Source organism: Phenylobacterium sp. (assembly GCF_031984885.1).
Taxonomy (GTDB): Bacteria; Pseudomonadota; Alphaproteobacteria; order Caulobacterales; family Caulobacteraceae; genus Phenylobacterium.
Window position 1 is genome coordinate 219148 of record NZ_DAMABV010000004.1, and the last position, 55286, is coordinate 274433.

56 protein-coding genes, 1 tRNA gene and 1 pseudogene (2 of these 58 only partly in view) are annotated in these 55286 nt (G+C 69.3%); 34 read left to right on the top strand and 24 right to left on the bottom strand.

Going from position 1 to position 55286, the window contains the following annotated elements:
* Positions 1-561: the 3' portion of a bifunctional enoyl-CoA hydratase/phosphate acetyltransferase gene (locus tag RTL41_RS08545; protein WP_312163298.1), read on the top strand. The gene continues 399 nt to the left of window position 1, outside the view; only the last 561 of its 960 coding nucleotides appear in the window; its start codon lies off the left edge, out of view; its stop codon occupies positions 559-561.
* Positions 558-1742: an acetate/propionate family kinase gene (locus RTL41_RS08550; protein WP_312163299.1), complete on the top strand. Its 1185-nt coding sequence runs from the start codon at positions 558-560 to the stop codon at positions 1740-1742. The genes RTL41_RS08545 and RTL41_RS08550 overlap by 4 nt, the downstream gene beginning before the upstream one ends.
* Here RTL41_RS08550 and RTL41_RS08555 read toward each other — a convergent pair.
* On the bottom strand, positions 1739-2338 hold the full coding sequence (locus tag RTL41_RS08555) for an NAD(P)H-dependent oxidoreductase (RefSeq protein ID WP_312163301.1): 600 nt from the start codon (positions 2336-2338) through the stop codon (positions 1739-1741). The two genes, RTL41_RS08550 and RTL41_RS08555, sit on opposite strands and share 4 nt — an antisense overlap.
* A 223-nt stretch (positions 2339-2561) precedes the next feature.
* On the opposite strand from RTL41_RS08555, the gene RTL41_RS08560 reads away from it, so the two are divergent.
* Positions 2562-4178 (top strand): MBL fold metallo-hydrolase, encoded by a 1617-nt coding sequence (locus RTL41_RS08560; RefSeq protein ID WP_312163303.1) that lies wholly within the window; start codon positions 2562-2564, stop codon positions 4176-4178.
* Here RTL41_RS08560 and RTL41_RS08565 read toward each other — a convergent pair.
* Together RTL41_RS08565 and RTL41_RS08570 are read right to left on the bottom strand one after the other, a co-directional pair.
* A complete protein-coding gene (locus RTL41_RS08565; RefSeq protein WP_312163305.1) occupies positions 4175-6862 on the bottom strand; it encodes an HAD-IC family P-type ATPase in 2688 nt (895 codons plus the stop codon). The genes RTL41_RS08560 and RTL41_RS08565 overlap by 4 nt on opposite strands.
* 77 nt (positions 6863-6939) lie before the next feature.
* A complete protein-coding gene (locus tag RTL41_RS08570) occupies positions 6940-7839 on the bottom strand; it encodes a universal stress protein (RefSeq protein WP_312163307.1) in 900 nt (299 codons plus the stop codon).
* A gap of 163 nt (positions 7840-8002) precedes the next feature.
* Here RTL41_RS08570 and RTL41_RS08575 point away from each other — a divergent pair, with 163 nt between their 5' ends.
* The 3 genes from RTL41_RS08575 (at position 8003) to RTL41_RS08585 (ending at position 10307) form a co-directional block, all read left to right on the top strand.
* On the top strand, positions 8003-8953 hold the full coding sequence (locus RTL41_RS08575) for a calcium/sodium antiporter (RefSeq protein WP_312163309.1): 951 nt from the start codon (positions 8003-8005) through the stop codon (positions 8951-8953).
* A gap of 144 nt (positions 8954-9097) precedes the next feature.
* A complete protein-coding gene (locus RTL41_RS08580; protein ID WP_312163311.1) occupies positions 9098-9949 on the top strand; it encodes a universal stress protein in 852 nt (283 codons plus the stop codon).
* A gap of 73 nt (positions 9950-10022) precedes the next feature.
* Positions 10023-10307, top strand: coding sequence for a hypothetical protein (locus RTL41_RS08585; protein WP_312163313.1), 285 nt, complete (start codon positions 10023-10025; stop codon positions 10305-10307).
* Between the two features lie 10 nt (positions 10308-10317).
* Here the strand turns inward: RTL41_RS08585 and RTL41_RS08590 are convergent, their stop codons facing one another.
* The gene (locus RTL41_RS08590; RefSeq protein WP_312163315.1) at positions 10318-11307 is read right to left on the bottom strand and encodes a zinc-dependent alcohol dehydrogenase family protein; all 990 of its coding nucleotides are present in this window, start codon (positions 11305-11307) and stop codon (positions 10318-10320) included.
* Between RTL41_RS08590 and RTL41_RS08595 the strand changes: the two genes are divergently transcribed.
* Positions 11297-11899 carry a helix-hairpin-helix domain-containing protein gene (locus tag RTL41_RS08595; protein ID WP_312163317.1) on the top strand — a complete coding sequence of 201 codons (603 nt, stop codon included), beginning with the start codon at positions 11297-11299 and terminating at the stop codon, positions 11897-11899. The genes RTL41_RS08590 and RTL41_RS08595 overlap by 11 nt on opposite strands.
* A gap of 42 nt (positions 11900-11941) precedes the next feature.
* Here the strand turns inward: RTL41_RS08595 and RTL41_RS08600 are convergent, their stop codons facing one another.
* The 6 genes from RTL41_RS08600 to RTL41_RS08625 are packed head-to-tail and all read right to left on the bottom strand — an operon-like array spanning position 11942 to position 19751.
* Positions 11942-12967, bottom strand: a complete 1026-nt coding sequence (locus RTL41_RS08600) for an ABC transporter ATP-binding protein (RefSeq protein ID WP_312163319.1) — start codon at positions 12965-12967, stop codon at positions 11942-11944.
* Positions 12964-14550 carry an iron ABC transporter permease gene (locus RTL41_RS08605; protein ID WP_312163321.1) on the bottom strand — a complete coding sequence of 529 codons (1587 nt, stop codon included), beginning with the start codon at positions 14548-14550 and terminating at the stop codon, positions 12964-12966. Before RTL41_RS08605 ends, RTL41_RS08600 begins: the two co-directional genes overlap by 4 nt.
* 22 nt (positions 14551-14572) lie before the next feature.
* Complete coding sequence (locus tag RTL41_RS08610) at positions 14573-15622, bottom strand: extracellular solute-binding protein (protein WP_312163322.1); 1050 nt, start codon at positions 15620-15622, stop codon at positions 14573-14575.
* Between the two features lie 23 nt (positions 15623-15645).
* Positions 15646-16749 carry an alpha-hydroxy acid oxidase gene (locus RTL41_RS08615; protein ID WP_312163324.1) on the bottom strand — a complete coding sequence of 368 codons (1104 nt, stop codon included), beginning with the start codon at positions 16747-16749 and terminating at the stop codon, positions 15646-15648.
* A complete protein-coding gene (locus RTL41_RS08620) occupies positions 16746-17426 on the bottom strand; it encodes a Fe2+-dependent dioxygenase (RefSeq protein WP_312163326.1) in 681 nt (226 codons plus the stop codon). The genes RTL41_RS08615 and RTL41_RS08620 overlap by 4 nt, the downstream gene beginning before the upstream one ends.
* A 51-nt stretch (positions 17427-17477) precedes the next feature.
* Positions 17478-19751 carry a TonB-dependent siderophore receptor gene (locus RTL41_RS08625; RefSeq protein ID WP_312163328.1) on the bottom strand — a complete coding sequence of 758 codons (2274 nt, stop codon included), beginning with the start codon at positions 19749-19751 and terminating at the stop codon, positions 17478-17480.
* Positions 19752-19789: 38 nt separating this feature from the next.
* On the opposite strand from RTL41_RS08625, the gene RTL41_RS08630 reads away from it, so the two are divergent.
* Together RTL41_RS08630 and RTL41_RS08635 are read left to right on the top strand one after the other, a co-directional pair.
* Positions 19790-20629 (top strand): response regulator transcription factor, encoded by an 840-nt coding sequence (locus RTL41_RS08630; RefSeq protein WP_312163509.1) that lies wholly within the window; start codon positions 19790-19792, stop codon positions 20627-20629.
* A gap of 43 nt (positions 20630-20672) precedes the next feature.
* Positions 20673-21947, top strand: coding sequence for an ATP-binding protein (locus RTL41_RS08635; protein ID WP_312163330.1), 1275 nt, complete (start codon positions 20673-20675; stop codon positions 21945-21947).
* 81 nt (positions 21948-22028) lie between these two features.
* Here RTL41_RS08635 and RTL41_RS08640 read toward each other — a convergent pair whose 3' ends face one another.
* The 5 genes from RTL41_RS08640 to gph form a co-directional block, all read right to left on the bottom strand.
* Positions 22029-22514 (bottom strand): DUF4826 family protein, encoded by a 486-nt coding sequence (locus tag RTL41_RS08640; protein WP_312163332.1) that lies wholly within the window; start codon positions 22512-22514, stop codon positions 22029-22031.
* Between the two features lie 148 nt (positions 22515-22662).
* Positions 22663-23499, bottom strand: a complete 837-nt coding sequence (locus RTL41_RS08645) for an HNH endonuclease signature motif containing protein (protein ID WP_312163334.1) — start codon at positions 23497-23499, stop codon at positions 22663-22665.
* Between the two features lie 330 nt (positions 23500-23829).
* Complete coding sequence (locus tag RTL41_RS08650) at positions 23830-24540, bottom strand: sialate O-acetylesterase (protein ID WP_312163510.1); 711 nt, start codon at positions 24538-24540, stop codon at positions 23830-23832.
* A 41-nt stretch (positions 24541-24581) separates the two neighbouring features.
* Positions 24582-24656, bottom strand: a tRNA-Val gene (locus RTL41_RS08655).
* A gap of 18 nt (positions 24657-24674) precedes the next feature.
* On the bottom strand, positions 24675-25388 hold the full coding sequence (gene gph, locus RTL41_RS08660) for a phosphoglycolate phosphatase (protein WP_312163336.1): 714 nt from the start codon (positions 25386-25388) through the stop codon (positions 24675-24677).
* Positions 25389-25471: 83 nt separating this feature from the next.
* On the opposite strand from gph, the gene glmU reads away from it, so the two are divergent.
* The 7 genes from glmU (at position 25472) to RTL41_RS08695 (ending at position 33556) form a co-directional block, all read left to right on the top strand.
* Entirely contained in the window at positions 25472-26821 is a 1350-nt protein-coding gene (gene glmU / locus RTL41_RS08665) for a bifunctional UDP-N-acetylglucosamine diphosphorylase/glucosamine-1-phosphate N-acetyltransferase GlmU (RefSeq protein ID WP_312163338.1), read from the top strand.
* A gap of 37 nt (positions 26822-26858) precedes the next feature.
* A complete protein-coding gene (gene rpiA / locus RTL41_RS08670; protein WP_312163340.1) occupies positions 26859-27545 on the top strand; it encodes a ribose-5-phosphate isomerase RpiA in 687 nt (228 codons plus the stop codon).
* A gap of 10 nt (positions 27546-27555) precedes the next feature.
* A complete protein-coding gene (gor, locus tag RTL41_RS08675) occupies positions 27556-28932 on the top strand; it encodes a glutathione-disulfide reductase (RefSeq protein ID WP_312163341.1) in 1377 nt (458 codons plus the stop codon).
* A 50-nt stretch (positions 28933-28982) separates the two neighbouring features.
* Positions 28983-30134: an O-antigen ligase family protein gene (locus tag RTL41_RS08680; protein WP_312163343.1), complete on the top strand. Its 1152-nt coding sequence runs from the start codon at positions 28983-28985 to the stop codon at positions 30132-30134.
* A gap of 92 nt (positions 30135-30226) precedes the next feature.
* The gene (locus RTL41_RS08685) at positions 30227-31606 is read left to right on the top strand and encodes a class II 3-deoxy-7-phosphoheptulonate synthase (protein WP_312163345.1); all 1380 of its coding nucleotides are present in this window, start codon (positions 30227-30229) and stop codon (positions 31604-31606) included.
* A 106-nt stretch (positions 31607-31712) separates the two neighbouring features.
* Positions 31713-33089 carry an MATE family efflux transporter gene (locus RTL41_RS08690; RefSeq protein WP_312163346.1) on the top strand — a complete coding sequence of 459 codons (1377 nt, stop codon included), beginning with the start codon at positions 31713-31715 and terminating at the stop codon, positions 33087-33089.
* A 59-nt stretch (positions 33090-33148) separates the two neighbouring features.
* Positions 33149-33556 (top strand): VanZ family protein, encoded by a 408-nt coding sequence (locus RTL41_RS08695; RefSeq protein ID WP_312163348.1) that lies wholly within the window; start codon positions 33149-33151, stop codon positions 33554-33556.
* Here the strand turns inward: RTL41_RS08695 and RTL41_RS08700 are convergent.
* Entirely contained in the window at positions 33553-34452 is a 900-nt protein-coding gene (locus tag RTL41_RS08700; RefSeq protein ID WP_312163350.1) for a cobalamin biosynthesis protein CbiG, read from the bottom strand. The genes RTL41_RS08695 and RTL41_RS08700 overlap by 4 nt on opposite strands.
* Positions 34453-34532: 80 nt before the next feature.
* Positions 34533-35537 (bottom strand): NADP-dependent oxidoreductase, encoded by a 1005-nt coding sequence (locus tag RTL41_RS08705; protein WP_312163352.1) that lies wholly within the window; start codon positions 35535-35537, stop codon positions 34533-34535.
* Positions 35538-35644: 107 nt separating this feature from the next.
* Here RTL41_RS08705 and RTL41_RS08710 point away from each other — a divergent pair, with 107 nt between their 5' ends.
* From RTL41_RS08710 to RTL41_RS08720, 3 genes and pseudogenes are all read left to right on the top strand, one after another.
* Positions 35645-36571, top strand: a complete 927-nt coding sequence (locus RTL41_RS08710; RefSeq protein ID WP_312163354.1) for a Gfo/Idh/MocA family oxidoreductase — start codon at positions 35645-35647, stop codon at positions 36569-36571.
* A gap of 40 nt (positions 36572-36611) precedes the next feature.
* Positions 36612-37091, top strand: coding sequence for a glutathione peroxidase (locus tag RTL41_RS08715; RefSeq protein ID WP_312163356.1), 480 nt, complete (start codon positions 36612-36614; stop codon positions 37089-37091).
* Between the two features lie 6 nt (positions 37092-37097).
* Positions 37098-37781 (top strand): annotated as a pseudogene (locus RTL41_RS08720) (aspartate/glutamate racemase family protein).
* 7 nt (positions 37782-37788) lie between these two features.
* On the opposite strand, the gene RTL41_RS08725 reads toward RTL41_RS08720, so the two are convergent.
* On the bottom strand, positions 37789-38487 hold the full coding sequence (locus RTL41_RS08725) for a hypothetical protein (RefSeq protein ID WP_312163358.1): 699 nt from the start codon (positions 38485-38487) through the stop codon (positions 37789-37791).
* Between the two features lie 60 nt (positions 38488-38547).
* Here RTL41_RS08725 and RTL41_RS08730 point away from each other — a divergent pair, with 60 nt between their 5' ends.
* Positions 38548-38958, top strand: coding sequence for a YidB family protein (locus RTL41_RS08730; RefSeq protein ID WP_312163361.1), 411 nt, complete (start codon positions 38548-38550; stop codon positions 38956-38958).
* Here RTL41_RS08730 and RTL41_RS08735 read toward each other — a convergent pair.
* Positions 38955-39551 carry a DUF4126 domain-containing protein gene (locus RTL41_RS08735; protein ID WP_312163363.1) on the bottom strand — a complete coding sequence of 199 codons (597 nt, stop codon included), beginning with the start codon at positions 39549-39551 and terminating at the stop codon, positions 38955-38957. The genes RTL41_RS08730 and RTL41_RS08735 overlap by 4 nt on opposite strands.
* 87 nt (positions 39552-39638) lie before the next feature.
* Positions 39639-40418 (bottom strand): exodeoxyribonuclease III, encoded by a 780-nt coding sequence (gene xth, locus RTL41_RS08740; RefSeq protein WP_312163366.1) that lies wholly within the window; start codon positions 40416-40418, stop codon positions 39639-39641.
* 129 nt (positions 40419-40547) lie between these two features.
* Between xth and RTL41_RS08745 the strand changes: the two genes are divergently transcribed.
* Positions 40548-41519 (top strand): CsgG/HfaB family protein, encoded by a 972-nt coding sequence (locus RTL41_RS08745; RefSeq protein ID WP_409418318.1) that lies wholly within the window; start codon positions 40548-40550, stop codon positions 41517-41519.
* A 55-nt stretch (positions 41520-41574) separates the two neighbouring features.
* On the opposite strand, the gene RTL41_RS08750 is transcribed toward RTL41_RS08745, so the two are convergent.
* The 3 genes from RTL41_RS08750 to erpA all read right to left on the bottom strand — a co-directional run bounded on the left by RTL41_RS08750 (position 41575) and on the right by erpA (position 42941).
* Positions 41575-42243 (bottom strand): SdpI family protein, encoded by a 669-nt coding sequence (locus RTL41_RS08750; protein ID WP_312163369.1) that lies wholly within the window; start codon positions 42241-42243, stop codon positions 41575-41577.
* Positions 42240-42530 carry a metalloregulator ArsR/SmtB family transcription factor gene (locus RTL41_RS08755; protein ID WP_312163371.1) on the bottom strand — a complete coding sequence of 97 codons (291 nt, stop codon included), beginning with the start codon at positions 42528-42530 and terminating at the stop codon, positions 42240-42242. The genes RTL41_RS08750 and RTL41_RS08755 overlap by 4 nt, the downstream gene beginning before the upstream one ends.
* A 78-nt stretch (positions 42531-42608) precedes the next feature.
* Complete coding sequence (gene erpA / locus RTL41_RS08760) at positions 42609-42941, bottom strand: iron-sulfur cluster insertion protein ErpA (protein ID WP_312163373.1); 333 nt, start codon at positions 42939-42941, stop codon at positions 42609-42611.
* 78 nt (positions 42942-43019) lie between these two features.
* Between erpA and RTL41_RS08765 the strand changes: the two genes are divergently transcribed.
* The 12 genes from RTL41_RS08765 (at position 43020) to RTL41_RS08820 (ending at position 54054) form a co-directional block, all read left to right on the top strand.
* Positions 43020-44192 (top strand): deoxyguanosinetriphosphate triphosphohydrolase, encoded by a 1173-nt coding sequence (locus RTL41_RS08765; protein ID WP_312163375.1) that lies wholly within the window; start codon positions 43020-43022, stop codon positions 44190-44192.
* 100 nt (positions 44193-44292) lie between these two features.
* The gene (locus RTL41_RS08770; protein ID WP_312163376.1) at positions 44293-45108 is read left to right on the top strand and encodes an SPOR domain-containing protein; all 816 of its coding nucleotides are present in this window, start codon (positions 44293-44295) and stop codon (positions 45106-45108) included.
* Positions 45105-46127, top strand: a complete 1023-nt coding sequence (gene nagZ / locus RTL41_RS08775) for a beta-N-acetylhexosaminidase (RefSeq protein ID WP_312163378.1) — start codon at positions 45105-45107, stop codon at positions 46125-46127. The genes RTL41_RS08770 and nagZ overlap by 4 nt, the downstream gene beginning before the upstream one ends.
* Positions 46124-46927 (top strand): ScpA family protein, encoded by an 804-nt coding sequence (locus RTL41_RS08780; RefSeq protein WP_312163380.1) that lies wholly within the window; start codon positions 46124-46126, stop codon positions 46925-46927. The genes nagZ and RTL41_RS08780 overlap by 4 nt, the downstream gene beginning before the upstream one ends.
* Positions 46924-47568, top strand: coding sequence for an SMC-Scp complex subunit ScpB (gene scpB, locus RTL41_RS08785; protein ID WP_312163381.1), 645 nt, complete (start codon positions 46924-46926; stop codon positions 47566-47568). Before RTL41_RS08780 ends, scpB begins: the two co-directional genes overlap by 4 nt.
* Positions 47569-47667: 99 nt before the next feature.
* Positions 47668-47877 carry a twin-arginine translocase TatA/TatE family subunit gene (locus RTL41_RS08790; RefSeq protein ID WP_312163382.1) on the top strand — a complete coding sequence of 70 codons (210 nt, stop codon included), beginning with the start codon at positions 47668-47670 and terminating at the stop codon, positions 47875-47877.
* 76 nt (positions 47878-47953) lie between these two features.
* Positions 47954-48451 carry a Sec-independent protein translocase protein TatB gene (gene tatB, locus RTL41_RS08795; protein WP_312163384.1) on the top strand — a complete coding sequence of 166 codons (498 nt, stop codon included), beginning with the start codon at positions 47954-47956 and terminating at the stop codon, positions 48449-48451.
* Positions 48448-49389 carry a twin-arginine translocase subunit TatC gene (tatC, locus tag RTL41_RS08800; RefSeq protein WP_312163386.1) on the top strand — a complete coding sequence of 314 codons (942 nt, stop codon included), beginning with the start codon at positions 48448-48450 and terminating at the stop codon, positions 49387-49389. The genes tatB and tatC overlap by 4 nt, the downstream gene beginning before the upstream one ends.
* 75 nt (positions 49390-49464) lie before the next feature.
* Positions 49465-50742, top strand: coding sequence for a serine--tRNA ligase (gene serS, locus RTL41_RS08805; RefSeq protein ID WP_312163388.1), 1278 nt, complete (start codon positions 49465-49467; stop codon positions 50740-50742).
* Entirely contained in the window at positions 50739-51518 is a 780-nt protein-coding gene (surE, locus tag RTL41_RS08810) for a 5'/3'-nucleotidase SurE (RefSeq protein WP_312163389.1), read from the top strand. The genes serS and surE overlap by 4 nt, the downstream gene beginning before the upstream one ends.
* Positions 51519-51525: 7 nt before the next feature.
* On the top strand, positions 51526-52194 hold the full coding sequence (locus tag RTL41_RS08815; RefSeq protein WP_312163391.1) for a protein-L-isoaspartate(D-aspartate) O-methyltransferase: 669 nt from the start codon (positions 51526-51528) through the stop codon (positions 52192-52194).
* A gap of 93 nt (positions 52195-52287) precedes the next feature.
* Positions 52288-54054 (top strand): LysM peptidoglycan-binding domain-containing protein, encoded by a 1767-nt coding sequence (locus RTL41_RS08820; RefSeq protein WP_312163393.1) that lies wholly within the window; start codon positions 52288-52290, stop codon positions 54052-54054.
* 196 nt (positions 54055-54250) lie between these two features.
* Here the strand turns inward: RTL41_RS08820 and RTL41_RS08825 are convergent, their stop codons facing one another.
* Positions 54251-55090 carry an ATP-binding protein gene (locus RTL41_RS08825; RefSeq protein WP_312163514.1) on the bottom strand — a complete coding sequence of 280 codons (840 nt, stop codon included), beginning with the start codon at positions 55088-55090 and terminating at the stop codon, positions 54251-54253.
* Between the two features lie 115 nt (positions 55091-55205).
* On the opposite strand from RTL41_RS08825, the gene yajC reads away from it, so the two are divergent.
* Positions 55206-55286: the 5' end (the start) of a preprotein translocase subunit YajC gene (gene yajC, locus RTL41_RS08830; protein ID WP_312163395.1), read on the top strand. Its footprint extends 270 nt past the window's final position; only the first 81 of its 351 coding nucleotides appear in the window; its start codon is at positions 55206-55208; its stop codon lies beyond the right edge, outside the window.

Genomic DNA, 55286 nt, shown 5'->3' on the forward strand with positions numbered 1-55286 from the left:
ATGAGCCACGTCTTCGTGCTCGACGTGCCGACCTATCCGCGGCCGCTGCTGGTCAGCGACGCCGCGCTGAACATCGCGCCGGACCTCGCCGCCAAGCGGGACATCGTGCAGAACGCCATCGATCTGGCCCATGCGATGGGGACGCCCCAGCCCAAGGTGGCCATCCTCTCGGCGATCGAGACCGTCAATCCCAAGATGATCTCGACCCTGGACGCCGCGGCGTTGTGCAAGATGGCCGACCGGGGGCAGATCGTCGGCGGACTGCTGGACGGCCCGCTGGCCTTCGACAACGCGATCTCGCTGGAGTCGGCCAAGGCCAAGGGCATCGTGTCGCTCGTGGCGGGGCAGGCCGACATCCTGATCGTCCCGGACATCGAGTCGGGCAACATGCTGGCCAAGCAGCTCTTCTACCTGTCCAACGCGCAGTCGGCGGGGATCGTGCTCGGCGCCCGGGTCCCGATCATGTTGACCAGCCGCTCCGATCCTGAGGCCTCACGCCTGGCCTCCTGCGCGCTCGCCATTCTCGTCACCCAGCACAAGCCGACCAAGTATCTGCGATGACGGCGGGCGACATCCTGACCCTGAACGCCGGGTCGTCCAGCCTGAAGTTCGCCGTCTATGGGGCCGCCCCGGGCCTGCCGCTGAAGCTGGCGGGACAGGTTTCGGGCCTGGGCGGCGCGCCGCGGATGCGGGCCGGCGCCGACGGCGTCACGCTGGCCGACGAGTCCTGGACGGGGGAAGCCGACCTCGACGCGGTGCTGGAGCGGCTGTTCGACTGGCTGGCGGCCGAGGGAAGGGCGGCCGGCGTCGTCGCCGTCGGCCACCGCATCGTTCATGGCGGCCGGGACTTCCGCGAGCCGCAAATCCTGAGCGAGGAGGTCCTGTCGAAGCTGGAGGATCTGTCCTCGCTGGCTCCGCTCCACCAGCCCTTCAATCTCCGCGGCGTGGGGATCGCCGCGCGGCGCCTTCCCGGCGCCCTGCAGGTCGGGGTCTTCGACACCGCCTTTCACGCCGACCAGCCGGAGGTGGCGCGGCTCTACGCCCTGCCGCGCGATCTGATCGACGAGGGCGTCCTGGCCTACGGCTTCCATGGCCTGTCCTACGACTATATCGCCGGGGTCCTGCGCCAGCGCGACGGCCAGCGGGCCGGCGGTCGGGCCATCGTCCTGCACCTCGGCAGCGGCGTCTCGCTCTGCGCCATGGACCAGGGGCGCAGCGTCGCCACCACCATGGGCTTCTCCGCGCTCGAGGGCCCGCCCATGAGCACCCGCAGCGGCTCCCTGGACCCGGGGGTCATCCTGTATCTGCTCCAGGCGAAGGCGATGAGCCCCGCCGCCGTAACCGACCTGCTCTACCAGCGGTCGGGTCTTCTTGGCCTGTCGGGGCTGAGCGGAGACATGGTCACGCTGCTGGCCAGCCCCGCGCCCCATGCACGCCAGGCGCTGGAGGTGTACGTCTACCGCATCGCGCGCGAAGTCGCCTCGCTGGCGGCGGCCTTGGGCGGGCTCGACACCCTGGTGTTCACGGCCGGGGTCGGGGAGAACGCGGCGGCGATCCGCGAGCGGATCGTCGGCCTCTGCGGCTGGCTTGGCGCGACGCTTGACCCCGAAGCGAACCTGTCCGGCGCCGAGCGGGTCGACGCCGCGGAGAGCCAGGTGGAGGTTCTGGTCATTCCCACCGACGAACAGGTGGTGATCGCCCGAGGCGTCGACAGCCGCCTGAGGGCCGCCGCCGCGTCCTAGCTCCGCCCAGCCCCGAAATGCTCGGCGACGGCCGCGCGGACCCTGGCGAACACCTCGGCGGCGGCTTCTTCGGTGATGTCCGAGACCATGCCCCCGAAGTGAACGTGATCGACGACGGTCAGGCCGCAGGTTCCGGCCAGGTGGTTGTCGAACAACTGGGTCAGGGCCCTCATCGCGCCGGTGTCGCGCACCCAGCGATCCGGGGCGCCGGAGGTGGTGAAGCTGATCAGCCTGCGCCCGGCCAGCGCGGGGCTGTTGCCGCCCGGGCCCGGCTGAAAGCCGAACCCCATGCCGAAGATCCGGTCCACATAGCCCTTCAGGATCGCCGGCGGCGCGTTGAACCAGAACGGATAGACGAAGGCGAACACCTCGACCTCGGCCAGCAGCGCCCGCTCGCGCAGCACGTCGTCCTCGAACACCGGCGCCTGCGGCCCGGGGATCTCGGCGGCCTTGAGGCACGGGTCGAACCCCATGGCGTACAGATCGCGGACCTCGACGGCGTGGCCCAGCTCTTCGGCCGCCGCGCGATAGGTGTGGGCGATCGCCTTGTTGAGGCTCTCTTTGGCCGGGTGAGCGAGGACGACGGCGTGTTTCATGGTGATTTCCGTAGTCTGCGGCAGCCGCCAGACCATCGGCAGCCTCGTCCCTCGCCAGCCCGGAGTCCAGGCGCCTTGAGTTCGTGGGGCGGTGCGAAGCCTTGGCGGCGTCCTTCCTCGCCCCGGTCCAGGTGCGCACAGGCGCTCGACAGGTCGGCGGACTTCGGATCAGTTCGGCAAGACGCCGATGCGCGCGCGCCGGATCTGAACTGCGGGATCAGTCATGGGTTTGAACCTCACTTTCCACGGCGCGGCCGAATGCGTCACCGGCTTCTGCGCACGCCTCAGCGGTGACGGGTTCGAGATCCTGGTGGACTGCGGCCTGTTCCAGGGCCCCAAGACGCTGAAGGCGCTGAACTACGAGCCGTTCCCCTTCGACGTCTCGTCGATCGACGCCGTGCTGCTGACCCACGCCCACATCGACCATTCGGGCCTGCTCCCCAAGCTCATGCGCGCCGGCTACAGAGGGCCGATCTACGCCACGGCGGCGGCGCGCGACCTCTGCTCGGTCATGCTGGCCGACGCCGGCGGGATCCAGGAAAGCGAGGTGCGCTCGCTCAACTGGCGCAACCAGCACCGCGGCCGCCCGCTGGTCGAGCCGATCTACACCGAACGCGACGCGCGCAAGGTGATGGACCAGTTCGTCAAGGTGAAGATCGGCGACGTGGTCGACATCGCCCCCGGCCTGCAGGCCAGATACTGGAGCGCCGGCCACATGCTGGGCGCCGCCTCCATCGAGGTGATGGCCGGGGAGGGCGACGAACGGGTGCGCCTGCTGTTCTCGGGCGACCTCGGCGCGGGCGCGCAGGACTACCTGCCCGAGCCCACCGGCCCGCAGGGCGTGGATCATCTGATCCTGGAATCGACCTATGGCGATCGCGAGCGCCAGCGCGTCAATACGGCCGAACGACGTCGCCAGCTCGCCGAGGAACTGCGCCAGGCCCATGCGGCCGGCGGCCCGTTGCTGATGCCGACCTTCGCGGTCGGCCGGGCGCAGGAGCTGCTGCTCGACATCCTGGCGGTCATGGAGTCCGGGGATGCGCCCATGGGCGAGATCTTCCTGGACTCGCCGCTGGCGATCGAAGCGACGGACGTGTTCCTGGAGCGGGGCTGGAACCGCGACAGCCAGGTCAACCCGTTCACCCCGCTGCGGGGCGCCTCGCACCTGCACTACCTCATGAAACCCGCGGACAGCGATCGCCTCGAGAGGCTCCGGGACTGGCACATCATCCTCGCCGGCAGCGGCATGTGCGACGCCGGGCGGATCCGGGGGCATCTGAAGCGCCTGCTCTGGCGTCGCGAAGTGACGGTCCTGATCACGGGCTATCAGGCCGTGGGCACGCTTGGCCGCCTGCTGGTCGAGGGCAAGACCCAGGTGCGCATCCAGGGCGAAGATTACCGGGTGAAGGCCCGGATCTGCGTTCTCGACGTCTACTCGGCCCACGCCGACGCCAATGGTCTCGTGCAGTGGGCGAGGGAGCGCCGCCCCGTCGACGGCCAGGTGTTCCTCGCCCATGGCGAGCCGAACGCCCTCAAGGGACTTTCCGAGCGCCTGGCGGCGGCGGGCTTCGACCCGGCCAGGATCACCATTCCGGTCCTCGATCAGAGCTTCGAGCTCGGTCGCTCGGCCGTCCGTCCGCTTGAGGTCGAAACGCCCCGCCTGGCCGCGGGACGGGCCGCGACGCTCGACTGGCACAACGCCCGCGCCGACCTGCTGGGCCGCCTCAACGATCGGCTCGAGGAGGCTCCCGACGACGCTTCGCGTCTGCGACTGCTACTGGCGCTCGAGCGGGCGCTGAAGGAAGCCGATTGGGAGCACGCGCCCGAAGCCGCAGCCTAGCGCTGCAGCTCCTTGAACCACCCCAGGCGCCGCATCAGCAACTTTTCCCCCTCGAGGAACGCCATCAGCGCCGCGCCGATGGCGACCAGCAGCGCGCCGTCCTGAAGCGTGAGCGGGCGGCTGTCGAAGATCGCCTGCATGAACGGGGCATAGGTGAACATCGCCTGCGCGACGACCAGCACCGCGATCGCGGCCAGCACTGGCGGCGTCCCCAGCGCGCCGCGCCAGGTCAGGGAAGTCATGTGCAGGTAACGCACGTTGAACAGGTAGAAGATCTCCGCGATGACGAACAGGTTCACGACCATGGTCCGGGCGGTCTCGACGCCCCGCCCGGTATGGAGCGCGTGAAAGAAGACCCCGAGCACCGCCGCGCCCATAAGCACCGAGACCAGCACCACGCGCCAGACGAGGAACGGCGAGAGCAGCGGGGCATCCGCCGCGCGCGGCGGGCGGTGCATGACGCCAGGCTCGGGCGGCTCGAAGGCCAGCACGATCGCCAGGGTGGCGGCCAGGATCAGGTTCGACCAGAGGATCTGAGTGGCGGTCATCGGCAGGGTGAAGCCGAAAAGGATGGCCAGCACCACGGCCAGGGTCTCGGCGCCGTTGGTCGGGATCTCCCAGGAGATGACCTTGCGGATGTTGTCGTGGACCGTCCGGCCTTCACGGACGGCGCTCACGATCGAGGCGAAGTTGTCGTCGAGCAGCACCATCTCGGCGGCTTCCTTGGAGGCCTCCGTTCCCTTGATCCCCATGGCTGTTCCGACGTCGGCCTGTTTCAGGGCGGGGGCGTCGTTCACGCCGTCGCCGGTCATGGCGACGATGTGGCCGTTGGCCTGCAGGGCGCGCACGATCCGCAGCTTGTGGGCCGGGCTGGTCCGCGCGAACACCGAGATCCGTTCGACCGCGTCCCTCAATTCCAGGTCCGACAGCGCGTCGATGTCGACGCCTCTCAGGGCCTGCGGGTCGTCGGCGATGTCGAGCTGACGCGCGATCGCGACGGCCGTCGCGGCGTGGTCGCCGGTGATCATCTTCACCGCGATCTGCGCCGACCGGCATTCGGCGATGGCCGCCCGGGTTTCCGAGCGCGGGGGATCGATGAAGCCGACGAGCCCGAGGAACTCGACCCCCTCGGCCAGGTCCTCGAAGGCGAGCCGGTCGGGGGCATGGGCCAGCCGCTTCATGCCGAAGGCCAGGACGCGCTCGCCTTCCGCGCCCGCGGCGGCGATGCGCCTGTTCCACGCCTCCGCATCGAAGGGCTTCGCCGCCCGCTCGAACAAGGCTTCGGCCGCGCCCTTGAGAAACACCACGATCTCGCCGGCCGGGCCGCGGTGCATGGTGGCCATGAACCGGTGCGCCGCATCGAACGGGATCTCGTCAAGTCGCTCCCACTCGGCGTGCAGGGCCTCACGCTCCACGCCCGCCTTCGCGCCGAGCGTCAGCAGGGCGCCTTCCATCGGGTCGCCATGGACGCACCACGGACCGTGGTCGTGGACGAGCGCGGCGTCGTTGCAGAGGACGCCGCAGCGGACCACGTCGAGGAGGCCGCCTTCGATCCTGGTCTCCAGCCCCGTCTCAGGGCAGGTCAGCGAGCCGTCCGGCGCATATCCCGAACCGTTCGCGACCACCTCGCGATCGGCGGTCATGATGCGGCGGGCCGTCATCTCGTTGTGCGTCAGGGTGCCGGTCTTGTCGGTGCAGATCACCGAGGTCGCCCCGAGCGTCTCCACGGCCGGAAGCTTGCGGATCAAGGCGTTGCGCGCCGCCATGCGCTTCACCCCGATCGCCAGGGTGACGGTGATCACCGCCGGTAGGCCCTCCGGAATCACGCCGACGGCGAGCGCGACGATCGCGATCAGCGCGTCCACCCACTGGAAGCCGCGAACCAGGACCGCGAAAGCGAAGAGCGCGGCCCCGCCCAGGAAGACCAGCCAGGTGAAGCGCTTGGCGAAGCTGTCGATCTGGCGCAGCAGGGGGGTGTTCAGCGGCTCCACGGCCTGGAGCATCCCGCTGATCTGGCCGACCTGGGTCCGCGGCCCGGTCTCGACGACCATGCCGGCGCCCTGGCCGGCGGCGACCAGGGTGCCGGAGAACGCCATGCAACGGCGATCGCCGAGCGGCGCGGCGGGCGCGACCGGGATCTCGTCCTTCTCCGCCGCCACGGATTCTCCGGTGAGCAGCGCCTCGTCGATCAGCAGCCGCCGGGCCTTCAGCAGGCGAAGGTCCGCCGGCACGCGGTCCCCCGCCTCAAGCAGGACGACGTCGCCCGGCACGAGATCACGGGCAGCCACCCGCGTCCTGTGGCCTTCGCGGAGCACGGCGGCGTCCGGGGCGATCAGGTCGCGAATGGCGTCCAGCGCCTGCTCGGCCCGGCCTTCCTGGATGAAGCCCACGAGGGCGTTCAGGATGACGACGGCGACGATGACTCCGGAGTCGACGAGGTGACCGAGCAAGGCGGCCGCGACCGCCGCCACGAGCAGGAAATAGATCAGCACATTGTTGAACTGGGCGAGAAAGCGCCGGAGCGCCGATCGCCGCTGCGTCTCGGGCAGGCTGTTGGGGCCATGGCGCTCGCGCCGCGCCGAGGCGTCCATCTCGGACAGGCCGATGTCGCTGGAGTCGAGCTCGCGAAGGATCGCGCTGATGGCGAGGTGATGCCACAGCGGGGCGTTGCGAACATCGGCCATGAACTCAAATTCCTTGTCTGGGCGGCCGTAACTTCAACCGCCTTCGCCAGGTCTGGGTTGGTCTGGTGAAACGCCCGTCAGCGCGGGGTCGAGCGGGGCTCGCGGATGAGCAGCACGTCCGAGGGAGCCTGCTCGAGGATCCGCTTTGCGGTGCTGCCGATCAGGACGTCGAAGACGGCGCTATGGCCGTGCGTGCCGAGCACGACCAGGTCGGCGCCCATGTCCTCGGCATACAGCCGGATCACGCGCTCCGGGGGGCCGTACTCCACCAGCACCTCCACGCCGCGGCGCTGGTCGTCCGTCAGCATGGTCGCCGTCATGAACTCGCCGGCGGCCTCCAGCCCCATCGCCCGGAACTGCTCCTCGGCTCGCCGCTTGTCGATGAAGCCGGCGAACGGGACCTCGAAGGCGTGGATCAGGGTCACGGGATGGAGTGGGAAGAAGGTCATCGCCGCGGTCAGCGCATGGCGCGACGAATCCGAGAAGTCCGTGGCCACGACGATCTGGCGGTATGGCTTGGCCCGCGCCTTGACGACCAGGACCGGCACGGGGCTGCGCCGCACAAGCCGATCGACCGTCGCGCCCAGGACCGAGCGGCCGAGCGTCTCGTCGCGGGCCACGCCGGTCACGATAAGCTCGCACCCCTCCGATCGGGCGGTCTCGTCGATGACGGCCGCCGGATCGCCTTCCTTGACGAGCACGGTGAAGGCGCCGTGGGCTTCGGGGAGGTCACGACGGACGCGGGCTTCCGCCAACGCCCGCCGGTCGGTCGGCCGGCGCCAGCTCGGCAGGTCGTCCAGATGGCGCCTCTCGATGAAGCCCTCGGCGGGGTCCAGGACGTGGAGCACCAGGAGCTCCGCCCGCCATTCCGCCGCAAGCTGGCTCGCCCGGTCGAGGGCCCGGTCGCACCGCGCGCTGAGGTCGGTCGCGAGAAGGATCTTCTTCGGCGGATTATGGGTCCAACCCGGATCGGACATGGCGAGCGCTCCATTCTATCGTGGTCCGGCCCATCCTAGCGGGCCGTCGGACAGCGTCCTTGATCCGAAACAATGCGCTCGCTGGCGTTTTCGACCCACCTTTTGTGTAGGCTGACCTCCCATTGCCCAGAGAGGGATGATGATCGGGCCCTTGGCGCTCTGCTTGGCCGGCCTCGTCGTGTTGCTGGTCGGGGCTGAATTCGTGACGCGGGGAGGCGGCAAGCTGGCGGCCCAGCTCGGCGTTCCTCCGATCCTGATCGGCCTGACCGTGGTCGCCGTGGGAACGAGCGCGCCCGAGTTCGCCGTCGGGGTGGACGCGGCCCTGCGCGGCGCCGGCGCGCTGGCGGTCGGCAACATCGCCGGCACCAACACCGTCAACCTGCTGCTGATCCTGGGCCTGAGCGCGGCGATGAGGCCGCTGGAACTGCAGATGCAGACCATCCACCTGGATCTGCCTGTGATGATCGTCGCCGCCCTGATGATGCTGGCCCTGGCGTTCGACGGATCGCTGTCGCGCCTGGACGGCGTCGTCCTCGTCCTGGCGGGCGTCGCCTATACGGTCGCCCTGGTCGTCATTGCCCGGCGCGAGAGCCGCCGGGTGCGGCGCCAATTCGAGCAGGAGTATCCCGCGCCGCGCCGGCGCCGGCCGGACTATCTGGCGATCGCGCGCAGCGCCGCCAGCTTGCTCGTCGGCATCGCGGTCATCGTCGTCGCCGCCGATTGGCTCGTGGACGGCGCGGTGAGGCTGGCCCGCATCTGGGAGGTCTCGGACGCCTTCATCGGACTGACGATCGTCGCGATCGGCACGTCTGCGCCCGAGCTCGCCACCACGATCGTCTCGACGCTGAAGAACGAGCGGGAGATCGCGCTCGGCAACCTCCTCGGCAGCAGCATCTACAACATCCTGATCATTCTCGGCGGCACCGCGCTGATACCCTCGTCCATTCCCGTCCCGCCCGAGCTGATCGCGATAGACATTCCGATCATGGTGGTCGTGGCGCTGGTCTGCGCGCCGGTCTTCCTTTCCGGCCGCCGGGTTTCGCGCTGGGAGGGCGGCGCCTTCGTCGGCGCCTACGCGCTCTATCTCACCTACCTGCTGGTGGCGCGCACGTAAGCTTCATCGCCAGGGCCTGCGCTTGTCACGGGAACGTCCGCAACCTGGCCTGGCGGCGCGGCGTTCAAGTGTCCCGGCCTTGATCTCGCGCAAGGCCCCCACGGTCGCATGCGCTCAATGTGGCGGCAGGAAGGAACCCTGCACATGGCGTTGAACGACATCCTGCTGCAACTCGACTGCTATACTGAGCCAACACGGCCGGCGGCCGTCGATTGGGCCGTGGATTTCACCGCACGGATCGGGGGCAAGGTGTCGGCCCTGGCTGTCGAGGTGAAGATTCCGGCCCCGACCAACTGGGCGGCCGAGCGATTGATCGGCATTTCCGACCTCGCCCGGGCCGAGGAGGCCAAGAGCCGTCAGGCCGCCAATGAACTGCTCGCGCACTTCGAGGCGCGCGCCAGGGGCGCCGGGGTGTTCCAGGACCGGCTGCACCATTTGGCCCACTATGTCGACGTGACCGAGCACACCGTGACTGTGGCGCGCACGCGCGACCTGACCATCGTGCCTGTCGCATCGAGGATCGACGGCCAGGCCAGCGTCGCCGACGGTCTGATTTTCGGATCGGGACGCCCGGTCCTCGTCGCCCAGACGTCCGCGGACCAATCCCCCCCGTCAGGCCGGCTCGATCATGTGGTGGTCGCCTGGGACGGCGGGCGTCCGGCCGCGCGGGCCCTGGCCGACGCCCTCCCGATCCTGGCTCACGCCAAGGAGGTGCGCGTCCTGACGATCCTCAACGAGAAGCCGGTCACCGTCGCCGGCGCAGGAGCCGAAGCGGTTCGTCACCTTCAGGCCCATGGAATCCCCGCCCTCCTCGATGAGGTGGACGCGGAGGGCGCGCGGATCGGCAAGGTGCTGGAGCGCTATCTGAAGGCGCAGTCCGCCGATCTCCTGGTGATGGGCGCCTTCGGCCATTCGCGTCTGCGGGAGTTCATCCTCGGCGGCGCCACCCAGAGCATGCTCGAGTCCGCCCCAGCGCCGATCATGCTGGCGCACTAGCGCTGGCGGCCATTGATCTCGCGCAAGTCGGCGATGGCGATTTTCGACGAGAATGAAAGCGAAGGAGACCGTTATGTCTGAAGAAATGACGACCCCGATCGCGTCCCCCGCGGCCTCGGTCCTGCCCTGGCCGTTTTCCGTCGTCTGGCTCGGCGACCATCTCTCGCGGGACTACGCCAGGTTCTGGAGCCGCCTGGCCGGTGCGAGCGATCCGGTCGAGGCGGCCCAGGCGGAGGCCAATCTCGGTTTCAACCTGTTCCACGACTGGAGCACCGCCATGGGCGAGATGTGGCTGCTGCCGCTGAAGGTCTGGGCCGCGTCGGCGGCTCCAGTTACGACCACCGAGACTCCCTCCTGAGCCGAGAGCGTCAGGGCACGAGCACGGCCGCGCCGGTGAAGCGGCCGTGACGCAGGTCGTCCAGGGCCGTGTTGGCCTCGATCAGCGGGTAGATCGTCGTCTGGGCGTGGACGCCGGCCTTGGCGGCGAGCGGCAGATACTCTTCCGCGTCCTGGCGCGTGAGGTTGGCCACCGAGACCAGCCGGCGTTCCTGCCACAGCAGCGAATAGGGAAAGCTGGGGATCGGGCTCATGTGGATGCCGCCGCAGACGACGGTTCCACCCTTTCGCACCGCGCGCAACGCCAGCGGCGCCAGCTCTCCGAGGGGCGCGAAGATGATCGCCGCGTCGAGCTCCGTGGGCGGGCGTTGGTCCGAGCCGCCGGCCCATAGACATCCGAGCTCTCTCGCCAGGGCCTGGGCCGCGTCGTCGCCGGGCCGCGTGAACGCGAACACGGACTGCCCGTCGGCGATGGCCAGTTGCGCGAGCAGGTGGGCGGCCGCCCCGAAGCCGTAAAGGCCGAGATTGACGACCGGGCGGCTTTCGCAGGCCTTTCGCCAGCACCGATAGCCGATCAAGCCGGCGCACATCAGCGGCGCCGCCTCCGCATCGCTGTAATTGTCGGGGATGGGAAAGCAGTAGCGTGCGTCCGCGACGACCTTGTCGGCATAGCCGCCGTCCCGGGTCCAGCCGGTGAACTGGGGCCTGTCGCAAAGGTTTTCCGCCCCTTCTGCGCAGTAGGGGCAGACGCCGCAGGTGTGTCCCAGCCAGGGCGCCCCGACCCGATCGCCCAGCGCGAACCCGCTCACGCCGGGGCCGAGCGCCTCGACCCTCCCGATGATCTCGTGACCTGGCACGACCGGGGCCTCGATCGGCAGGTCGCCGTCGGCGAGGTGCAGGTCGGTCCTGCAGACCCCGCACGCCAGGACCCGGAGCCTGAGCTCGCCTGGGGCCGGCTCGGGGTCGGGCCGCGCAACCCTTTCCAGCGGCGCGCCGGCGCCCCGCAGCAGCATGGCGTACATCGTTCACGTCTCCTCGACGCAGCTCGCCGCCACAATCGCGCTTCGCCCGCCTGCGGCATTGATCGAAGGCAAGGCGGCGCTCGGCGGGGCCGGTAGGGTAGTAGGCGAACGGAGCGCACCCTGCATGGCTGTTCACAACGCATATGTCGCCTGGCTGTTCTACCGCATGGCCGAGCTTCTCGAACTGCAGAACGCGAACCCCTTCCGGGTCCGCGCCTACCGGCGCGCGGCCGCGACCATCGAGGATTTCCCCGGGAAGATGACCGAGATGGTCGCGGCCGGCCGCGACCTTTCCGAACTGCCCGACATCGGCGCCGACCTGGCCGAGAAGATCGAGGAGATCTGCACCACGGGGCGGCTTTCGGCGCTCGCCGAAACCGAGGCCCAGATGCCCGAGGCGCTCGTCAAGCTGTCGGCGATCCCCGAACTGGGGCCGAAACGGCTGGCCGAGCTGCGCGACCGGCTCGGCGTCACGACGGTCGAAGACCTCGTCAAGGCGTGCGCGGCCGGCGAGGTGGGCCGCCTGGCGAGCTTCGGGCCGGAACTCGAGGCAAGGCTCCTGCGGGCGGCCTCACGCAAGACGGGCCGTTGATCGGCCGGTGCGCGGCGCCTGCAGGCTGGTGGACTGCGCCGATCAGCTTGCGACGAGGCCCGCGTTTGCGACCATCCGCAGGCGAACCAGACTTCCGACCGGTGGAGGGGCGGTGGTCATGTTGATGCGCACGGCCTGGCCGTCGAGCACGAGTCTCACCTCGCGTGTGGCGCCGGCGAACCGGACGGTTTCGATCCTGGCGACGGCTCCTTCATCGGCGACCTGAAGGTCCTCGGGACGCACGAGCAGTGCGGCCGGTCCGTCGGGCAGGGCCCCCGCGTCGAACGCGCCGAACGGCGTACAGGCGCGGCCGGCCCTTACGTCGACGGAGAGGACGTTGATATCGCCGAGCATCCGCGCGGTCGCGATCGAACCAGGACGCCGATAACAGTCCTCCGGATCGCCGCGGCGCAGGATCTTTCCAGCCTGCATCAACGCCAGGTCGTCGGAGATGAGCAGGGCGTCCTCGGCGTCGTGGGTGACGACCAACACAGCGGCTTCGGCCGCACGCAGAGTGGCCAGGAGGGTGTCGCGGAGCTCGCCCTTCAGGTGCCGATCGAGGCCTGAGAACGGTTCATCCAGCAAGATCACGGCCGGCTGCGGGGCCAGGGCGCGGGCGAGGGCGACGCGCTGCTGTTCTCCGCCCGACAACATATGCGGCCAGGCGTCGGCGCGATCTTGCAGACGCATCCGCTGGAGGAGATCCATGGCGATGCGCCGGCGCTGCGCGCCTGGCCGGCCGCGCAGGCCGAAGGCGACATTCTCCAGGACCGTCATGTGCGGGAACAGGGCGTAGTCCTGAAAGACCAGGCCCACGCCCCGGTGTTCCGGCGGCGCGAACCCGGTCGGTCCGGACAGGGCGGCGCCAGCGGCGATGATCTGGCCCGCGTCGGGAACCTCCAGTCCCGCGATCAGCCGCAGCAGCGTGCTCTTGCCGCAGCCCGATGGGCCTAGCAGTCCGGTGATCCGGCCGCGCCGAAGGTCCAGGTCGACGGCGTCGACGGCTATCCGGGCGCCATAGCGTTTGGTGACGGCCTGGACGGAGAGGTCGGGCGGGGCGGCGGTCAAGCGGAGGTTCCTGGGCGGGCCTGGGCCATCTTGCGGTTCAGCCAGAGGACGGCGGGCAGCACGGCGAGGATGATGAGCAGGGCGGGCCAACTGGCGTTGGCCAGCCGTTCGTCCTGGGCGTAGTTGTCGGCCATCACCGCCAGGGTGTCGAAGTTGAACGGCCGCAGGATCAGCGTGGCCGGCAGCTCCTTCAGCACGTCGATGAACACCAGCAGCCAGGCGGTGGCGATGGCTCCGCGCGCCATTGGAGCCTGGATCGCGAATGCGGCGCCTAGTTCGCCGCGCCCCAAGCTGCGGGCGGCGTCGAGCATCGAAGGCGACACCCGCGCCAGGCCCGCCTCGATCGGCTCCAGCGCCGCCGCCATGAGGCGGGCGACATAGGCATAGGTGAGCAGCAATAGGCCCAGGACGAGATTTGAGGCGCCGCCAGGCACGAGCGTCCAGGCCCAGGCGGCCGGCAACAGGAGGCCTACGGCCATGACCGCGCCAGGCGTCGCGTAGCCAAGGCTCGCGATCCGCGCCGTCACCGGCAGGCGCGCGGCTCCTAACGCGAGGAACAGCGCGGCGGTCACGGTCGCCGCGCCGCCCAGCGCCGCCAGCAGCAGCGATCGCCCCGCCGCCTGGGTCAGGCGCGGCCATTCGGGCGTCGTCTCCAGCGCTGAAGCCGCCAACACGCCCACCGGCAGCAACAGTCCGGCCGTGACCAGCGACAGGCAGAAGGCGCAGGCGAGGGCGCCCTTGACGCGGCCGAGGCCTATGGGTTCGAGCGGCCGCCAGCGCGCCCGACCGGTGTCATGGGTGCGGCCGCGGCGGCTCAGGCGTTCGAGCCACAACAGCAAGGCCGCGACGCCGAGCAGGGGCAGGGCCAACTGCGCGGCCGACGCCAACGAACCGTAGACGAACCAGGCGCGGATCACCCCCGTGGTCAGGGTCTGGACCCCGAGAAACTGCACGGCGCCGTAGTCGGCCAGCGTCTCCATGACCGCCAGGGCCATGCCCGCCGCCAGGGCGGGCCTGGCCATCGGCAGGGCGATGCGGAAAAAGGTCCGGGCCCGCGGCGCGCCCAGGACGCGGGCCGCCTCGAGCGCCTGCGCGGACTGGTTTACGAACGCTGCGCGCATGGCGAGATAGACGTAGGGGTAGAAGGCGCACGAGAGGACGAAGGCCGCGCCGGGCAGGGTCCGGATATTGAGGGGAAGGTCGAACCCCGCGCTTGCGCGCAGCCATATGCGTAGGTCGCCGGCGATATCCAGCAGGTCTGCATAGGCATAGGCGATGGCGAAAGCTGGCGCGGCCAGCGGCAGGGCCAAAGCCCAGGCGAAGACGCCTCGGCCCGGAAAGCTGTGATTCACCACCAGCCACGCCGCGAGCGTGCCGACGACGCCGGTGATGATCGCGACCAGTGCCGCCAGGATCGCCGAGCTGGCCGCATAGCGGCCGAGTTCGCGCATGGCGATGTCGGCCGAGCCTCCGCCGGCGGCGGCCGCGACCACGCCGGCCAGCGGCAGCACGGCCACGGCCGCCGCGAGCAGGGCCAGCGTCCGCAGCGGCGAGTACGTCCGGTGGAGCGCGAGGGCGACCATTCTCCAGCCTACACGGGCAGCCCTAGCGCCAGCCCGCCGCGCTCATCAGGGATTGGGCCTGGGCCTGACGGGGGCCGTAGGCGGCCACCGACATCGGGTGGGCCGTGAAGCTGGCGTAGGCGTCGACCGGCGCCGGCGCCGGCACGGCCGTGACGGCCGGGAACTCGTAGTTCATCCGCGACACGGTGGTCTGGGCCTCGTTCGAGGCGAGGAATTCCAGGAACTTCACGGCGTTCTCGGGATTGGGCGCATTGGCTGCGACGCCGCCGCCAGAGACATTCACATGCGCGCCGCGGCCCTCGAGCGAGGGGAAGGCCAACTTGGCGCGGTCGGTCATGGCCTTGTCCTTGGCGTCATCGCCGCTGGCCATGCGGATGTAGTAGTAGCTGTTGGTCAGGGCGATTTCGCAGACGCCGGCCGCTACGGCGCGGATCTGGTCGCGGTCGCCGCCCTCCGGCGGACGGGCCATGTTGGCCACGACGCCGCGCACCCATTGTTCGGTCTTCTCGGGCCCCCAGACCTCGAGCAGCGCGCCGACCAGGGACAGGTTGTAGACGCTGTCGGCCGATCGCACGCAGAGCTTCCCCTTGAAGCGCGGCGAGGCGAGCTTTTCATAGGTGTCGACCTCCTCCGGCTGGACCCTGGTGCTGTCGTAGGCGACGACCCTGGCGCGGCGCGAGAAGCCGAACCAGCGCCCTTCCGCATCGCGCAGATTGGCGGGGATGGCGTCGTTCAGCGCCCTGGAACTGGTCGGCTGCAGAAGGCCCGCGTTCTGCGCGCGCCAGAGCGCGCCGGCGTCGGCGGCGAGGAAGACGTCGGCGGGGCTGGCCTTCCCCTCGCTTTGCATGCGCGCCACGAGCTGGTCGGGTTTCCCCTCGATGCGGTTCACCTTGACGCCGGTCTGGCGGGTGAAGGCGTCATAGAGGGCCAGGTCGGCATCGTAGTGGCGGGCGGTATAGACGTTCACGACGCCGCCGCCGTCTCCCGACTTGGCCGCCTTTTCAGAACCCTGCGGACTGCAGGCGCAGAGCGCGAGCGCGGCGAACGCGATGAGGCTGAGGCGGTTGCTCATGGGGGAACTCCGGCGGCTAGTGTTCAGGTGCGGATCGCGGTGCGGTCGATGTCGGCGAGGGTCGGGCGGCCGGTCAGGGCCATGGCGAGCTCCAGCTCCGCGCGCAGCATGTGAAGCACGTGGGAAACGCCGAGCGCGCCGGCCGCAGCGAGCCCATGTATGGCCGCGCGCCCGACGAGGACGGCGCTTGCGCCCAGCGCCAGGGCCTTGAAGGCGTCCGCGCCGCTGCGGACGCCGCCGTCCAGCAGCACAGGCATGCGCCCGCCGACGGCGTCGGCGACCTCAGGCAGCACGTCGAGGGTGGCGGGCTGGTCATCCAGAATGCGGCCGCCATGGTTCGAGACGATCAGGCCGTCGAGGCCTTCAGTGACCGCCTGAGCGGCGTCCTCGGCGGTCATGACGCCCTTGAGCAGCACGGGCAGGGACGTCTGACCGCGCAGCCAGGCGACATCGGTCCAGGTCGGCGCGGCCGCCAGCAAGGGGCCGCTCAGCAGGACGGCGCCGCCCACTGCGGCGGTGTGGGAAAGCGGCGGTGCGCCACGCAGGTTCACGGCCTCCACGTCCGCCGGCAGCCGGAAGCCGGCGCGTTGCTCGCGGGCGCGCAGGCCGCTGACCGGCGCGTCCGCCGTCAGGACGATGGCGCGGTAGCCCGCCGCTTCGGCGCGTCGGACCAGGGACAGGGTGAACGCTCGATCCGGTTGCATGTAGAGCTGGAACCAGAGCGGCGTCTTCGCCTGGGCGGCGACGTCCTCCAGCGAGACGCTGGCCTGGGTGCTCACCACCATGGCCGCGTTCGCGGCGCTTGCCCCCAGCACGGTCGCCAGTTCGCCGTCGGGATGGGCGAGGCGATGAAAGGCCACCGGCGCCACCAGGATCGGCATGTCCAGAGTCTGGCCGAACAGCTCCAGGCGGCAATGCCCGCCGCTGAGGTCCCGCAGCACCCGACTGCGCAGCTTCGTCCGAGCGAAGGCGGCGAGGTTTTCGCGCAGGGTCGTCTCGTCCGACGCGCCTCCGGACAGATAGGCCCAGGTCGCGGCGTCGACGCGATCGCGCGCCGCCGCCTCGTAGTCCCGCACGGAGGCGATCTCCGCCGGGATGGTCGTCAGCCGTGGGAGGACGCCCGTCACGTATCGGCCCATTCACGCAGCAGGTTGTGATAGAGGCCGGTGAGCCGCAGGACGGCCGGGTGGTCGGGCGTGTCGGCGCGCAGGCTGCCGATGGCTTCATCCAGATCCAGCAGCATCGCCCGCCGATCGCCTTGCCGGACCATGCTTTCGATCCAGAAGAACGCGGCGAAGCGGGCGCCGCGCGTCACCGGCGTCACCCGGTGAACCGTCCGGGCCGAGTAGAGCACCATATGCCCGGCCGGCAGCTTGACCCGTGTCTCGCCGAGCCCGCTGTCGATCACCAGTTCGCCGCCGTCGTAGTCTTCCGGATCACTGAAGAAGACCGTGGCCGACAGGTCGCCGCGCAGCCGCAGCGGCGCGCCGGGAACCGACAGGACGGCGCTGTCGACGTGATCGCCATAGGCGCCGCCGCCGACATAGCGGTTGAACCTGGGGGGCAGCACCTTCAGCGGCAGGGCGGCCTGCATGAAGCGCTCGCTTCGGGCCAGCCGCTCAAGGATCAACCCGCCGAGCCGGGCGGCCAGCGGGTTGTCGTCGGCAAGCTGTTGATTGTCCTTCACCCGTCCGGCGAGCGCGCCGGCGCTGGCGCGTCCGTCGGACCAGGCCGTCTGTTCCAGTTCGAGGCGGAACATGCGCGCCTCGTCCGGCGTGAGGATGTCGGGGATCGCCAGCATCATGCGGGGAGATCTTCCTTCATCGTTTCACCGAACGGGCGCGCGCGTCCGTCATCAGAACTGGAGGGCCGCCGTGAGCAGCACCGTGCGCGGCGCGCCGAGGGTCGCGCGGCTGCCGTTCCAGTTGGTGGACACCGCGTAGGTTTCATCGGTCAGGTTGTCGATGTTCAGACGAAGCTCGACCTTATCGGTGACATCGTAGGCCGCATAGGCGCTGATGATCGTATAGCTGGGAAGCTTGCCGAAGGCGCCGTTCGGGATGATGCGGTTGGCGTCGTCCGGACGGCCCAGGTACGACGAGCCGACATGCTGCAGGCCGCCCCCCAGGGTCAGGCCGAACGGCAGGCTGTAGGTCGTCCACAGGTTGGCGGTGAAGTCCGGGGTGAAGGCCAGGCGATCGCCGTCGGTCCGCAGGACGGTCCCGTAGTCGGCCGGATTGGCGCGGCGGCGGACTTCATCGAGATAGGCGCTGTGCTTGCGCTCGCTCTCCATCCAGGCCGCGCCGGCGAAGACGGTCCAGGCCTCGGTGATCTTCCCGGCGACGCCGACTTCCAGGCCCTGCACGATCTGCTCGCCGTAGCCCTTCAGGCTGTCGGCGGTGTCGCCGACGTCACGGCCGGTGATCGGCACGTCGCGCTTGACGGTGCGGAACAGCGCCGCGGTGGTCGACAGCCGGCCCTCCAGGAGCGCCCACTTCACGCCGACCTCGTAGTTGTCCAGGCGGACGGTGTCGGCGCCGGCCACGAAGCCTGGAAAGGCGTTGTCGCCCGTGCGCGAGATGTCCGGGTTCGACAGGTAGGAGCCTGGCGGCTGCGCGGCCGTCCCGATCGAGGCGTAGACGCTGCCGTTCGCGACGGGCTTGTAGACGACGCCGAGCTTGCCGGCCCAGGTCGTGTCGGAGAGGTCGAACCCGCCCAACCCGGCGAGCGCGCCGGCGGCCGTGCGGCTGCTGATGGCGGCGTCGTAGTTCTCCACCCGCACGCCGCCGGTGACTTCCCAATGCTCGCCGAACGAGACGGTGTCGTAGAGGTAGGCCGCAATCGTGTCGATGGTGACGGAGGCGACCTCGGTCACCGGCAGGTTGGCGCCGGGCGCGCGATCCGGATTGGGCGAGAGCAGGCTCGTCGCGGGCGGGTTCGACGTGCCGCGGCGATCGGCGCGCGAGGTCTCCCGCGTGATCTCGAGACCGGCGGAAATGCTGTGCGCCAAGGCGTCGCTTCCGAACCTGGCGCTCAGGTTGGTGAAGTTGCCGAAGCTCTCGTTCTCGCGGTCGTAGAACTGGGTTTGGGTGGCGACCGCCCCGGAACCGGCATTGAAGCTGGTGGGCACGGTGAAGCGGGCGTTGCGCTCGACCTGGGCGAAGCGAGTCTGGTTGCTGACCCGGATGTTTTCGCCGATCTTGCCCTCGACGCGGACGAGGAAGGCGTCGCTCCGGGTCTCGTCGAAGTCGGAGCGCAGGCCGAAGAAGCTGTCGCGCGACCACCCCGACGTGGCGGGATTGTAAGCGGCGGTGTCTTTGATCGCCGCGCCGGGCACGCCCCAGTCCGGGCGGTCATCCTGGTTCAGGTGCTCGTAGGACAGCAGGACCCGCAGATCCGGCGTCAGGCTGATGGCGAGTGAAGGCGCGACGCCCCAGCTCTGCTTCTGCGCCAGCTCGCGGCCGGCGACGCCGCTGTCCTCGACCATCGCGTTGATCCGGACGGCGAGGCCCTCGCTGACCACCTGGTTGAGGTCGAGCGTGGCGCGGCGGCGGTCGTCGGAATCGTATTCGTCGAAGCCGTAGCTGACCGAACCGCTGATGGCGTTCTCGGTCAGCGGACTCTTGGTGATGATGTTCACGTAGCCGCCGGCGTTGCCGCGGCCGTTGTCGGCGCTCGGGCCTTTCACCACCTCGACCCGATCGACGTTGAACATGTCGCGGCTGTAGCTGCCGGAGTCCCGGGCGCCGTCGACGAACACCGATCCGCTGGCGTCGAAGCCGCGCATGCTGAAGTTGTTGGTCGAGGTCGAGAAGCCGTTTTCCCCGGCGTTGAAGCTGATGCCGGGCGTGTTGCGCAGCACCTCGGTCAGGGTCCGGGCGCCCTGTTCCTCGATCACCTGGTGCGGGATCACGCTGATGGTCTGGGGCGTGTCGAGCAGCGGCGCCGTGCGCTTGTCGCTGTCCTCGGCGCGGCCGACGATGGTCACGCCGCTGACCGTGTTGGCCTCCGCCTCGGCGAGGGCCGGCGAGGCCGCCGCGAAGAAGCCGACGCAAGCCAGGAACGCGGTTCCCCCATGGCCGGTGACGAGTTTCCAGCCGCCGTTGACGTCGCTTGCTGTCTTGTCCACTGATGAACCCCCGGGCAAATAATGATAGTCAGTTGCAGGTGCTCTGGGAGTCATCGGGGCGCAGTGTCAACGGCCGCAGGCGCGAGTGGAGCCGCCAGCAACACTTTGAAACATTTGAGATGCTGAACAGACAAGAAAGCCAGGAGAGGCAGGTCTTCGCCCCGCCGCCGCCGACGGTCCTGATCGCCGACGACGACCCGAACATGCGCGTCCTGCTGTCCGATCTGCTGCGCAAGAACGGGTATCACGTCGTCAGCGCCGCCGACGGGCACCAGGCGAGGACGAGCGCTCTGGCCGGCGGGGTCGACCTCGTGCTGCTCGACGTGATGCTGCCGGGGATGAGCGGCTTCGACGTCTGCCGCGAGCTGCACCGGACGTCCGAAAGCGGCCCGGCCATCATCATGATCAGCGCCCGCGGAGAGGAGGCCGATCGGGTCACCGGTCTCGAACTCGGAGCTGACGACTACATCTCCAAGCCCTTCAGCCGCAGCGAACTGTTGGCCCGGGTGAGGGCGGTCTTGCGCCGCGGCGCCCCGCGTCACTCCGCCTCGCGGACCCGTCCGAGCCGGTACCATTTCGCGGGCTGGCGCGTCGAACTGCGCCGCCGGGAGGTGTTCGCCGCATCCGGCGTTCGTGTCGATCTCTCGGGCGCGGAGTACGACCTGCTCATCCGTCTGCTCGAAAATCCGCAGCGCGTCATTAGCCGTGAAGCGCTGCTCGAAATGGCCCGAACGCGACTGGGAAGCCCGTCCGATCGCAGCATCGACGTCCTGATCAGCCGCCTGCGCCAGAAACTCGAAGGCGACGAGGGCGTCGAACTGATCCGTACAGTCCGCAGCGTCGGCTACATGTTCGTGCCGGATGTCGAACATAGCTAGCCGAGGGATCCGGGTCTGGCCGACGGGTCTGGGCGCGCGGATCGTGCTCACCCTGCTGGTCGCGCTGCTGCTTGAGTTCGTCGGCAGCGAACTTCTGTTTCGGCGGGCGGAAGACGACCGAACCAGCCGGGCGCACGCCATGCGGCTGGTCGATCATCTGGTGGTGGCCGAACGGCTCGTCGTGGATCTCCCGCCTGAAGTTCGTGACGCTGAGCTGCGGCGGCTCTGGCGTGATCCGCTGGTGGTGGGTTGGTCGCCCGACAGCCGCCTGCCCGATGCAAGGTCCGAACGCGGTCGATTGGATGAAATCAAGCGGACGGCGCTCGCCTCCGCGCCGGAGTGGTCCGGCAGGGGCCTTCGGCTGGCGTCGATCGGCGATAGCGACAAGCTGAGAGGCGCCCTTCAGTTGGAAGACGGCTCCTGGTTGGAATTCGAAGAGACCAGCGATCTGCATCCGCCGCCTACGCTGGCGCGTCATGCCGGCCCGTTGCTGCTGCTGGCGGTCTGCATCGCCCTGCTGGCGCTGGTCTTCACCTGGATGATTGGGCGCCCGTTGCGCCGGCTTGCAGAGGCCGCCGATCGTGTGGGACAGGGCGATCAGTCGGTCATCGTGCCCGAGGAGGGGCCGCGCGAGGTCCGGCAGGCGGCGGTGGCGTTCAATGCAATGCGCGGGCGCCTGCTGCAGCAGGTCGATGAACGGTTGCAGTCCCTCGCGGCCGTCTCGCATGACCTGCGCACGCCGATCGCGCGGCTGAGGCTGAGGGCGCCGGACATCCAGCCCCTGGAGGTCCGTGACGGGGTCGAGCACGACCTCGGCGACATGGAGAGGTTTATCGCCTCGATCATGGATTTCCTCCGCGGGACCGACGCCGAAGCCGAGGCTCCGATCGATCTCGCCAGCTTGGTGAAGACCATCGTCGATGAGGCTTTCGATCTCGGCGGCGATATCCGCTACGTCGGGCCCTCGCGTCTCGAGGCGGTGACGCGACCGGTCAAGCTGCAGCGCGCGATCCTCAATCTCGTGCAGAATGCGTTGCACCAGCGCGCCCAAGTCACGGTGTCGCTGTCGAGTTCGAATGGCGTGGTGATCATCCAGGTCGAGGATGAAGGGCCGGGCATTCCACCCGATCAGTTGGAAAAGGTGTTCCAGCCGTTCTACCGGCTGGACGTCTCCCGCAGCAGCGGGATGGGCGGCGCGGGCCTGGGCCTCTCCATCGTCCGACGCTCGGCCGAGAGGCTGGGCGGCGGCGTCGCCCTTGAAAATCGACCCGGCGGCGGCCTGCGCGCCACGCTTCGCCTGCCGGCGCGAGCGCCGTGAGGCGGCAAAAGCGCGCCTTCGCGGTTGAGATTGTGGAAGAAAATGGTGGCGTGGGTAGTGCGCAGGTGACTGGTCTCCGCCTCAGCACTCAGGCGGGGGCTCAGCCAGCGGGATGAGTTCTCGCCGAATGAAATCGATACGACCCAACAGCATTTTCGCATGCTCTCGGGTCGGCGCGACGTCGACGGGATAGCTGTCGGAGAGATCGCGGCCCTCAAAGATATTGTCGGCCCAATCCTGCGCGATCGCGCAGTAGAGCTGCAATGCGAGAGCCGGTGTTGGCGTGTCATCGGTCTCGAAGTGCATGGAGGGTAGATTGCCGACGACCGCCCATCGCTCGGCTTCTTCGGGCGCCGTAGGGTTTTCGAACTTCACCAGAAAGAGCGCTACGATCGGCGCAACGCCAAATGCGAGTACAAGGTCAGCGATGGGCGGCGCCCAGCTGTCGCTTTCGATAAAGACCCTTGCCTCCGCCTGCAGCGCACGAAGGCCCTCAACTTCCTCGCCGCTGTCGTAGTCAATATTTCGGCCGAATGGAAAGCGGGATGTGTCAACCAGCATGGCCATGCGACCTTAGCTGCGGCGAGGATCGAAGAGAAGAGCGAGGGGGATCGACATGACCACCTGAGTCGGAAGTCCGCCACTGCGAGTTCTGATGGATACAATCAAAGGTCGAGAATGGCGGACGATTTTGACACCCGCCCCGATGACGCAGCTATGCGACCAGATCCCCAGGCTTTGAATTGGGAAAATACCGTCGGCGCAGTTCCTCGTTGCGACGGCGGATATCCTCCTGACTTGGGTAGCCGAGCATGTCGCTCGTAAAGTTGTCAAAGCTGTCAGTGCGAATTCGTCCGCTGAGGATTCCGGTAATATTTGGGATCAGACCCAGCAGGCCAAGACCATTCACCCTCGGGCTTCGAGCCGGCTTTGGTGCATGAGCTGGAGGTTCGACCTTTCCGCCGAACGCGCGCGCAATTCCGGGCCGTTTTCCATAGCGCTGCGGATCACCATCCCTCTGGTGCTTCGCGCGATGTTCGTCCGGGTCCATGGGTTCAATATTGTCGAGTGTATTTGTGCCGCCGTCAGCGATGGCTCGAATATGCGAGACGTCGTAGTCCCTTCCGTCGGCGGCTTTTGGCCAGTACCCGTGCTTCTGGATGTATTCTTGCTTCAGTCGCTTGTTTTCGGGGTTACCGACATTGAGGAACGCGGCAAACTCAGGCGCCGCGGGCTCGGCGGGCAGTGCGCCCGGCCACACGGGTCCCTCGTCGATGCTAGACCAGCTGCCACTGCTCCCTCCACGGACGGCGCGGTAGCCGCCACGCCCGGTAGGCATCCAAAGAACGTCATCGTCGCCCGCTAGTGTGTGCTGTGGTTGCATCTCCGGCAGGGCGAGTTCTGGCCCCAATTGGGGCTGTCCGAAGAATTCCTGATGGCGCTGGTCCGCCGCGACCCTCCGCTCGACTTCGACGTCAGTCGGCGTCCGCAGGTACCATCGATTGAGCGCCTCGCCCTCAAGGTTTGCGGGATCAACGGCCCTTCTAGGCATGCGCGCCCTCCATGGGAGTGTGATGTCATCCCCCATCGCTATTGGGGAGCGAGGTGATGCCAAATCTGTGGGGAAGCGGTCGTTCCGCAGCGTGGCCGCAGTTTCCAACCGTACTAAAATTCTCGCACAATCGCGCTGGCACGTCAAGAACAAAAGGGGAACAATTGCACCGGTACGTCCCTGCCGATCGGATCTCAAGTGAGACGCCAGAAGGCAGGGCGGCGCGGGTGGCCCGGCACAGATCTTTCGCGCAGGCCCGGAGCTGCCGGAGATTTGGCCTCTTCGCGGAAGTCAGATTAGGCGCGAAGGGTTCGAATGCTCCCGCAACGCTCAGGCGCCGCCGCCGGTCCGCTGCGGTCCAGATGGCATCCGCTCCTCACTATGCGACGCGGCAAGGCGTTCCCAACCTGCGTAGAAGTCACGGCCTAGCCGGATCACCGCGGCGGCGTCGTAGTGCAAGCCGTCGGACTGCAGCGTGTAATCGGCCGTATCGAAGCTGACGATCCGTGGATCGGCCCAGTCCAATTCGGCCAGGCCGCGCCGGACGACCGCCGCATAGGGCGCGGTGTCGTCGGGAAGGCCAACGATCCACGGGACCCCCGCCCCCCATTTCGCCCGACTGGCCTGGACGAGTTCCCTCATGTTCTCGCGCACCCGGCTGGCCTTTTCCTGGCTCAAGCCATCGTGATGGTTGCCCATCCAGAAGACCGCATCCAAACGGAGATGGCAGCTTGCCAGGGCGGCGTCCGTCATTGCGGTCAGGCGGTCCCAGGCCTCGTGTCGGCTATGCACGTTCCAGTCCCGCTGGTCGGGATCGAGCGCCACACCGGTCTGACCAGGCGCGTATTTGATGACCGCAAGTGGAGCCGCCGGGTAGCGGGCCCGAAATTCGCGGATCAGCTGCGCTTCTGGCCCCCAACGGCCCTTGGGGGCGGAGTTGATGCTAGGCGCATAGGCTTCCCATCGGCGCCGGTTGGCGGCTCTCGGAGAGCCGGGCGCAGGGATGCTTAGCCGCCTAACCGGCGGACTTCTCGGAGGTATTGGCGAGGAAGGAACTTACGCCGGTCTAGCGGCGGAAGGAATGGTGGATGCGACAGGGATTGAACCTGTGACCCCCTCGGTGTGAACGAGGTGCTCTCCCGCTGAGCTACGCATCCGCCGCAGGAAGGGTGCGCCTATAGCCGCTCGCTCTGCGCCGGGCAAGCGGTCAGAAGCCGAACGCACGCATTTGCCATCTGATCGTAGTGGTCGACCAGGATGTCGGGGGCCAGTTCGGCGGCCGGGATCTCCGTGTAGCCGAAACTGACCAGGATCAGCGCGGCCTTGGCGGCGCGGGCGGCGCCGGCGTCGGTGGCGGCGTCGCCGACCATCACCGTCCGCTCGATGCGGCCGCCGGCGACCTCGACGGTGTGGAGCAGGTGGCGGGCGTCCGGCTTGGGCGCGGGGGCCGAATCGGCCCCGACCACGGCGTCGAAGAACTGGGCGAGGTCGAGCTTTTCGAGAATCGGCGTCGACAGAGCGGTCAGCTTGTTGGTGCAGACCGCCAGCCGGGCGCCGGCCGCCTTCATCTGCGTCAGGCAGGCGACGACGCCGGGATAGGGCCGGGTCAGGTCGGCGCTGTGCCGGTCGTAGTGGGCGATGAAGCGTTCGAAGAGTTCGGGCACGCGCTCGGCCGGGACCGGGCGGCCCTGGGCGGCGAAGCCCCGCTCGATCAGCCGGCGCGCGCCATGGCCGATGAACGGGCGGCCCTCCTCGAACGGCAGCGGGTCGATCCCCTCCTGCTTGAGGATGACGTTCAGCGTGCCGATCAGGTCGGGCGCGGAATCCACCAGGGTCCCGTCAAGGTCGAAGACGATGGTCGCGCCGTCCAGCGCGCTGAGGTCGGTCAAGGAAACCCTCCGTCGAAACCGCTCGCCGTTTCGGCTAAACGCCGCATGATTGCAACATCCGCCCGACTCGTAAGGACCGATCCATGACACGACGCGCCGCTGTGATTATGGCCGCCGGCCAGGGCACGCGCATGAAGTCGCCGACGCCGAAGGTGCTGCACAAGGTCGGAGGCCGGACCATCCTCGACCGGGTGATCGACACCGTCGAGGCCGCCGGCTGCGAGCGCATCGTGGTGGTGGTGGGCCATCACAGCCCCGGCGTTCGCGCCCTGGTCGAGGCGCGGCTGGGGAACGAGGCCGTGGCGGTCCAGGATCCGCCGCTGGGCACCGCCCATGCGGTCCTGGCCGCCCGCGAGGCGCTGGCCGATTTCGACGGCGACGTCCTGGTGCTGAACGGCGACTGCCCGTTGCTGGAGGCGGGCGATCTGGAGCCGCTGTTCGACCTGCGGGCCCGGGGGGCGGACATGGCGATGCTGGCCTTCGAGCCCGCCGATCCGCTGCTCTATGGGCGGGTGCTGCGCGGCGCCGACGGCCACGTGCTGCGGATCGTCGAAGCCAAGGACGCGACGCCGGAGGAACTGGCGGTCAGGGTCTGCAACGCCGGCATGATGGCCGCGGACCGCAAGCGGATGTTCGGCTGGCTGTCGAAGGTGACGAACGACAACGCCAAGGGCGAGTACTACCTGACCGACACGGTGAAGATCGCGGTGGCGGAGGGCGCGCTGGTCCGGGCGTCGCTGGCGCCGGAAAGCGCGGTGATGGGCGCCGACACCGCCATGCAACTGTCGCAGGCCGAGGCGATCTTCCAGCAGCGCCGCCGCGCGCACTTCCTGGCCGAGGGCGTGCAGATGCTGGCCCCCGACACCGTGCATTTCAGTTGGGACACCCAGATCGCGGCCGCCGCCGTGATCGAGCAGTTCGTGGTCTTCGCCCCCGGGGTCAGCGTCGAGACCGGCGCGGTGATCCGCGCCTTCAGCCACCTGGAAGGGGCGAAGGTGAAGGCCGGGGCCCTGATCGGCCCCTATGCCCGCCTGCGGCCGGGCGCCGAGATCGGCGAGGAGGCGCACATCGGCAACTTCGTCGAGGTGAAGAAGGTCAAGGTCGGCGCGGGCGCCAAGGCCAATCATCTCAGCTATCTGGGCGACGGCACGGTCGGGGCCAAGGCCAACATCGGGGCCGGCACGATCTTCTGCAACTACGACGGCTTCGACAAGTTCGACACCCATGTGGGCGAGGGGGCCTTCGTCGGGTCGAACGCCTCGCTGGTGGCGCCGGTGACCATCGGGGCGGGCGCCTATACGGGCTCGGGATCGGTGATCACCCGCGACGTCGCGCCGGACGCCCTGGCCCTGGAGCGCGGCGCGCAGGTCGAGAAGGACGGCTGGGCGGCCAGGTTCCGGGCCGCAAAGATGGCCAAGAAGGCGAAGAAATGACGTCGCGGCGAGGCCGCGCTTGGCCTATGTCACCGCTATGAGCACTGCAGACGATCAAAAGCGGGCCGCCGGCGAAGCCGCTGCCGCCCTCGTGGAAAACGGCATGACCGTGGGCCTGGGCACCGGCTCGACCGCGGCCTGGTTCGTGAAGGCGCTGGCGGCGCGCGGCCTGGACATCGTCGGCGTGCCGACGTCGCTGGCGACGGCCGAGCTGGCCCAGAGCCTGGGCGTGCGGCTGGGCGAGCTGGGCCAGGTGAAGAGCATCGACCTGACCGTGGACGGCGCCGACGAGATCGGCCCGGCCCTGGCGCTGATCAAGGGCGGCGGCGCGGCCCTGCTGCGCGAGAAGCTGGTCTGGGAGGCGTCCAGGCGCTGCGTGGTGATCGCCGACGCCGAAAAGCGCGTGCCGACCCTGGGCAAGTTCCCGCTGCCGATCGAGGTGGTCGCGTTCGGGCACGAGACCACCGCCCTGCGGATCTGCGACGCCCTGGCCGAATGCGACCTGGGCGTGGCCCCGCGCCTGCGGCTCAAGGACGGCGCCCCGGTGAAAACCGACGGCGGCAACCTCATCTATGACGCAGCTTGCGGGCGTATCGAGGATCCCGCCCTGCTCGCCGCCGCGCTGAAGAGCGTGACCGGCGTGGTCGATCACGGCCTCTTCCTGGACCTCGCGGACATGGCCCTGGTGGGCACGCCGGACGGCGTCGTCACCCTCGAGCCGTAAGGAGACGCCTGTGGCGAAGTACGACTACGACCTCTTCGTGATCGGGGCCGGTTCCGGCGGCGTGCGCGCCGGGCGGCTGGCGGCGCTGTCGGGGGCCAAGGTGGGCCTAGCCGAAGAGCATCGCGTCGGCGGCACCTGCGTGATCCGCGGCTGCGTGCCGAAGAAGTTCATGGTCTACGCTTCGGAATTCGCCAACCAGGCGCAGGTGGCCGAGGGCTACGGCTGGTCGGTCGGCGAGGCGCAGTTCGACTGGGCGCGCTTCCTGGAGGCCAAGGACCGCGAGATCGCCCGCCTGTCGGGGATCTATGTCACCAACCTCAGCAACGCCGGGGCCGAGATCGTCCACGCCAAGGCGCGGCTGAAGGACGCCCACACCATCGATCTGGCGGACAAGGGCGAGGTGACCGCCGACAAGATCCTGATCGCCACGGGCGGTCGTCCCTGGAAGCCGACCGAGTTCGCCGGTTCGGAGCACATCATCACCTCCGAAGAGGCCTTTCATCTGCCCGAGCTGCCCAAGCGGATCATGATCGCCGGCGGCGGCTACATCGCCGTGGAGTTCGCCGGGATCTTCGCGGGCCTCGGCGTCGACACCACCCTGGTCTATCGCGGCCCCAACATCCTGCGCGGCTTCGATGACGACGTCCGCGCGCACCTCGCCGAGGAAATGAAGAAGCGCGGCGTGAAGGTGATGCTGGGCTGCCAGCACGAGAGCATCGAGAAGACCGCCACCGGCTATGTCAGCCACATGGACGGCTGCGGCGACATCGAGACCGATCTCGTCATGTTCGCGACCGGCCGCAAGCCCTATGTCGAGGGGCTGGGCCTGGAGACCGCCGGCGTGCTGCTCAACGATGGGGGCGCGATCGCGGTCGACAAGTTCTCCAGGACCAATGTCGAGAACATCTGGGCGGTGGGCGACGTCACCGACCGCATCAACCTGACGCCGGTGGCGATCCGCGAGGGCGCGGCCTTCGCCCAGACCGAGTTCTACGGCAACCCGACCACCTTCGATCACGACATGGTCGCCTCGGCGGTGTTCTCGCAGCCGCCGGTCGGCTCCGTGGGCCTGTCGGAGGCCGACGCCCGCCATCTTCATGGCAAGGTCGACATCTACCTGTCCCGCTTCAGGCCGATGAAGACGACCTTCTACGGGGGCGACGAGCGTTGCATGATCAAGCTGGTGGTGGAGGCGGGCAGCGAGAAGATCCTCGGCTGTCACGTCGTGGGGCCGGATTCGCCGGAGATCATCCAGATGGCCGCCATCGCCCTGAAGATGGGCGTGACCAAGCCGCAGTGGGATTCGACCTGCGCCGTCCATCCGACCCTGGCCGAAGAACTGGTGACCATGCGCGACAAGTACGTGCCGCAGGGCACGGCGGCGTGACGACGACGGCTGCGCCCGGTCAGGTTCGGGAAGCGGCCTGGTTTGGATGGGTGCTGGCTTTCGTCTTCACCCTGACCCCGATCGCGGGCTGGGTAGGGCCGCTGGCCTTCGCCCCCGTGGTCGGGCTGGGCGGATTTCTTAGCCTGGGCGCGCTGCGGATCGGCGACAAGGACCGCCCCGCGGCCTTGGCGATCCTGGTGCTGGCGGCCTGGGCCCTGGCCTCGATGGTCTGGAGCCCGTTCCACCCGGCCAAGGCCGAGCAGGCCACGGCGATGAAGCTGGTGCTGCAGGCGGTGCTCTATTGGGCGCTGTTCCGGGCGGCGGGCGCGGCGTCGGCGCCCAGCCGGACGCTGGCCCTGCGCATCTTCGCCTGGGGCCTGGCGCTGCTGGGCGCGCTGCTGGCGATCGAGGCCCTGACCGGCGCGGCCGTCTATCAGGCGCTGCGCCAGGCGATGAACGATCCGATCCGGCCGGACCTGGCGGTCAAGAACGTCGCCCAGGGCGGCTTCGTGCTGGCGGTGCTGACGCCCGCCGCGGCCCTGGCGGGCTGGCGGACCGGGGACGGGGTGTGGCCGGGCCTGCTGATGGCGGCCGGCGTCCTGGGCGCCAGCCTGGGGCTCGACGCCGACGCGCCGGCGATCGCGCTGCTGCTCAGCGGGCTGGCGACCTGGGCGGTCTGGCGCTGGCCGGCGGCCGCGCCGCGGGCCCTGGGCGGAATGGCGGCGCTGTTCTTCCTGTCCGCGCCCGGGATCGTCTGGGCGACGCGCAAGCTGGGCTGGTTCCAGGCTCTGGAGGCGGAGGTGCCGCTCTCCTGGTCGATGCGGATGAGCTACTGGCGGCACGCGGGCGACTGGATCGGCGACCACCCGTTCCGGGGCTGGGGCATCGACGCCAGCCGCATGTTCGGGCCCGGGATCACCCTGCACCCGCACAACGGCGCGCTGCAGGTCTGGCTGGAGCTGGGCCTGATCGGCGCCACCGCCGCGGCGGTGTTCTGGTTCGTGGCGATCGCCACCCAGGGTCATCCGCGCCGCGACCTGGGCCGGGCGGTCGCGGCCGGCACCGCGGTGGCCTACCTGACCTTCTCGGCGGTCTCCTTCGGCATGTGGCAGGAGTGGTGGCTGGCGGTGGGCGGCCTGGCCGCGACCGGATGCCTGGCGGTGCAGCGTCAGGGCCAGGACCGCGCGGAAAACGCCTGGTAAGGCGGCCAACGCCTTCCTACGTCATCGACTGCGCAATCATTCTGGGTTTAGAAGCCCTCGGCCCGTTCGTCGTGCGGGCGCGGAGTTGAGCCATGACCGAACACTGGACCCCTGCCTCCTGGAGGAACAAGCCCGCCAAGCATCTGCCGACCGACTATCCGGACCTGGCGGAACTGGCGAAGGTGGAACAGGTGCTGCGCGGCATGCCGCCGCTGGTGTTCGCCGGCGAGGCGCGCCGCCTGAAGGGCCTGCTGGGCGAGGTGGCCGAGGGCCGCGCCTTCCTGCTGCAGGGCGGCGACTGCGCCGAGAGCTTCAAGGAATTCCACGCCGACAACATCCGCGACACCTTCCGCCTGATCCTGCAGATGGCGGTGGTGCTGACCTTCGCCGGCGGCAAGCCGGTGGTGAAGGTGGGGCGCATGGCCGGCCAGTTCGCCAAGCCGCGCTCGTCGCCCGTCGAGACCGTGAACGGCGTCGAGCTGCCGTCCTACCGTGGCGACATCATCAACGGCATGGAGTTCGACGAGGGCTCGCGCACGCCCGACCCGCAACGCCTGCTGCAGGCCTACGGCCAGTCGGCCGCCACCCTCAATCTGTTGCGCGCCTTCGCGGGCGGCGGCTATGCCGACCTCTACAACATCCACCGCTGGACCCTGGGCTTCGTCGCCGACAGCCCGCAGGGCGCCAAGTACCGCGAACTGTCGGAGAAGATCAGCGAGGCGCTGACCTTCATGGCCGCCATCGGCGTGACGCCCGACAGCCAGCCCGACCTGCATCGGGTGGAGTTCTTCACCAGCCACGAGGCCCTGCTGCTGGGCTTCGAGGAGGCGATGACCCGCGTCGATTCCACCTCGGGCGAGTGGTACGACACCTCCGCCCACCTGGTCTGGATCGGTGAGCGCACCCGCCAGTTGGACGGCGCCCACATCGAGTTCTTCCGCGGCATCAAGAACCCGATCGGCGTGAAGTGCGGCCCGACCATGGAGCCGGACGACCTGTTGCGCCTGATCGACGTGCTCAATCCCAAGAACGAGCCGGGCCGCCTGACGCTCTATGGCCGCTTCGGCCACGACAAGATCGCCGAGCGCCTGCCGCGCCTGCTGCAGGCGACCAAGAAGGCCGGCCGCTCGGTGGTCTGGGCCATCGACCCGATGCACGGCAACACCCTGACCGCCGCCAACGGCTACAAGACCCGGCCGTTCGACCGCATCCTCTCCGAGGTCCGCAGCTTCGTGCAGATCGCCGAATCCGAGGGCGTGCACCCGGGCGGCGTCCACCTGGAGATGACCGGCCAGAACGTCACCGAATGCCTGGGCGGGGCGCGGGCCCTGACCGAGGGCGACCTGGCCGACCGCTACCATACGCACTGCGACCCGCGCCTGAACGGCGAGCAGGCGCTGGAGCTGGCCTTCCTGGTGGCCGAGAAGCTGAAGGAAGAGCGGCTCGAGGCGGCGCTGCGCGCGGCGATCTAGACCGCGCCTGCGGGCGCCTGGAAAATGAGCACCAAGGCCGGCTCGCCCCTTGCGGCGGGCCGGCCAACGCGTCACGTTCCGCGCCTCTTTGAAAACCGGTGAGATCATGGCCGACCCGGCCCAGGCTGCCCTTCCCTCGGGAGGGCGCGAAATCGACGTCGTGCGCACCGAGACGGCCGAGTTGTGGAAGCTCTCCTGGCCGGTCGTGCTCTCGCGCCTGGGCATCATGGTCATGGGGCTGTCCGACGCCATCGTCGTCGGGCGCTTCTCGGCCACGCAGCTCGGCTATCACGCCCTGGCCTGGGCGCCGACCAGCGTGGTCGTCACCATGTGCGTGGGCCTGCTGACCGGGGTTCAGGTGATGACCGCCCGGCGGATCGGGCAGGGGCGCCGCGAACTGACCGGGGCGGTGCTGCGCCGGGGGCTGGTCTACAGCTTCTGGATCGGGATCGCCTCGACCGTGGTCACCGTGCTGGCCGGCCCGACCTTCCTGCATGTGATCGGGCTGGACCAGGATCTCGCGGACGGCGCGGCCCAGGCGATGCTGATCTTCGCCCTGTCCCTGCCGGGATACGCCTTCAGCGTGGCCGCCAGCTTCTGGCTGGAAGGGCTGGGCAAGCCCAAGCCGGGGGCGGTCATGATGTGGCTGGCCAACGGCGTGAACCTGGCGCTGCTGCTGCTGCTGGTGCCCGGGACCTTCGGCCTGCCGGCCCTGGGCGCCGTCGGCGGCGCCTGGGCGACGACCGGCGCGCGGACCTTCCTGGCCCTGGCGGTCCTGGCCTACATCTGGCGGATGCCCGAGGCGCGGGCGCTGGGCGTCTTCGACAGGCCCGAGCGCGACAAGCCCTCCGAGGTCGAGCAGCGGCGGATCGGCTACGGCGCCGGCGCCTCCAACTTCTTCGAAGTGGCGGCCTTCGCCTCGATGAACATCTTCGCCGGCTGGATGGGCGGCCTCAGCGTCGCGGCCTGGGCGGTGGTGCTGAACGTCGCGGCCCTGGTCTTCATGGTGCCGCTGGGCCTTTCGACCGGCACGGCGGTGATGGTCGGCCGCGCCTATGGCGCGCGCGACGCCCGGGGCGTGACCCGGGCGGGCCTGATCGGGTTCGGCATGACCGCCGTCTTCGGCCTGGTGATCTCGCTGGTGATCTGGCCGAGCGCGAACCTGATCAGCCTGGCCTACACCTCCGACAAGGTGGTGGTGGCCATGGCCTCGGCGGCGCTGGTGCTGTCGTGCCTGTTCTTCCTGGTCGACGCCCTGCAGGTGGTGATCGCCCAGGCGCTGCGGGCGCGCGGCGACGTCTGGCTGCCGACCTTCACCCACCTGACCAGCTACGTCGTGGTGATGATGCCGCTGGCCTGGTTCCTGGCCATTCACCTGCAGATCGGGCTGAACGGCATCGTCTGGGCGGTGATCGCCGCCTCCTTCCTGTCGGCCGGCCTGCTCGGCGCCCGGTTCTGGATGCTGGCGAACCGCGGGTTGTAGCTGAACTATTTTTCGCGCGGTGAACGGTCGATTCACGCTGATCTGCGAGGGTGCCGCCCATGGTCCTCTCGCCCAAGATCACCGCCCGCGTCCTGCTGATCGCCGCCGCCGTCGTGTGCGGCGTGGGCATGATCACGCCCGGCCTGCAGGGGGTGGAGAAGACCTTCGTGCCGGCCGACAAGGCCGCGCACTTCATCGCCTTCTATGGCCTGACCGTGCTGATGATGGCGGCCTTCCCCAAGAACCGCCGGCTTGAGATCACCCTGGCGGCGATCATGCTGGGCGCCTCGATCGAGGTGGCGCAGATGTTCACCCATCGCGGCGTCAGCTTCAGCGATCTGGCCGCCGACGCCGCCGGCGCCTTTGCGGTCTGGGTCCCGATGTGGATCCAATCCCTGCGCAGCCCGCCGGTGGTGGAGCGCCGACGCCGGGCCTCCGACCGCGTCCCGGAAACCTCCGCCGCCTAGGCTTCGACGCCGAGAATCCAGCCCTCTTCGGTCTCGGCGTCCAGCAGGACGTCCGCCGCCCCGCTCCTGGCCGCGAAGATCGCGTCCAGCTTGCCGGTCTCGTCCAGGCGGGCGAAGTGCTCGGCGCTCACCCGGACCTGGGCCTGGTCCTTGATCTCGCCCGGCTGCGGCTGGGCCTTGTAGAGCGAGGGATAGACCTCGGCCACCACCACCTCGACCCCGGCCAGGTCGGCCTCGGTCAGCGCCTTGAAGCCGGTCTCGAAGGGCCAGACCTTGACCCCTTCGCCGCGCGCGAGCTTGAGGCGGCGGACCGCCGGGATGCCCAGGATCGCCTGACCGCCGACGGAGCCGTTGTAGTAGAGTTTCCAGATCGAGGCCGCGCCCTTGGCGGCCACGTCCGCATGGCGGAACTCGGGCAGGTCTTCCGGGCCATGGGCGCGCTGGCGCTTGGGCTGCAGCGTGGTCAGGGCGTCCTTGGGCGGACAGCCCCAGAACGGGAAGGGTCCGCCGGTCAGCCGCCGGTTGATCTCCGAGCCGACGCCGAAGCGGTTGTTGGTGTTGTCGGCCTTGTCCTTGACCATCTTGTCGAGCTGGTCCCAGACCGCGCGCCAGGGCAGGTCGCCCGGCAGGCCCAGCGCCTTGGCCAGGCCCCGCGGGAAGCCGAGCGGGAAGTCGAAGCCGACCAGGGCGCGCTCGCCCCGCTTCCTGAAGTCGTCCAGGATCTCGGCCAGCTTCTTCTCGGCCTCGGCCCGGGTGGCCGGGTTGAAGGACTCGAACGTCAGGCGAAAGCGCAGGTCGCGCTTCATCACTCCGATCCAGACGGAGTCGGGGCCCGTCGCGGGCTTGGCCGCCGCGCTCCAGTCGACGATCACATAGGCGCTGAAGAGGCGAGACACGGGTAACTCCGGCAGACGCTAACCCCTGGCTTGTAGCGGCTCGTTCCCGGCCGGCCAACGGCCGATGCGCGCCGGGGCGATCAGGTCAATTTGACCAGCATCTTGCCGAAGTTCTCGCCGGAGAAGAGCTTGAGGAAGGCCTCGGGCGCCCGCTCGACGCCCTCGACCACCGTCTCCTTCCACTTCAGCCTGCCGGCGGCGTGCCATTCGGCCAGGTCGTGGTGAAAGGCCTGCAGCAGGTCGTAGTGGCTGGAGACGATGAAGCCCTCCATGCGGATCTGCTTGCCCACGGCCAGGGCGATGTTGCGCGGCCCGGGCGGCGGGGTGGTGGCGTTGTACATCGAGATCATCCCGCACAGCGCGAAGCGGGCGAAGGGGCGGGCGCAGTTGAGCGCCGCCTCCAGGTGCTCGCCGCCGACGTTCTCGAAATAGACGTCGACGCCCTCGGGGGCCGCCGCCTCCAGCGCCTTCGTCAGGTCGGGGACGGCCTTGTAGTCGATGACCTCGTCGACCTCGAGTTCCTCCTTGAGGAAGGCGACCTTCTCGGCGCCGCCGGCCGAACCGATCACCTTGTGGCCCTTCAGCTTGGCGATCTGGCAGACCATCGAGCCGACCGCCCCGGAGGCGGCGGATACGAACACCACGTCGCCCTCCCGCAGGCCGGCGACCCGCAGCAGGCCCGCATAGGCGGTCATCCCGGGCATGCCGGCGGCGCCCAGGAAGGTCTGGGGCGGCAGGCCCATGGCGTCGACCTTCTGGACCATGGAGGCGTGGGCGTTGAACGCCTCGCGCCAGCCGTAGTTGGACTGCACCAGGTCCCCCGGCTTGAAGCCCTCGTCGCCCGAGGCGATCACCGTGCCGATGGCGCCGCCGTGCATGGCCTCGCCCAGGGCGTAGGGCGGCGAGTAGCTTTTGGCGTCGTTCATGCGGCCGCGCATGTAGGGATCGACGGTCATCCAGTCGTTGCGCACCTGGACCTCGCCGGCGGCCGGCGGGGGCAGGGTGACGAGCGCCAGTTCGAAGTTGTCGGCGGTGGGCAGGCCGACGGGGCGGCTCTTCAGCCGGACCTCGCGCGAGGTGGTCATCTGGCGTCTCCCTGTTGTTCCACGGCCATGTTGGCGCTCGGCGCAGGTGGCGTCGAGGGGGCCTTCCGTGTAAGGCGCGGCCCTTAGGTTGGTTTCGGAGCGAATCCATGGGCGAACCCCTGCGAGGCGGCGTCATCGGCGCCGGCGTCTTCGGCGGCCATCATGCGCGCAAATACGCCGCTGCGCCGGGGGCGGTGCTGTCGGCGGTGCTCGACACCCACCATCCTGATCGGGCCGCGGCCCTGGCGGTCCCGCTCGGCGGGCGCGCCTTCTACAAGATGGACGAGTTCCTGGAGGCCTGCGACGTGGTCACGGTGGCCTCTCCGGCCAGCGCCCACATCGAGGGCGCCCTGGCGGCGCTGAAGGCGGGCAAGCCGGTCTATATCGAAAAGCCGATCGCCATCAGCCTGGCCGACGCCGACAAGATCATGGCGCAGGCGGACAAGCAGAACCTGGTCGTCGCCTGCGGCCACCAGGAGCGGGTGGTGTTCCAGGCCATGGGCCTGTTCGACATTCCCGAGCAGCCGTTGCGGCTGGAATCGATCCGCCACGGCACGCCTTCGGAACGCAGCCTCGACGTCTCGGTGGTGCTGGACCTGATGATCCACGACCTGGACCTGGCGCTGTCGCTCTCGACCGCCCAGCCGCTGGCTGTGGAGGGCGAGGGGAAGGTCGATTTCTCCGGCGGCTGGGACCAGGCGCGGGCCGAGGTCACCTTCGACGACGGCTTCACGGCGGTGTTCGACTCCTCGCGCATGGCGCTGGAGCGCAAGCGCAGCATGAAGCTGGTCTATCCCTCGGGCGAGGTCGAGATCGACTTCATCAGCCGCAAGTTCCGCAACACCACCGGCTTCCCGCTGAATGAGGACTATGCCGACGCGCCGGCCGTGAAGGACACCCTGGCGACCAGCGTCGAGGGTTTCCTGGCGGCGGTGCGCGGCGACTCGCCTCGCCCGATCGTGACCGCCCAGGAGGCGGCCCGCGCGCTCGATCTGGCGCTGGCGGTCGAACAGGCGTTGGAGGATCGGGGCTAGCGGCGTTAGGCTTGCTGGACCCCAGCGGTGGAGCACGGCCATGACCAAGTTCGCCTACGACTTTGAGTTCCACACCATCGATGGCGGCCACCTGCCGCTTGAGACCTATCGGGACAAGGTCGTGCTGGTGGTGAACACCGCCTCCCAGTGCGGACTGACGCCCCAGTACGAAGGGCTGGAGAAGCTCTACAGCGACTATCGCGAGCAGGGGCTGGTGGTGTTGGGCGTGCCCTGCAACCAATTCGCCGGCCAGGAGCCGGGCACCGAGACCGAGATCAAGGAATTCTGCGAGACCCGCTTCAACGTCGACTTCCCGCTGACCGGCAAGACCGACGTGAAGGGCGACACCGCCCACCCGTTCTACAAGTGGGCCAGGGACGTGCTGGGCGAGCCGGCCGAGCCGGTCTGGAATTTCCACAAGATCCTGGTCGGCAAGGACGGCAAGCTGATCCGCGCGTTCGGCCCGCGCACCGAACCGCTGGACGACGAGGTCGTCGGCGCCATCAAGGCGGCGCTCTAGGCCCCGATGCGCACCATCGGACTGCTCGGCGGCATGAGCGCCGAGAGCACGGCCCTCTACTACCAGGCGATGAACCGCATGGTGCGCGAGCGGCTGGGCGGACTGCATTCCATGCAGATGCTGATGTGGTCGGTGGACTTCGCGCCGATCGCCCGGATGCAGGCCGACGGCGACTGGGAGGCGGCGGGCGAGGCGCTGGCCCAGGCCGCCGCCCGGCTCGAACTGGCCGGGGCCGAGGCGATCATGATCGGGGCCAACACCATGCACCTGGTCGCGGACCAGGTGCAGGCCGCGGTCGGCGTTCCGCTGATCCACATCGCCGACGCGACCGCGGACGCGGTGAAGGCGGTCGGCTGTTAGCGGCCGCTGCTGCTGGCCACCCGCTTCACCATGGAGAAGGCGTTCTATCGCGACCGCCTGAAGGCCCAGGGCGTCGAGGCGATGATCCCGGACGACGCCGGGCGCGAGCGGCTGCATGCGATCATCTATGACGAGCTGTGCCAGGGCGTGATCTCCCCGGCCTCCAAGGCAGAGGTGCTGGCCATGATCGCCCGAGCCGCCGAGGCCGACTGCGTGATCTTCGGCTGCACCGAGGTCGGGTTGCTGCTGTCGCCGGAGGATCTCGATCGTCCGGTGATCGACACCGCGCTGGTCCACGCAAAGGCCGGCGTGGATTTCGCGCTCGGCTAGGCGCCGCTCAGATCAGCCGTTCGTCCGCGCCGAGATGGAACGGCGGATCGTCATCGTCGTCCGGCGCCGGATCGGCCAGCAACGGACTGGGCGCGACGGCGGCGACGCGCGGGGCGAGCGGCCGGCGCAGAATGGCCTCGGCCCTGGCCAGCCAGCGGTTGGCTTCCTGCATGGCCTCGCCCGGCGAGGTCGACCGCCGCCGGGTCTCGTCGCCCGCCAGCCACAGGTCGAGATCGAAGTCGGGATGGTGCGGGTCATCGAAGATCAGCCGCAAGGTCACCCGCGCCGCATGCTCCAGGGTCTGGTCGAGCGCACGCCGGGCCTCGCCCCGATGGGCCCTGGCCACCACCTGGCCATCGACGATGACCTCGGCGCCCATCAGCTCGTCCAGGCGATAGATCAGCAGCCAGCCCCCGGTGTCCCAGGCGACGGCCAGCAAGCCCGTGGAGGTGTTGAAGCCCGCGCCTCGTCCGCGTCCGCGCGCCAGGACGACAGCCTCGGGCGGGCCCTTCAGCACGCGTTTCAGCGCCCGCCGGATGCGCCGCTCCTCGTCCATCGTCCAGGCCGCGACGCTGCCCAGCAGGGTCACGACGACGCCGGCCAGGGCGAGCAGCAGGAAGAGCCTGGGCCATTCGTTCATGGCTTGACGGTAGCGCCGTTCGCGGAAAGCGAGAAGAGCAGCCTCGACCGATGATTGAACTGTCATGACGCCGGTGTCTTCATGGGCGGACGAACGACATCGATCACCAGGCATCAGGAGCGCGACATGGGTTTGCTGGACAGCATTCTGGGCGGAGCGGGCGGCGGCGACGGCTCGCCGATCGGCGCGATCACCGATCTTCTGGGCGCGCAGGAAGGCGGTCTCGGCGGCCTGATCGGCGCCTTCGAACAGGGCGGCCTCGGCGAAATCGCGAAATCATGGGTCTCCAGCGGCGGCAACCTGCCGATCTCGGCCGAACAGATCCAGGCGGTGCTGTCCTCGGGCATGCTGGCGCAGTTCGCGAGCAAGCTGGGCGTCGACCCGCAGGTGGCGGCGGCCACCCTGGCCCAGATCCTGCCGCAGGTGATCGATCACCTGACGCCGGACGGCCAGGTTCCCTCCGGCGGGCTCGGCGGCCTTGGCGGGTTCGGCGGACTGGGCGGGATCGCCGACATCCTCGGCAAGCTGCGGGGCTAAAGCTCGCTCGACCACCATCGTTTGAGCCGGGTGAGCATCCGCCAGCTCAGATAGATGACGCCGATGGCGCAGGCCAGCAGCACCACCGCCACCGCGATGGCGATGTGCGGCTGGCTGAGCACCAGCCACAGGCCCCCGGCGGTGACCACGTCCTCGATGCTGCTGACGGCCATGTTGCTGACCGGCTCGGGACTGGTGTTGACCGCCGCGCGGGCGCTGGCCTTGGCGCCGTGGCTCAGCAGGGCCGCGCCGCCGCCCAGCATGAAGACCACCACCTGCCAGGCCGGGTCCGACGCATCGACGATCGCCAGGGCCAGCAGGGCGCCGCCCAGCGGGCGGATGAGGGTGTGGGGCCCGTCCCACAGGCTGTCGAACCACATTACCTTGTCGGCGACCAGCTCGGCGATCGCGCCCAGGGCGGCGACGCCGATCACCCAGGGATTGGCCAGGGCGTCCAGCGCCTGGATCTTCTGCGGCAGGTCGATGACCCCGAAACGCATGGCCAGGCCCGCCGCGGCGATGCAGGCGTAGAGCCGCCACCCCGCCAGAAAGCTCAGGCTTGCGGCGACCCCGACGAGTTCGACCGCGCCCATGGCCCGATCTCCCAGCAGCTTCTCGCGGCCACGCTAGCCCCGATCAACCGCAAGGAGAAGCGCCCAGGCCGGCCGCGCAGGCGTGAACTAGATGTCCAGCTCGACGACCAGGGGCACGTGGTCGGACGGCTTGTCCCAGCCGCGCACGTCCTTGTGGATCACGCAGCCGCGCAGCAGGTCCGCGGCCTGGGGCGAGAGCAGGGCGTGGTCGATGCGGATGCCGTTGTTCCGCTGCCAGGCGCCGGCCTGATAGTCCCAGAAGGTGTAGGCGCCGGGCGCGCCGTCGGCGCTCATATAGGCTTCCGTCAGGCCCAGCCATTGCAAGGCCCGGAACGCCTCGCGGCTCTGCGGCTGGAAGAGGGCGTCGCCCAGCCAGTTTTCCGGGTGGGCCGCGTCGCGCGCCTCGGGGATGACGTTGTAGTCGCCGACCAGGGCCAGCGGCTCCTCGTAGCTCAGCAGTTCGCGGGCGTGGGCGTTCAGCCGCGCCATCCAGCCCAGCTTGTAGTCGAACTTCTCGGTGCCGATGGGGTTGCCGTTGGGCAGGTAGATCGAGGCGACGCGCACGGGGCGGGGGCCGCTGATCACCGCCTCCAGATAGCGGGCCTGCTCGTCCGTCTCGTCGCCCGGCAGGCCCTTGCGCACGTCTTCCAGCGGAGCCTTGGAGAGGATGGCCACGCCGTTATAGGTCTTCTGCCCGTGGACGGCGACGTTGTAGCCGAGGCGCTCGAACGCCTCGGCCGGAAATTTCTCGTCGACGCATTTGATTTCCTGCAGGCAGGCGACGTCCGGAACCGCCTCCTCGAACCAGCGCAGCACCGTTTCCAGGCGTGCGTTGACAGAATTTACGTTCCAGGTCGCGATACGCATCGACTGCTCCAGCTAGGGATCCGGACGCTAGAGGCGCGGCTTCTTGCGCTCAAGCCCTGCGAACGCACGTGACGTCGCGGCCATGATGGTCTAGCTACCTGCGACCAATTGTCATTGCAGGGGGTACTCATGTCGCGTTTTGCAAAGCTGGCCATGGTCGGCGCAGCGGTGCTGACTGCGGCGCCGGCCGGCGCGTTCGCCCAGGGTCGTCCGGCCAAGGCGTCCAACGCCCAGAAGATGCAGGAAGCCGCGTCGGCTGAAGTTCCGCGCTGCAACCGCAAGCTCGGCACGCTGTCCATCACCAACGGCGACGATCCGCGCGGTTGGAACCAGTACAACCTGGCCCCGCCGGCCAAGCTGCTGCGCTCGATCGTGCAGCGGTCGGGCTGCTTCAACCTGGTGGACCGCGGCGCGGGCCTCAATGCGGCGCAGGCCGAGCGCGACATCGGCTCGGGCCTGGGCATGCAGCGCGGGTCGAACGTCGGCCAGGGCCAGATCAAGGCCGCGGACTACGTCCTGGTCGCCGAAGTGCAGGCCGCTGACGGCAACGCCGGCGGCTCGGCCCTGGCCGGCATCGCCGGCGGCCTGATCGGCGGCACCGCCGGCGCGCTGGTGGGCGGCATCAAGACCCGCAAGCTGGAAGCCAACACCGTGCTGTCGCTGACCAATGTCCGCACGACGGAAACCGTGTCGGTGACCGACGGCTATGCGGTGAAGAACGACATCGGCTGGAGCGCCGGCGGCGGCGGCTTCGGCTCCACCGGCTTCGGCGGCGCCGTCGGCGGCGGCTACGAAGACACCGACACCGGCCGCATCGTGACCCTGGCTTTCATCCAGGCCTATTCGAAGATGGTCAACGAGCTGGGCCTGGTGGCCGATTCGCCCGGTGCGGCCCAGGCTTCGCCGACCAAGACCTTCACGGCGACGGCCCCGGTCAACATGCGCCGGACCGCCGACCCCAACGGCGCCCTGATTCGCGCGCTGCAGCCGGGCGCGATCCTCTATCCGACCGGCCAGAAGAACGGCCTGTGGTGGGAGGTCGCCGACGAGAACGACAATGTCGGCTGGGTGCTGAACACCAAGCTCGAACCCTCCCGCTAAGGGTTCGAAGGGGCGGGGGCCAAGGCTCCCGCCCTTTTCGATTCCGGAGGGGCGATCAGGACCAGGCGGCCCGATCGGGGTCCTCGCGCCACACCCGCCAGCTTTCGAAGACCGCGAGGACAGCCGCGGCGAGCAGCCCGACCGCCAGAGCCTGCAGCCCGGCGGGCTGCGGCGCAAAGGGAGCGGCGAGAATCCCCGCCAGCCCACCCCAGAAGAACAGCCGGCCCATCAACCGATTGGACTTGTCCCAGGCCAGGCGACTGGCGAGCGTCCACGGCGTGCGCACGCCGATCAGCGGGTTGGGCGCGACCTTCCCGAGATAGGCGCCGATACCGGCCAGGGTGAAGCTGATCGTCAGGTGCCCGAAGAGGGCCGCGCCGACGGACGTCAAGCCAAACGCCATCGCCGCCATGAGGACGCTGACCGCACTGGCGACCCCGACGATGACGATCGTGGTCAGCGTCATCACGCGAGGTGAGGCCTGAGGAACTCTCCGGCCGAGCGAGAGGTGCCTCAGGCCGAAGGTGGCGACCGCGGAGAGACCGGCCATCAGGCCGATGACGAAGGCGGTTTCGCGCCGGGTTCCCCAGCGATCCACTTCTCCGGAAAGATCGAAGTGCATCGGGATCGGCGAAGTCGGCCCGAACCGGGCGATGTACAGGGCCAGTGCGATCTGGCCGGCCGTGGCGGCCAGCGCAGCCGTTCGAACGAGGGAGCGGTTCATGCCTCTGAAGCCTTCTGTTCGGGGAGGGGGCGACGGTCCATGAGCTCCAGCAGGAAGGCTACGGCCTCTTCGACCGCCGAAATGTTCAGGCGATAGCGTATCGAAGCGCCTTCGCGCTCGGCTTCCACCAGTCCAGCCTCCTTCAGGGCCGTGAGGTGTCCGGTGACGGTGGGCCAGGCCATGTCGAACGCCGCCGCGATGTCGCCGGAGGCCATGGGGCGTTCGCGCAGCATCTCGACGATGCGGCGGCGAACCGGGTGCGAGAGGGCCTTGAAGACTGCGCTCATAGGAAAAATCCTAATTAGGAAAATTCCTAAATTCAAGTCAGCTCAAAGTTTGCGGGCAAGCCCCGTCACATCCAGCTCCTAGATCGAGAAGCTGACGCCGCAGCCGCAACTGGACTTGGCGTTGGGGTTGCGGACCTTGAACTCCGCCCCGGCCAGTTCGTCGATGAAGTCGATCTCCGAGCCCTTCAGCAGCACCAGGGACATCTCGTCCACCAGGGCCGCGGCGCCGTCGCGCTCGACCTTCAGGTCGTCGGGCTGGGCGGTGTCGACCAGGTCGAACTGGTACTGGAAGCCCGAGCAGCCGCCGCCTTCGACGGCCACGCGCAGCATGATCGGCTTGCCCTCGACGGCGCCGATTTCGTGCAGCCGCCTGGCGGCGGCGGGCGATAGGGTCAGATCGGTCGTAGTCATACTGCGGAAAACCTCTGCCTGGACTATATGAGATCGCCAAGCCCTTAGTCCAAGAGGGCGTCGTCACACCGAGACCAGATGATCCCTCCGCCCCGCGCGCCCTACGCCGAAGATTCGACCAAATCCCTTGGGCGCAAGGTCGCCGAGCCCGAGAGCCGCACGCGCACGCCCTTCGCGCGCGATCGGGACCGGATCATCCACGCGACGGCCTTCCGGCGACTCAAGGAGAAGACCCAGGTCTTCGTCGCCCACGAAGGCGACCATTTCCGCACCCGCCTGACCCATTCGCTGGAGGTCGCGCAGATCGCCCGCTCGGTCGCCACCGCCCTGGGGCTGGAGGCGGACCTGGCCGAGACCATCGCCCTGGCGCACGACCTGGGCCACCCGCCGTTCGGCCACGCCGGCGAGGACGAGCTCCAGATCCAGATGGAGAAGTACGGCGGCTTCGACCACAACGTGCAGACCTTCCGGGTCGTCACCAAGCTGGAGCGCCGCTATCCCGGCTGGGACGGCCTCAACCTGACCTGGGAGACCCTGGAAGGGGTGATCAAGCACAACGGCCCGGTCGCGGACAAACTGGGCCGGCCCTCGTGGAACGCCATCGCCGAGTTCGACAAGGACTATGACCTGCGCCTTTCGACCTGGGCGTCGGCCGAGGCCCAGGTGGCGGCCCTGGCCGACGACATCGCCTACAACAACCATGACGTCGACGACGGCGTGGCGGCCGGCCTGTTCACGCTGGACGACCTGCTCGACGTGCCGCTGATCGGGCCGATCCTGGCGGGGGTCTACAAGGACTATCCGGGCCTCGATCCGGTCATCACCCGCCTGGAGGCCGTGCGCCGGATGATCGGGGCCATGGTCGACGACGTCCTGGCTGAGACCCATCGCCGCGCCCTGGAGGCCAAGGTCGCCACGCCTGAGGACGTCCGCAACATGGACCACGCCCTGGTGTCCTTTTCGCGCGACATGCTCGAGGACCTGTCGCGCCTGCGCGAGTTCCTGATGAACCGCATGTACCGCTACTGGAAGGTCAACCGCACGCGCAGCCAGGCCCGCCGTATTCTTGCCGAGATGTTCCAGTTGTTCATGGCCGAACCCGACGTCCTGCCGACCGAGTGGTTCGCTCGCTCGCAGAACCGCGACGAGGCCGGGCGGGCGCGAGTGGTGTGCGACTACATCGCCGGCATGACCGACCGGTTCGCCATCGAAGAGCACCGCCGACTTTTCCACCTCGACGTCTGGAATTAGGCGTAAGGCTGGCTTCGAAGCCCGGTTCCCTTCGGTAAAGTCACCGAAACGCCGCGCGCGATTCGCGCTGCGGCCACCCGAGCCTTTTTCGGAGCCTTCTATGTCCGACCCCGATCGCGGCGCCTATACGCCCCCGACCGACGCGCCCCTGTCCTTCGACGCGCGCCAGCCGGTGCGCGGCGGAGGCCCAGCGCCCGTCATGTTGATCCTCAGCGCGCTCGTCCTGATCGCCCTGGTGGTCGCCATCATCATGTTCTACCGCTCCGGCGTGCGTGAGGCGGGCCAGCCGCCGCGCACCGTCGGCGCGCCCGTCGCCGAGATGAAGGCGCCCCCGCCGGCCGAGGCCCAGCCCGCCGATCCGGCCGAGGGCCTGCAGATCTATCATTCGGAAGACGGCGCGGAGGCCCCGGCCGCCCCCAACTTCACCGCCCCGCCCGAGCAGCCCCAGGCCCGTCCGGCCCCGGTGGCGGTCCAGCCGCCGCCGCGTCCGGCCCCGACCTCGCCGATCTCAGCCGCGCCGCTCGCGCCGACCACCAGCACCGGCCTGAAGCCGGCCGTCGCGCCGCCCCCCGCCCCGGTGGTGAAGGTGACGCCGCCCCCGGCCGCGCCGGCGCCCAAGTCGATCGACGCCGCGCTCGGCCAGGCGCCGGCGCCCAAGCCCGTCGCCGCCTCCGGCGGCTCGGCCGCGGTCCAGATCGGGGCCTTCTCGTCCCAGGCCCTGGCCGACTCCGAGTGGACCAAGGCCGTCGCGATCGCGCCCGGCCTCGCCGCCGGCAAGGGCAAGAAGGTCGAGACCGTCCAGAAGGACGCCTCGACGCTCTACCGCACCCAGGTCACCGGCTTCGCCAGCCGCGCCGACGCGACGGCCTTCTGCGACCGGCTGAAGGCCGCCGGCAAGAACTGCTTCGTGAAGTGACCAGCGCGGCCATCCTCGGCTGCTCGGGCCTGGCCCTCTCGCGTGAGGAGGAGGCGTTCTTCCGCGACGTGCAGCCGTGGGGGTTCATCCTCTTCGCCCGCAACGTCGAGACGCCCGATCAGGTGCGCCGGCTGGTCGACCAACTTCGCGGCACGGTCGGGCGCCCCGACGCGCCGGTGCTGATCGACCAGGAGGGCGGCCGGGTCCAGCGCCTGGGCCCGCCGCACTGGCGGCGCTATCCGCCCGGCCGCGCCTATGGCGAACTGGCCTCCAACGATCCGCTGCTGCGGCGCGAGATCACCCGGCTGGGCGCGCGGCTGCTGGCCCACGACCTGGCCGCGCTGGGGATCAATGTGGACTGCGTGCCGGTGCTGGACGTGCCGGTGGCCGGCGCCCACGACGTCATCGGCGACCGCGCCTACGCCAACACCCCGGACGGCGTCGCCCTGCTGGGCCGCGCCGCCTGCGAGGGCCTGATCGCCGGCGGGGTGCTGCCGGTCATCAAGCACATTCCCGGTCACGGCCGGGCCATGGCCGACAGCCACCACGACCTGCCGGTGGTCGACACGCCCTATGACGAGCTCGACGCCTGGGATTTCGCACCGTTCAAGATGCTGTCGGACATGCCGATGGCGATGACCGCCCACGTGGTCTACGGCGCCATCGACGCCCGGCGCCCGGCCACGACCTCGAAGAAGGCCATGCGCCAGGTCATCCGCGGCGCGATCGGCTTCGATGGCCTGGTGATGAGCGACGACCTCTCGATGAAGGCCCTGGGCGGCGAGTTCGCCGACCGCGCCCGCGCCTCGCTGGCGGCGGGCTGCGACGTGGTCCTGCACTGCAACGGCGACATGGCCGAGATGAAGGCCGTCATGGCCGGAACCAGGGCGCTGTCCGGCCAGGCCGCGCGCCGGGCCAGGGCGGCGCTGGGCCGCCTGGCCAAGGTTCCCGAGCCGTTCGACCTCGATGAGGCCCGCGCCCGCTTCGACGCCGCCTTCGACGGCAGGTGGGCCGCGTGAGCGCCTTCCAGCCGACCCTGGACTTCGAAGCTGCCAACACCGCGGCCGAAGACGGCGAGGCGTTGGTCATCGACATCGAGGGCTACGAAGGCCCACTGCACGTGCTGCTGGCCCTGGCCCGCAACCAGAAGGTCGACCTTCTCCAGCTCTCGATCACCAAGCTGGCCGACCAGTATCTGAGCTTCGTCCAGCAGGCGCGCCGGGTCCGCTTCTCCCTGGCCGCCGATTACCTGGTCATGGCCGCCTGGCTGACCTACCTGAAGTCCCGCCTGCTGCTGCCCAAGCCCGAGCGCCCCAAGGCCGAGGAAGTGCCGGTCGAGGAGATGGCCGCGCAACTGGCCTTCCGCCTGGCCAAGCTCGACGCCATGCGAAAGGCCGCCGAGGCCCTGCGCGACCGGGCCCAACTGGGCCGCGAGATCTTCGTGCGCGGCGATCCGGAGGCCATCAAGGTCATCCCCTCGACCCGGCTGGAAGGCGATCTCTACGGCCTGATGAGCGCCTATATCGAACAGCGCCGCAAGGAACAGGGCCGCCACTACACCCCCCGCGTCCAGCAGGCCTATCCGCTGGAGGACGCCCGCGACCGGCTGCGCCACATGCTGCCGGACCTGGCGCGCTGGACCCCGCTGACCGGCGTCGCGCCGCTGCGGCCGGCCGGGGAGGGGCCAAGCCAGGCCTCCTATGTCGCCTCGACCCTCTCGGCCAGCCTGGAGCTCGTCAAGGAAGGGGCGCTGGAAGCCCGCCAGCTCGAAGCCTTCGCCGACATCTACCTGCGCGCCCGCAAGGAGCTGCGGCCATGAGCCGGGAAGCCGAACGCCAGCTCGAGGCGCTGCTGTTCGCCGCCGCCGGTCCGATGAGCCTGGAGGACCTCGCCAAGCGGCTGCCGGCCGACACCGACGTGGCCGCGGCGATCGCCGCCCTGCAGCAGACCTATGCGGGCAGGGGCGTGGAACTGGCCTGCATCGCCGACCGCTGGCGGTTCCAGACCGCCCAGGACCTGGCCTTCCTGATGACCGAGGAGCGCGAGGAGCCCCGGCGCCTGTCCAAGGCCGCGCAGGAGACCCTGGCCATCATCGCCTACCACCAGCCGGTGACCCGGGCCGAGATCGAGTCGGTGCGCGGCGTCCAGGCCAGCAAGGGCACGCTGGACGTACTGCTGGAGCTTGGCCTGGTGCGGATGCGCGGCCGCCGCCGCACGCCGGGCCGCCCGGTCACCTACGGCACCACCGACGCCTTCCTGGAGCACTATGGCCTGGCGCACCTGGGCGACCTGCCGGGAATCGCCGAAATGAAGGCGGCTGGCCTGCTCAGCCTCGACCTGCCGCCGGACTTCAGCGTTCCGAACCCGTCGGGCCTCGGAATGCCCGAAGAAGATCCTCTGGACGACGAGGCGCCCGAATTCCACACGGATTTCCTGGGCGAGGACGATCCGGCGCAGTAGGACGCGTTGGCGTCTTGCGGCGCGAGCGACTATATTCAATCCGAACAGGGGACGGACGCGCGGCCGAGGTCGGCCGCCGACGTTAAGGAGTTTGGCCTTATGGGCTCATTTTCGATTTGGCATTGGCTGATCGTTCTCGTCGTCGTCGCGCTGCTTTTCGGCGGCCGCGGCAAGCTGTCGGGGATCATGGGCGACGCCGCCAAGGGCATCCGCGCCTTCCGCGACGGCCTGAAGGACGAACCCACCACGACCGCCGACGCCTCCAAGCCGCTCCCCAAGGAGCGCGAGAAGGATGAGGCTCACGGCTGACCTGGCCGTATTCCTGAAGGTTTCGCCCGCGCCGGTTCCGATCGGCGCGGGCTCTTACGTCTAGGCAGCCTTACGAATGCTTCCCGAGATCGGCGGGCTTGAACTCCTGGTCATCGCGGCGGTCGCCCTGATCGTCGTGGGACCCAAGGACCTGCCTGTGATGCTGCGCAAGCTCGGCCAGTTCACGGCCAAGATCCGCGGCATGGCCAACGAGTTCCGCGCCAGCTTCGACGAGATGGCGCGACAGTCCGAACTGGACGAGCTCCGCAAGGAGGTCGAGGCGATGCGCCGTGGCCAGTTGGCCGACAGCGCCGCGGCCGATGCGTCCAAGGCCCAGGTCGACCAGGTCTTCAAGGAGATCGGCGACAGCCTGGAGGGCTCGACCGTGCAGTTTCCGCCCTCGGCGAGCCAGAGCTACGACCCACCCGCCGCCGAGCCGGCGCCGGTCGTGGAAGAGGCCAAGCCGCGCGCCCGCCGCGCGCCCAAGCCCAAGCTCGAGGCGGAGGCCAAGCCCAAGGCCTCGAAGCCCAAACCGAAGACCGCCGCCAAGCCCAAGGCCGGAGCCAAGGCGTGAGCAGCCCCTACGATCATGACGAGTCCGAGATCGAGGCCTCGCGCGCGCCGCTGCTGGATCACCTGGTCGAGCTGCGCTCGCGGCTGATCGTCTGTGTGCTGGCCATGGCGATCGGCTTCGCCATCTGCTTCGGCTTCTCCAAGCAGATCTACATGTTCCTGCTGCACCCGTTCGCGATCGCCGCCCAGTTGCTGGCGGCCGAGCAGGCGGCGCACGCCCAGCAGGCCACGGGCTTCGACCCGCTGAAGTTCCTGTCGGGCACCAAGGACCTGTTCCTGGCCCTGATCGGCATGCGGGACGTCCCCGACGTCGCCGGCGCCGAGAAGCTCAAGCTGGTCTTCACCGCGCCGCTCGAATTCTTCTTCACCAAGCTGAAGCTGGCCGGGTTCGGGGCGGTGGTGCTGACCTTCCCGGTGCTGGCCTGGCAGGTCTACGGTTTCGTGGCGCCTGGCCTCTACAAGCGCGAGCGCAAGGCGTTCCTGCCGTTCCTGCTGGCCTCGCCGACCCTGTTCCTGCTGGGCGCGGCGCTGGTCTACTACGTGATCCTGCCGTTCGTGCTGTGGTTCTCGTTGTCCCAGCAGATCGTCGGCGACGCCTCGGTCTCGGTCGAGCTGCTACCCAAGGTCTCGGACTATCTCAGCCTGGTCACCACCCTGCTGCTGGCTTTCGGCCTCTGCTTCCAGTTGCCGGTGGTGCTGACCTTGCTGGGCATGGCCGGGCTGATCTCGTCCAAGGCGCTGTCGGCGGGCCGCCGCTACGCCATCGTCGGGGTGTTCGTGGTCGCCGCGATCGTGACCCCGCCCGATCCGATCAGCCAGACCATGCTCGCGGTGCCGATCATCCTGCTCTACGAAATCTCGATATGGTGCGTGCGGGTGATCGAGATCCGCCGCAAGCGCGAAGAGGACGAGGCGGGCACCGACGTGGTGGCGGTCTAGGCGCTCGCGCCAGGGGTTGGCCCGCTAACCAACGCGCTCTAGAGAAGTCCGCTCACTCCCACCTGTGGCGGACCCATGCACGACATCCGAGCCATTCGCGAAACCCCGGAGCTTTACGAGCAAGCGTGGGCTGCGAAGGGGAGGTCCGGCGCCGCCGCCCAGGCGATCGAGCTGGACGCCAGGCTGCGCGCCGCCAAGCTGGCCCTCGAGACCGCCCAGAGCCGCCGCAACGAAGCCTCCAAGCTGATCGGCCAGGCCAAGGCCAGGAAGGACGAAGCCGAGGCCCAGCGCCTGATGGCCGAGGTCGAGCAGGTCAAGGGCGTGCTGGCCGAGCAGGCCGAGGTCGAACGCGCGGTGTCGGCCGAACTGCATGACCTGCTGGCCGCCCTGCCGAACGTTCCGCTGCCCGACGTGCCGGTCGGCGCCGACGAGCACGACAACGTCGAGGTCCGCCGCTGGGGCGAGCCCTTCGCGATCTCCAATCCCAAGGATCATGTCGACCTCGGCGAGGGCCTCGGCTTCGTGGACTTCGAGGCCGCCGCCCGCATGAGCGGCGCGCGCTTCGTGGTGCTGAAGGGCCAGATCGCCCGGCTCGAGCGCGCCATCGGCCAGTTCATGCTCGACCTGCAGACCCAGGAGCACGGCTACACCGAGGTCTCGCCGCCGCTGCTGGTCAACGACGCGGCCGCCTACGGCACCGACAAGCTGCCGAAGTTCGCCGACGACCTGTTCAGGACCACCGACGGCCGCTGGCTGATCCCGACCGCCGAGGTGCCGCTGACCAGCATGGTCATGGGCCAGATCGTCGCCGAGGAGGAACTGCCCCTGCGGATGACCGCCCTGACGCCTTGCTTCCGCTCGGAGGCCGGCGCCTCGGGCCGCGACACCCGCGGCATGATCCGCCAGCACCAGTTCTACAAGGTCGAGCTGGTCTCGATCACCGCCCCGGACAAGTCGGAGGAGGAGCACGAGCGGATGGTCGGCTGCGCCGAGGCGGTGCTGAAGGCCCTGGAGCTGCCGTTCCGCACCATGCTGCTCTGCACCGGCGACATGGGCTTCGGCGCGCGCAAGACCTATGACCTTGAGGTCTGGATCCCCTCGGAAGGGCGCTATCGCGAGATCAGCTCCTGCTCGAACTGCGGCGATTTCCAGGCGCGGCGGATGGACGCGCGCACCAAGAGGGCCGGCGAGAAGGGCACCCGCTTCGTCCATAGCCTCAACGGCTCGGGCCTGGCCGTCGGCCGCACGCTCGTGGCGGTGATGGAGAACTATCAGGACGAGAAGGGCCGCATCGCCATTCCGCAGGCGCTGCACCGCTATCTCCCGGGCCTGACCCATATCGGTGGCGAATGAGAATCCTCCTGACCAACGACGACGGCATCCATGCGGAAGGCCTCGTCGCGCTGGAGAACATCGCCCGCGTCCTGACCGACGACGTCTGGATCTGCGCGCCCGAGTACGAGCAGTCCGGCGCCAGCCGGGCGCTGACCCTGGCCGATCCGGTGCGGGTGCGGCGGCTGGACGACCGGCGCTTCGCCACCACCGGCACCCCGACCGACTGCGTGATGCTGGCGGTGACCGAGCTGATGGGCGGCCTGCGGCCCGACCTGGTGCTGTCGGGCGTCAATCGCGGCGCCAACCTGGCCGAGGACGTCACCCTGTCGGGCACGGTCGCCGGCGCCATCGAGGGCATGGCCCTGGGCGTGCCGTCGATCGCCCTGTCGCAGACCGGATGGCCGCTTGTCGACGGCCAGGACCTCTTCGCGCCCGCCGAGCGCTTCGGCCCCGGCGTCGTCCGGCGGCTGGTCGAGATCGGCTGGCCCAAGGACGTGGTGATGAACGTCAACTTCCCCTCGCGGGCGCCCGACGAGATCACCGAGGTCGAGGTCACCCGCCAGACCTTCCGCGACGTGGCGGTGCGCCACGCCGAGAAGCGGACCGACCTGCGCAATCGCGACTATTACTGGATGGGCTTCCGCCACGAATTGTCGCAGCCGGCCGAGGGGACCGACCTTCGCGCCGTCTATGACGGTAAGATTTCCGTCACCCCCTTGCATATCGACCTGACTCACGCCGAAACCGTCTTTCGCCTGAAGGGCGTGCTCGGGGGCGCGCCGCCGAAGGCCTGAGGCGAACATGGCCAAGCAAGACGACAACGGCGAAGAGGGGCGGGACGTCCAGCTCGCACGACTGGTGTTGGCCCTGCGCTCGCAGGGCGTCAGCGATCCGGCCGTGCTGGCGGCGATCGAGTCCACCCCGCGCGAGATGTTCACGCCGGACCTGTTCAAGGAACGGGCGTTCGAGGATTCGGCCCTGCCGATCGCCTGCGGCCAGACCATCAGCCAGCCGTTCATCGTCGGCCTGATGAGCCAGGCCCTGCAGGTCGAGCCGCGTTCGCGGGTGCTGGAGATCGGCACCGGCTCGGGCTACCAGACCACCATCCTCTCCAAGCTGGCCCGGCTGGTCTACACGGTCGAGCGCTACCGCACCCTGCTGGGCGAGGCCGAGGCCCGCTTCAAGCAACTGGGCCTGACCAATGTCATCACCCGCTTCGGCGACGGCGGGCTCGGCTGGCCCGAGCAGGCGCCTTTTGACCGCATTTTGGTCACAGCGGCGGCGCCGGGAGAGCCCAAGGCCCTGCTTTCGCAATTGAAGCCCTCGGGCATCCTGGTCGCGCCAGTCGGCAAGGGGCCGGTGCAGAAGCTGATCCGCTATCTCGGCGACGGGGCGGGCGGCTTCCGGGCCGAACACATGACCGACGTCCGCTTCGTTCCTCTGCTCGACGGCGTCGCCAAGGAGCCGTGAGGTACGACTAATGGGTGGCCTGGGCGTCGGCCGTAACCCATCATTAACCCTGACGCCTCGACTGATTCCGATCCAATGTCCCCCGGAGCGGCGATGACGCTTTCTCTTTCGCGTACGGTTTTGTTCCTGATGGCCGGCACGGCGCTGACCGCCTGCACCACGGTCGAGCCCGTACGTCCGAACTTCCCGACCAGGCCCAACCCCGCGCCCAGCCAGCCGCCGTCTGCGCCGCCGCCCGCGGTGGGTCCGGCCGAGCCGCTGCCGGAAGCGCGCCCGATCCCGCCCGTCCAGACCGCGCCGCTGCCGAGCATCCAGCCGGCGCGCCCGCTGCCGCCTCCGCCGCCCGCCGCGCCGCCGCAGATGCAGACGGTCACCCGCACCACGGTCGCGGGCAAGGTCGTGGACACCGCCGGTCAGGCCAAGGACTATACGGTCAAGAAGGGCGACAACCTCGACGCCATCGCCCGCACCCTGGGCACCGATCGCAAGCAGCTAGCCGACGACAATGGCCTCAAGCCGCCCTATGCGCTCCGGCCAGGCCAGGTCCTCAAGGGGCCGAAGTCGTCCAGCGCCAAGGCCTATGTGGTGGAGCAGGGCGACACCCTGTTCGCGATCGCCCGCCGCTTCAGCGTGACCGCCGCGGCCATCGCCGAGGCCAACGACCGCGACATCGACGCGCCGCTGGCGACCGGCCAGAAGCTGATCCTGCCGGACGGCTACAAGGACAAGGGCCCGACGGTCGTGCGGACCCAGGTTCCGGCGCCCTCGGGAAGCTACGCCCCCGAGCCCGCCCCGCCGCCAGGTCCGACGCCCCGGCCCGCGCCGCCGCCGGTCGCCGAGCAGGCGCCCGCGCCCACGACCGTCCGCACCCGCGTGACCGGCAAGGTCGTGGACACGGCCGGCAAGCCGAAGACCTATACGGTCAAGAAGGGCGACAACCTCGACGCCATCGCCCGCACGCTCGACACCACCCGCAAGGACCTGGCCGACGACAACAAGCTGAAGCCGCCCTACGCCCTGCAGCCGGGCCAGGTGCTGAAGGGCCCCGCGACCAAGGCCAAGGCCTATGTGGCCGGCGACGGGGACACCCTGGCCCTGATCGCCAGGCGCTTCAGCGTCACCCAGAAGGCGCTGGCCGACGCCAACGGCCTGAAGGTCGGCGCCTCGATCCGGGCGGGCCGCCAGGTCATCCTGCCGGCGGGCTATCGTGATCGCGGCCCGATCCGCGAGGAGGTGGCCGCCCCGCCGCCCAGGCCCGCGCCGCTTCCGCCGGCGCCCACGCCCTACCAGCCGCCGGCGACACAGCCCGCGCCGGTGCAGCCGACATATCCGCCGCCGGCCGCCACGCCGACCCCGGCGCCGCCCCCGCCGCCGCGGACGACGCCTCCCGCCGCGACTCCTCCGGCCGCGACGCCGGCCCCGGCCAGCAGTTCGCCGACCGACGCCCAGATTTCCAGCTTCGGCCGTGGCCGCTTCATCTGGCCGCTGAAGGGCGACGTGGTCTCGGACTTTGGGCCGAAGGGCACGGGCCAGCGCAACGACGGCGTCAACATCCGCGCGCCGATGGGCGAGACGGTCCGCGCCGCCGCGGCCGGCGACGTCGTCTATGCCGGCGACCAGGTGCCGGGCTTCGGCAATCTGGTGCTGATCAAGCACGCGGACGGCTGGGTGACGGCCTATGGCCACATGTCCCGCGTCGACGTGAAGATGCAGCAGAAGGTCGTCCAGGGGCAGCAGGTCGGCCAGGCCGGGACCACCGGCGGCGTCTCCGAGCCGCAACTGCACTTCGAGGTCCGCTACGCCCCGACCCCGCAGGACCGCGCCCGCCCGATCGACCCGAAACTGGTGCTGCCGAAGTAAGGGGCCGCTCAGTTCCTCCCCAAGAGGGGAGGGGCTAGTCGCCTATGAATATTCCCCCATGGTTCGTCATGGCCGGGCCGCCCGGCCATCCATGGACGCCGAGGTCTGGCGGCCGAGGATGACGTTCGCAGGACGTGGGTTCCAGGCGACGGCCCCATATGCGATCCCCCTGCCTCTTGGGGGAGCATGCAGGAGGCTACAGCGGCAGCGCCTTGCCCTGTTCGCCCGCCAGGTCGCGGATGAACTGATAGGCCACGCGCCCCGACCTTGAGCCGCGCAATTGGGCCCATTGCAGGGCGCGGCGGTCGAACTCCGGATCGGTCAGCCCATAGCGTTCGGCATAGGCGTTGACCGCGGCCAGATAGGTCGCCTGGTCCATGGGCGGGAAGCCGATCCACAGGCCGAAGCGGTCCGAGACGCTGACCTCTTCCTCGGCGTCCTCGGCCGAGGCGACCAGGCCGCGATCCTCGGTATTGGTCCGCGGCATCAGGTGGCGGCGGTTGGAGGTGGCCACGAACAGCACGTTGGCCGGCGGGCCGGAAACGCCGCCCTCGAGCGCCGACTTCAGCGCCTTGGCCGCGGCCGCGCCTTCCTCGAACGACAGATCGTCGCACAGCACCACGAAGCGTTCGGCCCGGCCGCGCAGCTCGTCGAACAGGGCGGGAAGCTCGGTGACCTGGTCGCGGTCGACCTCGACCAGCTTCAGGTCCGGCGCGCTCTGCGAGACCTGCATGAACGCGGCCTTGGAGATCGAGCTCTTGCCCGTGCCGCGCACGCCCCACAGCAGCACGTGGTTGCTGGGCAGGCCGCGGGCGAAGCGTTGCAGGTTCTGGAGGAAGCGCTCCTTCTGCCGCTCGATGCCCAGCAGCGAATCCAGCGGCAGGGGATAGTCCGGCGCCGGGTGGAAGGCGCCGGTCACGGGATCGTGCCGAAAGAGGCGGGCGCCGTCGAAGGCGGGCGCGGCCTTGGCCGGCGGCGCCAGGCGTTCCAGGGCTTCGGCGATGCGGACGAGAACGGGTTTCAACGCGTCTTCCATGGCGAAGGTGCTTAGCCGCACGGGGCTTCCATTGCAAAACGAAGACGCAGCGCATAGCTTCCGCCGACTTCAAATCCGGGCCGAGACGCGCCCGACCTAAGAGCTTCGGAGCGCCATGTTCGCCACTCCCGCCTTCGCCCAGACCGCCGCCGGCGCCGCCACTGGCGGCCCGCAGGATCTGCTGATCCAGTTCCTG

What these genes read in the sequence shown, in the direction of transcription:
- RTL41_RS08550 (WP_312163299.1), top strand. Translation starts at nt 558, where the DNA reads ATGACGGCGGGCGACATCCTGACCCTGAACGCCGGGTCGTCCAGCCTG.
- RTL41_RS08555 (WP_312163301.1), bottom strand. Translation starts at nt 2,338, where the DNA reads ATGAAACACGCCGTCGTCCTCGCTCACCCGGCCAAAGAGAGCCTCAAC.
- RTL41_RS08560 (WP_312163303.1), top strand. Translation starts at nt 2,562, where the DNA reads ATGGGTTTGAACCTCACTTTCCACGGCGCGGCCGAATGCGTCACCGGC.
- RTL41_RS08565 (WP_312163305.1), bottom strand. Translation starts at nt 6,862, where the DNA reads ATGGCCGATGTTCGCAACGCCCCGCTGTGGCATCACCTCGCCATCAGC.
- RTL41_RS08570 (WP_312163307.1), bottom strand. Translation starts at nt 7,839, where the DNA reads ATGTCCGATCCGGGTTGGACCCATAATCCGCCGAAGAAGATCCTTCTC.
- RTL41_RS08580 (WP_312163311.1), top strand. Translation starts at nt 9,098, where the DNA reads ATGGCGTTGAACGACATCCTGCTGCAACTCGACTGCTATACTGAGCCA.
- RTL41_RS08585 (WP_312163313.1), top strand. Translation starts at nt 10,023, where the DNA reads ATGTCTGAAGAAATGACGACCCCGATCGCGTCCCCCGCGGCCTCGGTC.
- RTL41_RS08595 (WP_312163317.1), top strand. Translation starts at nt 11,297, where the DNA reads ATGGCGTACATCGTTCACGTCTCCTCGACGCAGCTCGCCGCCACAATC.
- RTL41_RS08590 (WP_312163315.1), bottom strand. Translation starts at nt 11,307, where the DNA reads ATGTACGCCATGCTGCTGCGGGGCGCCGGCGCGCCGCTGGAAAGGGTT.
- RTL41_RS08605 (WP_312163321.1), bottom strand. Translation starts at nt 14,550, where the DNA reads ATGGTCGCCCTCGCGCTCCACCGGACGTACTCGCCGCTGCGGACGCTG.
- RTL41_RS08610 (WP_312163322.1), bottom strand. Translation starts at nt 15,622, where the DNA reads ATGAGCAACCGCCTCAGCCTCATCGCGTTCGCCGCGCTCGCGCTCTGC.
- RTL41_RS08620 (WP_312163326.1), bottom strand. Translation starts at nt 17,426, where the DNA reads ATGATGCTGGCGATCCCCGACATCCTCACGCCGGACGAGGCGCGCATG.
- RTL41_RS08640 (WP_312163332.1), bottom strand. Translation starts at nt 22,514, where the DNA reads ATGGCCATGCTGGTTGACACATCCCGCTTTCCATTCGGCCGAAATATT.
- RTL41_RS08645 (WP_312163334.1), bottom strand. Translation starts at nt 23,499, where the DNA reads ATGCCTAGAAGGGCCGTTGATCCCGCAAACCTTGAGGGCGAGGCGCTC.
- glmU (WP_312163338.1), top strand. Translation starts at nt 25,472, where the DNA reads ATGACACGACGCGCCGCTGTGATTATGGCCGCCGGCCAGGGCACGCGC.
- rpiA (WP_312163340.1), top strand. Translation starts at nt 26,859, where the DNA reads ATGAGCACTGCAGACGATCAAAAGCGGGCCGCCGGCGAAGCCGCTGCC.
- RTL41_RS08685 (WP_312163345.1), top strand. Translation starts at nt 30,227, where the DNA reads ATGACCGAACACTGGACCCCTGCCTCCTGGAGGAACAAGCCCGCCAAG.
- RTL41_RS08690 (WP_312163346.1), top strand. Translation starts at nt 31,713, where the DNA reads ATGGCCGACCCGGCCCAGGCTGCCCTTCCCTCGGGAGGGCGCGAAATC.
- RTL41_RS08695 (WP_312163348.1), top strand. Translation starts at nt 33,149, where the DNA reads ATGGTCCTCTCGCCCAAGATCACCGCCCGCGTCCTGCTGATCGCCGCC.
- RTL41_RS08705 (WP_312163352.1), bottom strand. Translation starts at nt 35,537, where the DNA reads ATGACCACCTCGCGCGAGGTCCGGCTGAAGAGCCGCCCCGTCGGCCTG.
- RTL41_RS08710 (WP_312163354.1), top strand. Translation starts at nt 35,645, where the DNA reads ATGGGCGAACCCCTGCGAGGCGGCGTCATCGGCGCCGGCGTCTTCGGC.
- RTL41_RS08715 (WP_312163356.1), top strand. Translation starts at nt 36,612, where the DNA reads ATGACCAAGTTCGCCTACGACTTTGAGTTCCACACCATCGATGGCGGC.
- RTL41_RS08725 (WP_312163358.1), bottom strand. Translation starts at nt 38,487, where the DNA reads ATGACAGTTCAATCATCGGTCGAGGCTGCTCTTCTCGCTTTCCGCGAA.
- RTL41_RS08730 (WP_312163361.1), top strand. Translation starts at nt 38,548, where the DNA reads ATGGGTTTGCTGGACAGCATTCTGGGCGGAGCGGGCGGCGGCGACGGC.
- RTL41_RS08735 (WP_312163363.1), bottom strand. Translation starts at nt 39,551, where the DNA reads ATGGGCGCGGTCGAACTCGTCGGGGTCGCCGCAAGCCTGAGCTTTCTG.
- xth (WP_312163366.1), bottom strand. Translation starts at nt 40,418, where the DNA reads ATGCGTATCGCGACCTGGAACGTAAATTCTGTCAACGCACGCCTGGAA.
- RTL41_RS08745 (WP_409418318.1), top strand. Translation starts at nt 40,548, where the DNA reads ATGTCGCGTTTTGCAAAGCTGGCCATGGTCGGCGCAGCGGTGCTGACT.
- RTL41_RS08750 (WP_312163369.1), bottom strand. Translation starts at nt 42,243, where the DNA reads ATGAACCGCTCCCTCGTTCGAACGGCTGCGCTGGCCGCCACGGCCGGC.
- RTL41_RS08755 (WP_312163371.1), bottom strand. Translation starts at nt 42,530, where the DNA reads ATGAGCGCAGTCTTCAAGGCCCTCTCGCACCCGGTTCGCCGCCGCATC.
- erpA (WP_312163373.1), bottom strand. Translation starts at nt 42,941, where the DNA reads ATGACTACGACCGATCTGACCCTATCGCCCGCCGCCGCCAGGCGGCTG.
- RTL41_RS08765 (WP_312163375.1), top strand. Translation starts at nt 43,020, where the DNA reads ATGATCCCTCCGCCCCGCGCGCCCTACGCCGAAGATTCGACCAAATCC.
- RTL41_RS08770 (WP_312163376.1), top strand. Translation starts at nt 44,293, where the DNA reads ATGTCCGACCCCGATCGCGGCGCCTATACGCCCCCGACCGACGCGCCC.
- scpB (WP_312163381.1), top strand. Translation starts at nt 46,924, where the DNA reads ATGAGCCGGGAAGCCGAACGCCAGCTCGAGGCGCTGCTGTTCGCCGCC.
- RTL41_RS08790 (WP_312163382.1), top strand. Translation starts at nt 47,668, where the DNA reads ATGGGCTCATTTTCGATTTGGCATTGGCTGATCGTTCTCGTCGTCGTC.
- tatB (WP_312163384.1), top strand. Translation starts at nt 47,954, where the DNA reads ATGCTTCCCGAGATCGGCGGGCTTGAACTCCTGGTCATCGCGGCGGTC.
- serS (WP_312163388.1), top strand. Translation starts at nt 49,465, where the DNA reads ATGCACGACATCCGAGCCATTCGCGAAACCCCGGAGCTTTACGAGCAA.
- surE (WP_312163389.1), top strand. Translation starts at nt 50,739, where the DNA reads ATGAGAATCCTCCTGACCAACGACGACGGCATCCATGCGGAAGGCCTC.
- RTL41_RS08815 (WP_312163391.1), top strand. Translation starts at nt 51,526, where the DNA reads ATGGCCAAGCAAGACGACAACGGCGAAGAGGGGCGGGACGTCCAGCTC.
- RTL41_RS08820 (WP_312163393.1), top strand. Translation starts at nt 52,288, where the DNA reads ATGACGCTTTCTCTTTCGCGTACGGTTTTGTTCCTGATGGCCGGCACG.
- RTL41_RS08825 (WP_312163514.1), bottom strand. Translation starts at nt 55,090, where the DNA reads ATGGAAGACGCGTTGAAACCCGTTCTCGTCCGCATCGCCGAAGCCCTG.